Below are 54,657 nucleotides of genomic sequence, written 5' to 3' on the forward strand. Positions count from 1 at the left end.
GGCCAGCAGGTGACCGAGTTCAAGGCGATGGTCAAGGCGCTGCACGCCGCCGGCCTCGAGGTGATCCTCGACGTCGTCTACAACCACACCGCCGAAGGCGACCACACCGGGCCGACCCTGTCGTTCAAGGGCATCGACAACCGCGGCTACTACCGGCTCCGCGAGGGCGATCCCTCCCGGTACCAGGACTACACCGGCTGCGGCAACACCCTCGACGTCCGCCGTCCGCAGGTGCTGGCGCTGCTCATGGACTCGCTGCGCTACTGGGTCACCGAGATGCACGTCGACGGGTTCCGGTTCGACCTGGCCGCGGCGCTGGCCCGTTCCATGCACGACGTCGACCGGCTGTCGGCGTTCTTCGACGTGGTCCACCAGGACCCGGTGGTCAGCCAGGTGAAGCTGATCGCCGAGCCGTGGGACATCGGCGAGGGCGGCTACCAGGTCGGCAACTTCCCGCCGCTGTGGACCGAGTGGAACGGCAAGTACCGCGACACCGTCCGCGACGTGTGGTCCGGCGCGCACGTGGGCGTGCGCGACCTGGCCTACCGGCTCACCGGCTCCTCGGACCTGTACCGCTCCGACGGGCGGCGGCCGCTGGCCAGCATCAACTTCGTCACCGCGCACGACGGCTTCCCCCTCGCCGACCTGGTCACCTACGAGCACAAGCGCAACGAGGCCAACGGCGAGGACAACCGGGACGGCGAGCGCCACAACCGCAACTGGAACTGCGGAGTGGAGGGCGAGACCTCCGACCCGCAGGTGCAGGCGCTGCGCGCCCGGCAGGTGCGCAACCACCTGGCCACCGTGCTGCTGTCGACCGGCGTCCCGATGCTCACCGCCGGGGACGAGCTGGGCCGCACCCAGCAGGGCAACAACAACGCCTACTGCCAGGACAACGAGCTCTCCTGGCTGGACTGGAAGTCCGTCGACGAGGACCTCCTCGCCTTCGTCACCCGCCTGGTGCGCCTGCGGCGGGACTCCCCCGTGCTCCGGCAGGAGGCGTTCTTCGAGGGGCACGAGATCCCCGGCACCGGCGGCACCCGGGACCTCGCCTGGTTCCATCCCGCCGGGCACCAGCTGTCCACCGGCGACTGGTTCGACACCGGCCTGCAGACGATCGGGATGTACCTCGACGGCCGGGGCATCCGACACCGCGACGAGCGCGGCCGGGCGGTGCAGGACGACTCGTACCTCGGGTGGCTGCACGCCGGTCCCGAGCCGGTGACCGTGCACCTGCCCGGCCCGCCGTGGGGCGACGACTACGAGCTGGTCGTCTCCACCGAGTACGCGACCGGTGCCCCGCCGCAGAACACGATCGTGGCCCCTGGCCCGGTCGAGCTCCCCGGCCGCAGCGTCTGGGTGATGCGCGTTCTCCGGAGGCCGTGAGCACGGCAGTCACGCCGAGTAGGCCCCGGAGGGGTCCGCGCAGGCGCGACGAAGCGGCTCAGCTCAGGTCGGGGACGGCACCTGGCCGCGGTGCGACCCGGAGGATCGCAGTGTCGTAGCTCAGTCCTGGGGCTCCTCGAAGGTGATGACCGTCCAGCCGAGCAGCAGCCGGTCGCCGTCGGAGAGCGGGTGGGCGACGCCCGGCTCGAGCTGGGTCCACTCGGTGGCCTCGGGGCCGGCGACGTGGGTGCCGTTGAGCGAGCCCAGGTCGACCAGCGCGATCTCGCGGCCGTCGCGCTGGATCGCCGCGTGGGCCGAGGAGAGCACGTTCTGCGTGTCGGCGATGGGGACCGCCCGGGCCGAACCGCTGGTGACCAGCTCGTGGCCGTCGGGCCGGCGGCCGAGCACGAGGTCCTCGTCGACGGTGATGACCAGCCCGTCATCGAAGCGCAGGATCGGCGCCGCGGGCGGCTCGGGCTTCCAGAAGGCGGTCGACTCGCCGCTGTCAGGCCCCTGGGCCGGGGCGGCGGTGGCGGCGAAGCCGTCGGAGGCGGCCCCGCCGAACCCGGCGTCGGAGCCGGCGGTGAACGACGACGCCGCGGCGCTCGCCTGCGGGGCGGCGACCGAGGAGGGGTGCGCGGCGGCAGCCAGCTGCAGCATCGCGCCGGAGCCGGGGACGGTGCCCTCGACCAGGTCGTAGGCGACGCCCGGGGGCATCGACGGCACCGGCTGGCCGGGACCGACGTAGAGGGTCTGCCCCAGCTGGAAGCCGCTGGCCAGCGTGCAGTGGTCGGCCGGGGACCCGGACACCGGGACGCCGTCGACCGCCGGCTGGCCCTTGCCGGACCACAGCGCCACCCCGGTGCCCGTGCCGCCCGCGGTGTCGACGAGGACCAGGGCGAAGGACGCCGAGCCGCCCCCGAGTGCGGTCACCTGGTGCGCGACCGCGGCCAGGACCCGCTCGGCGCCGGGCCCGGAGACACCCAGGCAGGCGTGGAGGGCGGCGACGAGCGCCGGCGCGCCCGGCGCGTCCACCCACAGCAGACCGCTCCCCCGTCGGGCGACGACGGAGTCTCCGGGCAGGACTTCACAGCGGTCGGGCATGGCTGCCAGCCTAATGACCTCAGCCGGGGTCGGCGGAGCCGCGACACCCGCCACGCCGAGGGTGACGGCACCGCCCGGTACCGGTGCGACCGGCGAGGCGGGTGTGGCCAGGCACGGGCCCCGCGGGCGCGGGGATCAGGGGTGCGCGACCACGCCCAGCTCGGCCGGGTCGGCCAGGTGCGCGGAGTGCGGCAGGACCCGCACGGTGTAGCCGAACGCCCCGGTGCGCTCCAGCGGCAGCGTGGCGGTGAACCAGTGCCGGGTGCCGTCGGTCTGCTCGTGCTGCATCGGCACCGTGGTCACCTCGTGCAGGGCGTCGGTGTCGTCCACCCGGCCGTAGGCGGCCTGCACCTCGACGTCGGAGGGGGTGAGCCCGGGCAGCTCCACCTCGGCGCGCAGCGCGAGGGTCGAGCCGATCTCCGGGGTGTCGCCGGCGCCGGTCGCCTCCACGTGGGCCACCCGCACGTCGCCCCAGTGCTCGAGCAGGTGCGCCCGCCAGCCGGCCTCGGTGCGGGCCGCGCCGTACCCGCTCTGCGCCATCTCCCGGGCGGAGCCGGCCGCGGGGACGTACAGCTGCCGCACGTAGTCGCGCAGCATCCGGGTGGCCAGCACCTTCGGGCCGGTCTCCCGCAGCGTGTGGCGCACCATCTCGACCCAGCGGGTGGGGATGCCGTCGCGGTCGGTCTCGTAGAACCGCGGCACCACCTGGGTGCTGAGCAGGTCGTAGATCGCCCGGGCCTCCACCTCGTCACGCCGGTCGGGGTCGGCGATGCCGTCGGCGGTGGGGATCGCCCAGCCGTTCTGGCCGTCGTACCACTCGTCCCACCAGCCGTCGCGGATGGAGAGGTTCAACCCGCCGTTGAGCGCCGACTTCATGCCCGAGGTGCCGGAGGCCTCCAGCGGCCGCAGCGGATTGTTCAGCCAGACGTCGCACCCGGACATCAGGTAGCTGGCCATGCCGATGTCGTAGCCGGGCAGGAAGGTGATCCGGTGCCGGATCTCCGGGTCGTCGGCGAAGCGCACCATCTCCTGGATGAGCTGCTTGCCGGTGTCGTCGGCGGGGTGGCTCTTGCCGGCGATGATGATCTGGATGGGCCGCTGGGGGTCCAGCAGGAGCGCCTTGAGCCGCTCCGGGTCGCGCAGCATCAGGGTCAGCCGCTTGTAGGAGGGCACCCGGCGGGCGAACCCGATGGTCAGCACGTCGGGGTCGAACGCGGTGTCGGTCCAGCCGACCTCGGCCTCGCCGGCCCCGCGGGCCAGCAGGGTCTCCCGCAGCCGTCGGCGGACCTCCTCGATCAGCCGGGCGCGCAGCCTGCGGCGGGTGCTCCACAGGTCGGCGGCGGGAATCTTGTCCACGCCGTCGAAGTGCTCCGGGCCGTCGATGACCAGCGGGTCCCCCTCGCTGGAGGTCTGCGCGCCCAGCTCGATCATCTCGCGGGCGGTCCAGGTGGGCGCGTGCACGCCGTTGGTGATGTACCCGATCGGCACGTCGTCCGGGTCGAACCCGGGCCACAGGTCCTGGAACATGTACCGGCTGACGATGCCGTGCAGCCGGCTGACGCCGTTGGCGCGCTGGGCCAGCCGCAGGCCCATGTGCGCCATGTTGAACTTCGACGGGTCCTGCTCGGCGCCCAGCGCGATGAGCTGGTCCAGGGGGACGCCGAAACCGGCGAAGTAGCGCTCGATGAGCGCCCGCGGGAACCGGTCGATGCCGGCCGGCACCGGGGTGTGGGTGGTGAACACCGTGCCGGCGCGCACCGCCTGCAGCGCCTCGGCGAAGGACAGCCCGTGGGACTCGGTGAGCTCGCGGATCCGCTCGACGCCCTGGAAGCCGGCGTGCCCCTCGTTCGCGTGGAAGACCTCCGGCTGCGGGGTGCCGGTCGAGGAGCAGTAGGCGCGCAGCGCCCGGACGCCGCCGATGCCCAGCAGCATCTCCTGGCGCAGCCGGTGGTCCTCGTCGCCGCCGTAGAGCCGGTCGGTGACGCTGCGCTCGGCCGGCGCGTTCTCCTCGATGTCGCTGTCGAGCAGCAGGAGGCACACCCGGCCGACCTGCGCGCGCCACACGTGCGCGTGCAGGGTGCGGCCCTCGGGCAGCGGCACGGTGATGACCACGGCCGACCCGTCGGGCTGGCGCAGCAGCTTCACCGGCAGCCCGTGCGGGTCCAGCGACGGGTAGTGCTCGAGCTGCCAGCCGTCCGGGGAGAGGCTCTGCTCGAAATAACCGGCCCGGTAGAGCAGGCCGACACCGATCAGCGGGACGCCGAGGTCGGACGCTGCCTTCAGGTGGTCGCCGGCCAGGATGCCGAGACCGCCGGAGTACTGGGGCAGCACCTCGGTGATGCCGAACTCGGCGGAGAAGTAGGCGATCGTCGCCGGCGCCTCGGCGCCCAGCGACTGGTACCAGTGCGGCGCGGTCAGGTACTCCTGCAGGTCGTCGACGACGTCCTGCATCCGGCGCAGGAAGCGCCGGTCCTTGGCCAGGGCGGCCAGCCGCTCGGCCGACACCTCCCCGAGCACCTTGACCGGGTCACCACCGCACTTCCGCCACAGCTCGGGGTCGAGGGCCTCGAAGAGGTCCCGCGTCTCCGGGTGCCAGGACCAGCGGAGGTTCATCACCAGCTGGGACAGCGGCCTCAGCTCCTCGGGGAGCGACGCCCGGACGGTGAACCGGCGGAGTGCACGCACCGCTCGAGACTAACCAGCCGCGGTGCTCCCCACAGGGCGTCGCCGGCGCGCTGCTCGCCGCGCCCCCGCCCCGTCACGGGAACTCCCTCGCCGACGTGCCCGGATGCCGTGACCTCGATAGCGTGGCCGGGATGACTGGCCGCGCTGACCTCCGTCTCGGCATCACCGATGTCGCCCCCGTCGTGTCGTGCGGGTCGTTCTCGGCCCGCGCCGTGGTCGGCGAGCACGTGCCGATCACCGCCACCGTCTTCCGCGAGGGCCATGACGCCGTCGCCGCGAACGTGGTCTGGACCCCGCCCGGCGGCGGGGGTGCGGCCGCGCTGAACCGGATGACCCGCTTCGGTGACCAGCCCGACCGCTGGCTGACCACGGTCGTCCCGGACCGGGAGGGCATGTGGACCTTCCGGATCGAGGCGTGGAGCGACCCGCTGGCCACCTGGCGGCACGCCGTCGAGGTGAAGATCGAGGCCGGCCAGGGCCCCGAGGACCTCGCCAACGACCTCGAGGAGGGCGCCCGGCTGCTCGACCGGGTCGCCGCCGAGGCCGACGACGAGTGGCGCGGGCGGGTCGCCGACGCGGCCGCCGCGCTGCGCGACGAGTCCCAGGAGCTGACCGTCCGGGTCGCCCCGGCGCTGGCCACCGGGCTGCAGCGGTACCTGCACGAGCACCCGGTGCGCGAGCTGATCACCGCCACCCCCGACCACGAGGTGTGGGTCGACCGCCCGCGGGCGCTGTTCGGCTCCTGGTACGAGTTCTTCCCTCGCTCGGAGGGGCCCGTCGTCGCCGGGCAGCCGGTGCACGGCACCTTCGTCACCGCCGCCGACCGGCTGCCGGCGATCGCGGACATGGGCTTCGACGTGGTCTACCTGCCGCCGATCCACCCGATCGGCAAGGTCAACCGCAAGGGCCCGAACACCGTGCAGTTCCCGGGCGGCAACCCCAACGAGCTGGGGGCCGACGACGTCGGCTCGCCCTGGGCGATCGGCAGCGACGAGGGCGGGCACGACGCCGTCCACCCGCAGCTGGGCACCCTCCAGGACTTCCAGGACTTCGTCTGGCGCGCGGGCGAGCTCGGCCTCGAGGTCGCCCTCGACCTGGCGCTGCAGGCCGCGCCGGACCACCCGTGGGTCAAGGAGCACCCCGAGTGGTTCACCGCCAAGCCCGACGGCACGATCGCCTACGCGGAGAACCCGCCGAAGAAGTACCAGGACATCTACCCGGTCAACTTCGACAACGACCCCGAGGGCATCTACGCCGAGGTGCTGCGGGTGGTGCGGCACTGGATGAACGCCGGGGTGCGGATCTTCCGCGTCGACAACCCGCACACCAAGCCGCTGAACTTCTGGCACTGGCTGATCTGGGAGGTCAAGAAGACCGACCCCGACGTGCTCTTCCTGGCCGAGGCGTTCACCCGGCCGGCGATGATGCACCAGCTGGCCAAGCTGGGCTTCACGCAGTCCTACACGTACTTCACCTGGCGCACCGAGCGCACCGAGCTCGAGGTCTACGGCCGCGAGCTGGCCGCCAACAGCCACTACATGCGGCCCAACTTCTTCGTGAACACCCCGGACATCCTGCACGAGTCGCTGCAGTACGGCGGCCCGCCGATGTTCAAGATCCGCGCCGTGCTGGCGTCGATGATGAGCCCTACGTGGGGCGTGTACTCCGGTTACGAGCTGTTCGAGCACGTCGCCGTGCGGCCGGGCAGCGAGGAGTACCTCGACAGCGAGAAGTACCAGCTGCGCCCGCGCGACTGGGCGGGCGCCGAGGCCTCCGGGCGCAGCCTGGCGCCCTACCTGCGCCGGCTCAACGAGATCCGCCGCGCCCACCCGGCCCTGCAGCAGCTGCGCACGCTGCGGTTCCACCACGTCGACAACCCGAACCTGATCTGCTTCACGAAGACCGACCCGGGGTCGGCCGACGCCGTCCTCGTGGTGGTCAGCCTGGACAGCCGGCACGCCCAGATCGGGACGACCGCGCTGGACCTGCCCACGCTCGGCCTGGACTGGCACGAACGGTTTACCGTCGTCGATGAGCTGACCGGAGCCAGGTACGACTGGGGCCAGTTCAACTACGTCGAGCTCGATCCCTACCGGGAGCCGGCGCACATCTTCTCGATCACCTTCCACCGGCCGGTGCAGCCGCCACCGCCGGTCGACTGAGAAAGGACCCGCGTGCCCCCCACCGTTCGCACGCTCGCGACGGGCCCCTGCACGCGGGCCACCAACCCCACCCCGCTCCCCTGCAGAACCGAGGGCGATCCCCCGCGATGACCGTTCCCCTCCCCGGCCTTCCCGCCGGAGACTCCGAGCCGACCCCGAGGTCCGCGCTGCCCGCTCCGGGCACCGACCCGGAGTGGTACAAGCGCGCCGTCTTCTACGAGGTCCTCGTGCGCGGCTTCGCCGACAGCAACGCCGACGGCGTCGGCGATCTCCGCGGCATGATCGACAAGCTCGACTACCTGCAGTGGCTGGGCGTCGACTGCCTGTGGCTGCCGCCGTTCTTCGCCTCCCCGCTGCGCGACGGCGGCTACGACGTCAGCGACTACACCGCCGTGCTGCCGGAGTTCGGCGACATCGAGGACTTCAAGGACTTCCTGAACGCCGCCCACGCGCGTGGCATGCGCGTCATCATCGACTTCGTCATGAACCACACCTCGGACCAGCACCCCTGGTTCCAGGCCAGCCGCAGCGACCCCGAGGGCCCCTACGGCGACTTCTACGTGTGGGCCGACGACGACACCGGCTACCCCGACGCCCGGATCATCTTCGTCGACACCGAGAGCTCGAACTGGACCTTCGACCCGGTCCGCAAGCAGTACTTCTGGCACCGCTTCTTCTCGCACCAGCCCGATCTCAACTTCGAGAACCCGCGGGTGCAGGAGGCGATCATCGAGGCCCTGCGGTTCTGGCTCGACCTCGGCATCGACGGCTTCCGGCTCGACGCCGTCCCCTACCTGTTCGAGGAGGAAGGGACCAACTGCGAGAACCTGCCGCGGACCCACGAGTTCCTCAAGCAGGTCCGCAAGGTCGTCGAGGCCGACTATCCCGACCGGGTGCTGCTGTGCGAGGCCAACCAGTGGCCGGCCGACGTCGTCGAATACTTCGGCGAGAACGGCGACGAGTGCCAGATGGCCTTCCACTTCCCGGTGATGCCACGCCTGTTCATGGGCGTGCGCCGGGAGCAGCGCTTCCCGATCTCGGAGATCATGGCCCAGACGCCGGACATCCCGGACAACTGCCAGTGGGGCATCTTCCTGCGCAACCACGACGAGCTGACCCTCGAGATGGTCACCGACGAGGAGCGCGACTACATGTGGGCGGAGTACGCCAAGGACCCGCGGATGAAGGCCAACATCGGCATCCGCCGCCGGCTGGCACCGCTGCTGGACAACGACATGGACACCCTGGAGCTGTTCAACGCGCTGCTGCTGTCGCTGCCGGGCTCGCCGGTCCTCTACTACGGCGACGAGATCGCCATGGGTGACAACATCTGGCTCGGTGACCGCGACGGCGTCCGCACCCCCATGCAGTGGACGCCGGACCGCAACGGCGGCTTCTCCACGGCCGACCCCCAGCGGATGTACCTGCCGCTGAACCAGGACCCGGTCTACGGCTACCAGACCACCAACGTCGAGGCGCAGCTGCGCAACACCAACTCGATGCTGCACTGGATCCGGCAGCTGATCCACGTGCGCAAGGAGCACCCCACCTTCGGACTGGGCAGCTACGAGGAGATCGGCTCGCGCAACCCGACGGTGCTCTCCTTCGTCCGCCGGTTCGGCGACGACATCGTGCTGTGCGTGAACAACCTGTCCCGCTTCCCGCAGCCGGTGGAGCTCGACCTGCGCCAGTTCGAGGGCTACACCCCCATCGAGCTCACCGGCCGGGTCGAGTTCCCGCAGATCGGCGTCCTGCCCTACATGCTCACCCTCGCCGGTCACGGCTTCTACTGGTTCGAGCTGTCCAAGCCGTCCGAGCCGGTGGCCGAGGAGCCCGAGGAGGAGTGGGAGGCCGCCACCCCCAGCGCGGTCGCGGAGTCGCTGCTGGCCGCGGGCGTGGTCAGCTCGGCGGAGGAGATCCCCGGCGACAGCGACACCCGGACCGGCGACGACGTCCCACCCAGCAACGGAGGACCCCGATGAGCGCTGCCCTCACCGACCTGCTCCGCGAGTGGATGCCGCACCAGCGCTGGTTCGGCGGCAAGGGGCGGGAGTGGGCCGACGTCACCGAGGAGGGCTTCCTGCTCGACCAGGCCCACCCGGTGCTCTCGGTGCACCGGGTCCGCGTCACCTACTCCGACGGCGCGAGCGAGACCTACCTGGTGCCACTGTCGTGGCGCGACCACCCCGCCGAGGAGCTCAGCTCGGCGTTCATCGGGCCGGTGCAGTCGGCGGACCGGGAGACCTACGCCTACGACGCCATGCGGGACCGCGACGCCACCTGTCCGTGGCTGATCCACCTGGTCAACGCCTCCACGATCGGGCCGATGCACTTCCACCCGGCCGGGGTGACCTACATCCCCGAGGGGCTGCCCGGCGACATCCTCTCCACCGAACAGAGCAACACCTCGCTGGTCTACGGCCAGGAGGCGATCTTCAAGCTGTTCCGCCGGCTGGAGCCGGGGCTCAACCCGGACGTGGAGATCCACGACGCGCTGCGCAAGACGGAGAACCCGCACATCGCGCCGCTGCTCGGCCACATCGAGATCGACGACCCCGACCCGTCGGTGGAGCCGGCCACCGTCGCGATGCTGCAGACCTTCGTGCCCAACGCCAGCGACGGGTGGCGGCTGGCCACGGCCAGCGTCCGGGACCTCTACGCGGAGGGCGACCTGCACGCCGACGAGGTGGGCGGGGACTTCGCCGCCGACAGCGAGCGGCTGGGCGCCGCGACCGCCTCGGTGCACGCCGACATGGCCAAGGTGCTGCCCACCGAGCCGGCCGACCCGGCCTGGTTCGCCGCCCTCGCCGCGCAGATGGCCGCCCGGCTGGAGGCGGCGATCGGCGTCGTCGGCCAGCTCGCCGAGTACGCCGAGGGGCTGCGCGCGATCTACGCGGCGGTGGCGGACAGCGCCGAGGACGTCATCCGCCAGCGGGTGCACGGCGACCTCCATCTCGGGCAGGTGCTGCGCACCGCCACCGGGTGGATCGTCCTGGACTTCGAGGGCGAGCCGGCCCGCCCGCTGGCCGCCCGCCGCGAGCTCGACAGCCCGATGCGGGACGTCGCCGGCATGCTGCGCAGCTTCGACTACGCCGCACGTCACATGCTCGTCGAGCAGCCCGAGGACCCCCAGCGTGCATACCGCGCCCAGGAGTGGGCAGAGCGCAACCGCACCGCCTTCTGCGCCGGGTACTCGGCAGCGAGCGGCACGGAGGCGTGCGGGGACTCACCCCTGCTGCGGGCATTCGAGGCCGACAAGGCGGTCTACGAGTGCGTGTACGAGGCACGCAACCGCCCGCACTGGCTGATCATCCCGCTGCAGTCGCTCGCCCGGCTCACCGCCGTGGGATGACGCGCGGGCCCCTGACCACGGAACGACCGGCACCGGAGAGGACGGCGACGGGGATGACATCCACCGACGGAGTGACCGGCGAGCCCGAGCGCAGCACGGACTCACCCCTGACCGGCGGGCGCCCGCCGGCCACCGGGGACGAACTGCAGGCCGCCGTCGAGGAGCAGACCGCGCAGGCGGAGGCGGCGGAGAACGACCCGATCGTGAACGCCGCCCCGGCCCGCAAGCGGGCCGCCGCCAAGAAGGCGCCGGCCAAGAAGACGACCGCCAGGAAGAGGACGGCGGAGCAGACGACGGCTGTGAAGGCGACGGCCGGGCAGGCGACGGCCGAGAAGACGACGGCCGAGAAGACGACGGCGGCGAAGAAGGCGCCCGCGGCCCGGAAGACGGCGGCGAAGAAGACCGCCGCGGAGACCGGGAGCCCCGCGGCGACGACCGTCCCGGCCAGGCGGGCGCCGCGCAAGAAGGCGGCCCAGGCCGATGTCGCCCAGGCCGATGTCATGGCCGAGCAGGGCGGCACGGCGCAGCCGGAGCGGCCGGGCCCCGACCCGGTCGAGCCGGGCACCCCGCAGGTGCCGACGGACCTCGACGGGCAGCCGCCGGCGGAGGAGGGCGCCGCCCAGCACATGACGCCGGCCGAGGTCTCCGAGGAGCAGCTGCGCGCCGTCGTCGAGGGGTGGTCCTACGCCCCGCACAGCGTGCTCGGCGCGCACCCCGCCACCCAGGGCTGGGTGGTGCGCGCGCTGCGGCCGGACGCGGTCGCGGTCACCGTCGTCGGCGAGGACGGCTCCCGCTACGAAGCCCGGCAGGTGCACGCCGGCGGCATCTTCGAGGCCCGGCTGCCCGAGCAGCCCGGTGACTACCGGCTCGAGGTCGCCTACGCCGACGCCCAGGGTGGCACCACGACCTTCGTCGTCGACGACCCCTACCGCTGGCTGCCCACCGTCGGCGAGCTCGACCAGCACCTGATCCGCGAGGGGCGGCACGAGCGGCTGTGGGAGGTGCTCGGCGCGCACGTCCGGCGCTACGAGACACCCCGCGGCACGGTGCAGGGCGTCTCCTTCGCCGTCTGGGCCCCCAACGCCCAGGGCGTCAAGGTGACCGGCGACTTCGACTACTGGGAGGCCCGCGCCTACCCGATGCGCTCGCTGGGCTCCTCCGGGGTGTGGGAGATCTTCATCCCGGGCGTGCAGACCGGCACCCGCTACCGCTACCACGTCCTCGGGCGCGACGGCGTGTGGCGGGAGAAGTCCGACCCGCTGGCCTTCGCCACCGAGGTGCCCCCGCTGTCCGCCTCGGTCGTCACCGAGTCCCGCTACGAATGGGCGGACGACGAGTGGTTGACCGCCCGGGCCGACGACCGCTGGCACGAGCGGCCGATGAGCATCTACGAGGTGCACGCCGGTTCCTGGCGGCAGGGCCTGTCCTACCGGGAGATGGCCGACGAGCTGGTCGACTACGTGGTCTCCGCCGGCTTCACGCACATCGAGTTCATGCCCCTCGCCGAGCACCCCTTCGGCGGGTCGTGGGGCTACCAGGTCACCTCCTACTACGCCCCGACCGCGCGGTTCGGCAGCCCCGACGACCTCCGCTACCTGATCGACCGCGCCCATCAGGCCGGCATCGGCATCATCGTCGACTGGGTCCCGGCCCACTTCCCCAAGGACGACTGGGCGCTGGCCCGGTTCGACGGCACGCCGTTGTACGAGCACCCCGACCCGCGGCGCGGCGAGCAGCAGGACTGGGGCACCTACGTGTTCGACTTCGGTCGCGCCGAGGTCCGCAACTTCCTGGTCGCCAACGCCCTGTACTGGGCCAAGGAGTTCCACATCGACGGCCTCCGCGTCGACGCGGTCGCCTCGATGCTCTACCTGGACTACTCGCGCACCGAGTGGGTGCCCAACGTGCACGGCGGGCGGGAGAACCTGGAGGCCGTGTCGTTCCTGCAGGAGATGAACGCGACGGTCTACCGCGAGGTGCCCGGCGTCGTGACCATCGCCGAGGAGTCCACCGCCTGGCCCGGTGTCACCCGGCCCACCCACCTCGGGGGCCTGGGCTTCGGGTTCAAGTGGAACATGGGCTGGATGCACGACTCGCTGGCCTACGTGTCCAAGCAGCCGGTGCACCGCAGCTACCACCACGGCCAGCTGACCTTCTCGATGATGTACGCCTACTCCGAGAACTACGTGCTGCCGATCAGCCACGACGAGGTCGTCTACGGCAAGGGCTCACTGCTGCGGAAGATGCCCGGGGACCGCTGGCAGCAGCTGGCCAACCTGCGCGCCTACCTGGCCTACATGTGGGCCCACCCCGGCAAGCAGCTGCTGTTCATGGGCTCGGAGTTCGCCCAGGACGCCGAGTGGGCCGAGAGCCGCTCGCTGGACTGGTGGCACCTGGAGGACCCCGCCCACCGCGGGGTGCTGCAACTGGTCACCGACCTCAACGCCCGCTACAAGGAGCTGCCCGCCCTCTGGTCGCTGGACGTCGACCCGGCCGGATTCGAGTGGATCGACGCCAATGACGCCTCCGGCAACGTGCTGTCGTTCCTGCGCTACGGGGTGCCCGCCCCGGCCGCGACGGAGGACGGCGCGGCCGAGGCGCCCACCGGTCCGGCGCTGGCCTGCGTGGTGAACTTCTCCAGCGTCCCGCGGCACGACTACCGGATCGGCCTGCCCCGGCCGGGCGTCTGGCGCGAGGTGCTCAACACCGACGCCGAGGGCTACGGCGGCTCCGGGGTGGGCAACCTGGGCGGCATCGAGGCCGTCGAGGAACCGTGGCACGGGCAGCCGTACTCGGCGTCCCTGTCCTGCCCCCCGCTCGGCACCGTCTGGTTCCTGCACGAGGGCTGACCCCCGCGCGGCCGGGCGCACCGTCGCCCGGCCGCGGCCCCGCTGCCCCGCGGCCGCGCACGCAGCGCGACCGGGCCTCGATCCGGTACCGATGCGCCACCGGGATCCCTCAGCACGGCTGCGACCAGGCATCATGTCCCGGCGCCGCCGTCGGTCCGCGGCATCCGCCCAGACGAGGGAACGGGGCTCCATGAGGCAGGTCCAGCGCCGCGCGCTCGCCGCGGCTGCCGCGGGCAGCATGCTGCTCGCCGGCTGCGCCACCACCGTCACCGGCACCGCGGCCGCGGCGCACCCCCTGACCGACGTGCCGGCCGAGGCGCTGCCGATCACCGGCGCCGGTGACGGCGCGATCGACGTGCTGGCCCGCAACGCGATGGCCGACCTGCTCACCTACTGGGAGCGGACCTACCCGGAGCTCTACGGCGAGCCGTTCGTCCCGCTCGAGGGCGGGATCTTCGCGGTGGACGCCGACGACCTGGACCCCGCCGTCTACCCCGACACCGGCATCGGCTGCGACCGGCTGCCCGTCGACCCCTCCGAGGTCGAGGGCAACGCCTTCTACCTCCTCCCCTGCGACCTGGTCGCCTACGACAGCGCACTGATCGAGGAGCTCGCCGCCGCGCACGGCCGGTTCCTGGGGCCGGCGGTGATGGCCCACGAGATGGGCCACGCGATCCAGGGCCGCAACGGCACGTGGGACACCGTCGACACCATCGTCAGCGAGACCCAGGCCGACTGCTTCGCCGGCGCCTGGACCCGCTGGGTGGCCGACGGCAACGCCGCTCACTCCAGCCTCCGGGTCCCCGAGCTCGACGAGGTCGTCGTCGGCTTCCTGGAGCTGCGCGACCCGGTCGGCACCGGGACCGACGAGGACGGCGCCCACGGCTCCGGCTTCGACCGGGTATCCGGCTTCTTCGCCGGATGGGACGGCGGCGCGACCGCCTGCCGCGACGAGTTCGACGAGGACCGGCTGTTCACCGCCGCGGAGTTCACCGACCACGGGGACCTGGAGAACGAGGGCAACGCCTCCTACGACGAGACACTGCTCATCGTCGACGCATCCCTCCCGCTGTTCTACGAGTCGATCTTCCCGTCGGAGTTCGGCACCCGGTTCCAGGTCCCCGCCCTGGAGGCGTTCGACGGGACAGCCCCCGACTGCGGCGAACTGGGGGCCCACGGGCGGGACCTCGGCTACTGCGGCGCCGACGGCACCGTCTACTTCGACGAGACCGACCTGATCGAGCCGGCCTACGCCGAGCTCGGCGACTTCGCGGTGGCCACCGGGATCGCCCTCCCGTACGCGCTGGCCGCCCGCGATCAGCTCGGCCTGTCCACCGACGACGGCGCCGCCACCCGGTCCGCGGTCTGCCTGACCGGCTGGTACACCGCCGACTTCTTCGCCGGGGACTTCCGGGAGGTCACGTCGCTCTCCCCCGGTGACGTCGACGAGGCCGTCTCGTTCCTGCTGACCTACGGCCAGACCGAGTCGGTGCTGCCCGACACGGGGCTGTCCGGGTTCGAGCTGGTCGGCGCGTTCCGCGACGGATTCCTCCACGGGGGCGGCGGCTGCGACGTCGGCCTCTGACCTCCCGCCGCCCCGGCCCCGACGCCTGCCCGGGGGCGGGCGTGTCGCCGCGGTGGGACCATCGTGGGGCCATGAACCGCCTGCAGCTGCGCCGAGCGGTCGTGGGCCTGGTGGCCGCGGTCGCGCTCCTCGTGCTGAGCGGGTGCTCCGTCGTCGTCGACCGGCCCTCCCAGCTGCCCGGGGCCCCCGACGACGCCGGCCCGGACCAGGTGAGCATCGTCGGCGCCGACGACGGTCCGGTCGACGTCTCGGCCCGCAACGCGCTGGCCGACCTGGAGACCTTCTGGGCCGAGCAGCTCCCCGCGGTGTTCGGCGTCGTCCTCGAGCCGCTGGCCGGCGGCTACTTCAGCGTCGACCCCGGGGCCGTGGACCCCGGCGAGTACCCGCAGGGGCTCAGCTGCGGCGTCGACCCGCTGGAGGTCCAGGGCAACGCGTTCTACTGCCGCCCTGCCCAGTCCCCGAACGCGGACTCGATCAGCTACGACCGTGCCTTTCTCGGCGAGCTCGCCCACGGGTACGGCCGGTTCATCCCGGCACTGGTCATGGCGCACGAGTTCGGTCACGCCGTCCAGGCGCGGGTGGGCGCCCCACGCACGTCGATCGCCGTCGAGACGCAGGCCGACTGCCTGGCCGGGGCGTGGACCGCCTGGGTCGCCACCGGTGAGGCCGGGCACACCCGCATCCTGGAACCGGAGCTCGACCAGCTGCTGCGGGGCTACCTGCTGCTGCGCGACCCGGTGGGGACCGGGACCGACACCCGCGAGGCGCACGGCTCCTACTTCGACCGGGTGTCGGCGTTCCAGGAGGGCTTCGACGGCGGGGCGGCCCCCTGCCGCGACCGGTTCGGTCCCGACCGCGCCTACACCCAGAGCGAGTTCGCCAGCGACGGGGACTTCCGGGCGGGGGGCAACGCACCGTTCGGGACGATCGAGCAGATCGTCGACCAGTCCCTGCCGGTGTTCTGGGAGCGCGCCTTCACCGAGGAGCTCGGCGCCCGGTTCCGGGCTCCGGAGATCGAGTCCTTCACCGGCCGGGCGCCGGCGTGCGCCGCCGCCGACGCCGACCTCGTGTACTGCCCTCCTGGGGACGTCGACGGCGCGCCGAACGGCCTGGTGGCCTACGACGAGCGCGAGCTCATCCGCCCCGCGTACGAGCAGCTGGGCGACTTCGCGGTCGTCACCGCCGTGGCGATCCCCTACGCCCGGGCCGCGCGGGAGCAGCTGGGGCTGGCCACCGACGACGAGGCGGCGCTGCGCTCGGCGGTGTGCCTCACCGGCTGGTACGGCTCCCAGGTCGCCGACGGCACGATCCCGGGGGTGGTCATCTCCCCCGGCGACCTGGACGAGAGCGTGCAGTTCCTCCTCGAGTACGGCAACGACCCGCAGGTCCTCCCCGACGTGGAGCTGTCGGGGTTCCAGCTCGTCGACCTCTTCCGCAGCGGGTACCTGGAGGGGCCCCGCGCCTGCGGCATCGGCGTCCGGTGAGGCTCAGAACAGCGCCTGGGTGAGCTGCCGGCGGGCGGTGCCGACCCTCGGGTCCTGGTCGCCGACGATGCCGAAGAGCTCGACCAGGTGCCGGCGGGCCTTGTCCCGGTCCTCCCCCGACGTGCGGCGGACGACGTCGAGCAGCCGGTTGAAGGCGCCCTCGACGTCGCCGTTGCCGAGGAGGAAGTCGGCGGCGCGGTTCTGGGCGTCCACGTCGTCCGGCGCGGCGTCGGCGCGGACGAGCGCGTCGGGCCCGGCCTCGTCGGCCCGGCGGAACAGCTGCACCTGGCGCAGCGCCAGCCCGGCGACGGGGTGATCGGGTTCCTCGTCCAGGAGCCCCTGGTAGGCCGCCTCCGCGGCCGCGAGGTCACCCCGCTCGAGGGCGGCCTCGGCGGCGTCCAGACGCGGATCCTCGGTCTCGGCCGGCTGCCCCTCGCCGCCGCCGGGGACGGCTCCCCCGGTGGTCGCCCGCACCAGTTCGGTGACGAACTCCCGGGCCTGCTCCTCGGGGATGGCGCCGGTGAACTCGGCGACCAGCTGCCCCTGCCAGACCGCCTTCACCGCCGGTATGCCCTGCACCCGCAGGCCCTGGGCCAGCGTGGGGTTGGCGTCCACGTCGACCTTCGCCAGGACCCACGACCCGCCACCCTCGGCGGCCAGCCGCTCGAGCACCGGCGAGAGCTGCTTGCACGGCCCGCACCACTCGGCCCACAGGTCGAGGACGACCGGGACCTGGAAGGACCGGTCGAGCACCTCGGTCTGGAAGGTCGCCTCGGTGACGTCGACGACGGTGGCGCCGGGCGCACCGGCCGGGGCGCCGGGGCTCGGCGGGGGTGCGGCTTGAGCACGGGCGGCCGCTTCGGAGCGCGCCTTGACGGCGGCGAGGTCGACCGCGCCGGCGAGGGAGGCGGCCAGCTGGGCCTGCTGGGCCTGCGCGCGCGGGTCGGGACGTCCGGGGCGAGAAGGCTGCATGGTCTCGATCATCCCACCACCGCACCCGGGGCGCGGGGCGGTGTCGCGGTGTGGTTCAGCGGACGGGCGGCCCCACGCCCGCGACGTCCCCGGCGCCGAGCCGGACCCGCCTGAGCACGTCGAAGAGCGTGTCGAGCTCGGCGTCGGGAACGTCGCCCAGCCCGAACTCCAGACCGGTCAGCGCGGCGGTGGCCAGCTCCACGACCTCCCGGCCGCGGTCGGTGATGGCGGCGAGGACACCGCGCCCGTCGGCCGGGTTGGGCCGGCGCTCGACGTACCCGGCGGCGACCAGCCGGTCGATGGCGTTGGTGACGCTCGTCGGGTGGACCATGAGCCGGCTGCCGATCACCTTGAGCGGCAGCTCGCCGGTGCGGCTGAAGGTGAGCAGGACGAGGACCTCGTACCGGGCGAAGGTGAGGCAGTGCGGCCGCAGCGCCTCGTCGAAGCGGGCGAGCAGGATCTGCTGCACCCGGAACACCGACGTCGCGGCGCGCATCGCGGCGGCGGGACCGAACCGCCGCTCCCACGTCTCCCCGGCGCGCTCGATGGGATCGAACGGCAGCCCCAGCGGTCGGACCATGCTCCCGACGCTACCGGTAGGACCCGGCACTGCACCGAGATCGGCGGTAGGCCGGCCACCGCCGATCTCGGTTCCCGGCCCGTACGCAGCCCGCCGAGCACCGGTCGGATCAGGCCGGCACGGGGGCGGGGCGCAGCGCGGGCACGTGCCGGACGCCGAAGACCTCGCGCAGGGCGACCCGCGCGGCGAGGTCCCCGCACATGCCGTGCACCGCCGGTCCGGGCGGGGTGGCCGCCGAGGCGAGGTACACCCCGCGGACCGGGGTCTTGTAGGTGTTCCACCGCGGCACCGGGCGGGCCAGCATCTGCCACAGCGAGGCCTCCCCGTTGGAGATGTCGCCGCCGACGTGGTTGGGGTTCCACTGCTGCATCTGCACGGCGTTCTTCGTGGCGCGGTCGACGATCGTGTCGCGGAAGCCGGGGGCGAACCGTTCGATCTGCGCCTCGATCGCCTCGGTCATGTCGACGTCGGAGCCGTGCGGGACGTGCACGTAGGCCCAGAGGACGTGCCCGCCCGCCGGGGCCCGGGTGGGGTCGGGCACGGTCGGCTGGACGGCGAGCACGTAGGGCTTCTCGGCCGGACGTCCGGCCGCTGGCGCCGCCTCCCCGGCGATGGTCTCCTCCAGCGTGCCGGCCACGTGGACGGTGCCGGCCCGGCGGACGTCGGGATTCGCCCACGGCACCGGCTCGGAGAGGATCCAGTCGACCTTGAAGACGCCGGGCCCGTGCTTGTACCGCGACACCCAGCGGCGGTAGCCCTCGGGCACCCGGTCCCCCGCCATGGCCACGAACGCGCGCGGGGTGGTGTCCAGCAGCACCGCCGGCACGCCGTCGAACTCGCGCAGGTCGGTGACCTCGTGCCCGGTGACCAGCTCGCCGCCCTGCTGCTCCAGCGCGGTCACCATGGCGTCGGCCAGGTTCTGCGACCCGCCCTCGATCAGCGGCCAGCCGACGTGGTGGGCGAGCATGCCCAGCACCATCCCCAGGCCCGCCGTGAGCGGCCGGGAGAGGTCCAGCATGCCGTGCGCGGCCGCACCGGCGATGAGCGCCTGCCCCTCCTCGGTGCCGAAGTACCGCCGGGCCAGCCAGCGGACGTTCGGCAGCGCGTTGAGCCCGAACTTCGTGATGGGGCCGACGCTGCGCGTGGGCAGCCGCCGCAGCCGGCTGGACAGGAAGAAGTCGATGACGTCGTCGCCGTGCTCGACCAGCGGGGCGAACAACCGCTCGTAGGACGGCCCGTCCGGGCCGAGGCCCGCGGCGGTCTCCTCCAGCGAGCGGCGCGCGACCGCCGCGCGCCCCCCGTCGAGCGGGTGGGCGTAGCAGATCTCCGGGTGGACCAGGCGCACGCCCCGGCTGGGCAGGTCGAACTCGCGGAAGAACGGCGCCGCCGCGGCCATCGGGTGCACCGTCGAGCAGACGTCGTGCCGGTAGCCCGACCGGATGAGCTCCTCGGTGCGCAGACCACCGCCGGCCCGGTCGGCCCGCTCCACGACCTGGACCCGCAGCCCGGCGGCCGCCAGCCGCAGGGCCGCGGCCAGGCCGTTCGGGCCCGCTCCGACGACGACGGCGTCCGGCTTCCCGCTCACCCGGTCATCCTGCCCTCAGCAGGTCAGAGTTGCGCGACCAGCTGGTCGGCGGCGCCGAACGGGTCGGTCCCCCCCGCGACCACCGCGTCGGCCAGCGCGCCGAGGGCCGCGGAGCCGCGGACGTCCCCCATCCGCTCGCGCAGCCCGGCCAGGGCGATCGCCTCGATCTCCCGGGCCGCCCGCTGCACCCGCCGCCGGTGCCCCTCGCCGGAGGACTCCAGCCAGCGGCGGTGCTCCTCCACCGCCTCGAGCACGGTGTCGATGCCGTTGTCGGTGTCCCGCGCGGCCACCGTGCGGCAGATCGGCGGGCGCCAGGCGCCGGCGGTCTCGTGCCGGCCACCGAGGGAGAGCATGTAGCGCAGGTCGCGCACGGTCTGGTCGGCGCCGTCCCGGTCGGCCTTGTTGACGACGAAGGCGTCGGCGACCTCCAGGATCCCGGCCTTGGCCGCCTGGATGCCGTCGCCCATGCCCGGCGCCAGCAGCACGAGCGTGGTGTCGGCCAGCGAGGCGATCTCCAGCTCCGACTGCCCGACGCCGACGGTCTCGATCAGCACGACGTCGCACCCGGCGGCGTCGAGCACGCGCAGCGCCTGCGGCGTGGCCCACGCCAGCCCGCCCAGGTGCCCACGGGAGGCCATCGAACGGATGTAGACGCCGGAGTCGCCGGCGTGGTCCTGCATGCGCACCCGGTCGCCGAGCAGGGCCCCGCCGGAGAAGGGGGACGAGGGGTCGACGGCCAGGACGCCGACCCGCCGGCCGGCCCCCCGGTAGGCGCGCACCAGCGCGGTCGTCGTCGTCGACTTGCCGACACCGGGCGACCCGGTCAGGCCGATGACCTGGGCGTGCCCGGTGTACGGGGCGAGCGCGGCGGCGACCTCGCGCAGCGCCGGGCTGGCATCCTCCACCAGGGAGATCAGCCGGGCCACGGCACGGGCCTCGCCCTCGCGGGCCCGGGCGACCAGGTCGGCGACGTCGACCGGGCGCCGGCCCCGCCGGCCCCGGAGGGCGGCGGGCGCCGGCGTCTGGACCGCCGTCTCGGCGACCTCGGTCAACGAGCGGGCACGTGCACGATCAGCGCGTCGCCCTGGCCACCGCCGCCGCACAGCGCCGCGGCGCCCACACCGCCGCCGCGGCGGCCGAGCTCGAGGGCGAGGTGCAGCACGATGCGGGCGCCGCTCATGCCGATCGGGTGGCCGAGGGCGATCGCGCCGCCGTTGACGTTGACCTTCTCCGGGTCGATGCCGAGCTCGCGGGTGGACACGATGCCGACCGCGGCGAACGCCTCGTTCAGCTCGACCAGGTCGAGGTCCTTGGGGTCGATGCCCTCGCGCTCGCAGGCCTTGGCGATGGCCCGCGACGGCTGGCTCTGCAGCGTGGCGTCGGGCCCGGCGACCACGCCGTGCGCGCCGATCTCGGCGAGCGGGGTCAGGCCCAGCTCGGCGGCCTTCTCCGCGGACATGACCACGACCGCGCAGGCGCCGTCGGAGATCTGCGAGGCGGTGCCGGCGGTGATCGTGCCGTCCTTGGCGAAGGCCGGCTTGAGCTTCGACAGCGACTCGGCCGTCGTGTCGGCCCGGATGCCCTCGTCCTCGCGGAACTCGATCGGGTCGCCCTTGCGCTGCGGGATGAGCACCGGGGTGATCTCGTCGTCGAACAGGCCGTTCTTGGCCGCCGCGGCGGCCTTCTGGTGGCTGGCGGCGGCGAAGGCGTCCTGCTCCTCGCGGGTCAGGTCGTAGCGGGCGTTGGCCTGCTCGGTCAGCTCGCCCATCGCCACCTGGTCGAAGGTGTCCGACAGCCCGTCGTGGGCCATCGAGTCGACGAGCTTGGTGTCGCCGTACTTCGTGCCGGTGCGGGAGTTGGCGAGGATGTGCGGGGCCTGGGTCATCGACTCCATGCCGCCGGCGACGACGACCTCGAACTCACCGGCGCGGATGAGCTGGTCGGCCAGGGCGATCGCGTCGATACCGGACAGGCACACCTTGTTGAGCGTGAACGAGGGCACCGACATCGGGATGCCGCCGGCGACGGCCGCGGGACGGGCCGGGTTCTGGCCGGCCCCGGCCTGGATGACCTGTCCCATGATCACGTAGTCGACCTGGTCGCCGGAGATGCCGGCCCGCTCCAGGGCCGCCTTGATGGCGACCCCGCCGAGGTCGGCTGCGGAGAAGTCCTTCAGCGAACCGAGCAACCGACCCATCGGGGTCCGGGCGCCGCTCACGATGACCGATCGGGGCATGGGGGCCTCCAGTGCCGGGCCACCGTCGTTGGCGGCCGAGTCTTTTCGGGCCGGCCGCGCAGGCGAGGCGGCCGTCGGGCTGCTGCTCAGGATAGGACCGCACCCCCGGCAGCGACCTGCAGATCGCGGCCGGGAGTGATCCATCCCACCCGACACGCCTCCGAGAAGTGTCCTCGGGAGCCACCGGGTAGTGCTCGACGGACCCGACCGCGACGCCCGAGGAGACCGCGATGCCCCGCATTCCCGTCGGCACCGAGAAGGGCACCCCCGTCGAGCTGCACTACGAGGACCACGGCTCCGGCCGGCCGGTGGTGCTGATCCACGGCTGGCCGCTGTCCGGCCGATCGTGGGAGGCCCAGGTGCCGGCCCTCGTGGACGCCGGCCACCGGGTCGTCAGCTACGACCGCCGCGGCTTCGGGCAGAGCTCCCAGCCGTGGACGGGCTACGACTACGACACCTTCGCCGCCGACCTCGACGCGGTGCTCAGGCACCTGGACCTCACCGACGTCGCGCTCGTCGGCTTCTCCATGGGCGGTGGCGAGGTGGTCCGCTACATCAGCCGGTACGGCACCGCGCGGGTCACCCGGGCGGTGCTCGCCGCGGCCGTGCCGCCCTACCTCTACAAGTCCGACGACAACCCCGACGGCGGCCTGGACGACGCCACGATCGCGCAGTTCGAGGAGGGCGTGCGCCGCGACCGGCCGGCCTTCCTCGACGGGTTCACCGCCGACTTCTTCAACGCCGGCGGCAAGGGGGTGTTCGACCGCAAGTCGGGCGCGGTCAGCGAGCCGATGCGGCAGTACGCGCTGCACATCGCCGAGTTCGCCTCGCCCAAGGGCACGCTGGACTGCATCGCCGCCTTCGGCCGCACCGACTTCCGCGGCGACCTGGGCACGATCACGCTGCCGACCCTGGTCATCCACGGCGACAGCGACGCGATCGTCCCGTTCGAGGTGAGCGGCAAGCGCTCGCACGAGCTCCTGCCCAACAGCGAGCTGGTCGTCATCGAGGGCGGCCCGCACGGGATCAACGTCTCGCACGCCGAGCAGTTCAACCGCGCACTGCTGGACTTCCTGGGGCGCTGAGCGACGGCCGGGCGAGGCCCGGGCTCCCGGGCCCCCGCGTGACTCCCGCCACATCGAGCTGTCGTCCCGGACGGGCGCACGGGAGGATTCCGGCGTGACCACCGACACGAATGCCGGCCTGCCCACCGAGCTCTTCACCACGATCGACCACGTCGGGATCGCCGTCCCCGACCTCGACGAGGCGCTGGCCTTCTACGCTCAGGCCTTCGGCGTGCACTCGGTGCACGAGGAGGTCAACGAGGAGCAGGGCGTGCGCGAGGCGATGCTCGCGGTCGGGGACGGCGACACCCGCATCCAGCTGCTCGCGCCGCTGACGCCGGAGTCGACGATCGCGAAGTTCATCGGCCGCTCGGGCCCGGGTCTGCAGCAGCTGGCCTTCCGGGTGGACGACGTCGAGGCGGTCAGCGCGACGCTGCGCGAGCGCGGCCTGCGGCTGCTCTACGACACCCCCAAGCGCGGGACGTCGGACAGCCGCGTCAACTTCGTGCACCCCAAGGACGCCGGCGGGGTGCTCGTGGAGCTCGTCGAGCCGGCTCGCGCTCCGCACTCCTGACCCGACTCGCCGCTCGAGTTACCGGTCGGTAACCTCCCCGCCGACCTGCACCGCACGATCGCCCCTCACGAGCCGACGAAGACCCGGGAGACCGCGTGAACGAGATCAGGGACGCCATCCTCGCCGACCAGCTGGACGCCCTCGCCGGACTGGAGGTGCCGCAGTCCTACCGGGCCGTGCTGGTCCGCAAGGACGAGCAGGACATGTTCGAGGGCCTGCCCACCAAGGAGAAGGACCCGCGCAAGTCCCTCCACGTGGAGGAGGTCGCCACCCCGGAGCTCGGCCCGGGTGAGGCCATCGTGGCCGTGATGGCGTCGTCGGTGAACTACAACACCGTCTGGACGTCGATCTTCGAGCCGGTCTCGACCTTCGGGTTCCTGGAGCGCTACGGCCGCGTCTCGGAGCTCACGAAGAAGCACGACCTGCCGTACCACGTCGTCGGCTCCGACCTCGCCGGCGTCGTCCTCCGGGTGGGCCCGGGTGTGAACAAGTGGAAGCCCGGGGACGAGGTCGTCGCGCACTGCCTCTCGGTGGAGCTGGAGGACCCGGCCGGCCACGACGACACGATGATGGACCCCCAGCAGCGGATCTGGGGCTTCGAGACCAACTTCGGCGGCCTGGCCGAGCTGGCGCTGGTCAAGAGCAACCAGCTCATGCCCAAGCCGGCCCACCTCACCTGGGAGGAGGCCGCCGCCCCGGGGCTGGTGAACTCCACCGCCTACCGGCAGCTGGTCAGCCGCAACGGCGCGAACATGAAGCAGGGCGACACCGTGCTCATCTGGGGCGCCTCCGGCGGCCTGGGTTCCTACGCCACCCAGATGGCGCTCAACGGCGGCGCCATCCCGGTCTGCGTCGTCTCCTCCCCGGAGAAGGCCGACATCGTCCGCTCCATGGGCGCCGAACTGGTGATCGACCGCTCCGCCGAGGGCTACAAGTTCTGGAAGGACGAGGCCACCCAGGATCCCAAGGAGTGGCAGCGGTTCGGCAAGAAGATCCGCGAGCTCACCGGCGGCGAGGACGTCGACATCGTCTTCGAGCACCCCGGCCGGGAGACCTTCGGCGCCAGCGTCTACGTCGCCAAGAAGGGCGGCACGATCATCACCTGCGCCTCCACCACCGGCTACCTGCACGAGTACGACAACCGGTACCTGTGGATGAACCTGAAGAAGATCCTCAGTTCGCACTTCGCCAACTACAAGGAGGCGTGGGAGGCCAACCGGCTGATCGACAAGGGCCTCATCCACCCGACGCTGTCGAAGGTCTACCCGATGGAGGAGGTCGGCCAGGCCACCCTCGACGTCCACCGCAACGCCCACCAGGGCAAGGTCGGCGTCCTCACCCTCGCCCCCACCGAAGGCCTCGGCGTCAAGGACGCCGAGAAGCGCGAGAAGCACCTCTCCGCGATCAACCGGTTCCGGGGCGTGTGACCACGCCGGTACGCGGACTGGAGCCGCCGCGCCCCGCCCGGCCCAGGGCGGGGCGCGGCGGTACGCCGTGCAGGGGTCCTGGCAGTCTGCTGGGAAGCTCTCCCGACACGCCGACCCCGTCTCCCGACTCTGCGAGGATGACCGCATGACCGATCCCCGTCGCGACATGCTGCCGATGCGTGAGGCCCAGCACTCGTTCGACGTGGTGCTGCGGGGCTACGACCGGCACCAGGTGGCCGAGACGATCGAGCGCCTCGAGGCCGACATCCGCGTGGCCCTGGCCGACCGGGATGCCGCGATGGGCCGGGTCAACGACCTGGTCAGGGAGTTGCAGGCCCGCCAGGCCGAGACCGACGCCCTCCGGCGCCAGGCCGCGGACGCCGGCCCGACGACGATGGCCAACATGAGCGGGCGCATCGCCCACATGATGCAGCTCGCCCAGGAGGAGGCCGACGAGATCCGCCGGACCGCTCAGGAGGAGGCGGCCGCGCTGCGCGAGCAGACCGCCGCCGAGGAGCGGGCCATGCTCGAGCGGCACGCCGCCGGGCAGGCCGAGGTCGAGCGCATGATGGCCGAGGCGCGGCAGAACGCCGAGCAGATCGCCACCAAGGCCCAGATCCGCGCCGACGAGCTGGTCAGCAAGGCCCAGGAGAAGGTCGCGCATCTCGATGCGGAATCCCAGGCCCGCCGGACGAAGGTCGAGGAGGACTTCGAGATCGCCCAGCGAGCCCGCCGCCAGGAGGCCGCCCGCCTGGAGGAGGAGCGGGATCGAGCCTCGGCGGAGGCCGCCCGCCAGCGCATCGCCGCGGCCGAGAAGCACGCCGCCCAGCTGGTCAGCGAGGCCGAGACGGCCGCCGCGGCCATCCGCGCGGTGCGCGACGAGCTGACCGGCCGGCTCGCCGAGGCGCGGCGGGTGCTGGACAGCATGCCCGACCTGGGTGACCGGCGGCCGGGGCAGAAGGCAGGGGCCAGGCCGCCCGTCCCGGGGCAGCCGCCGGCGCCGGGCCAGCAGCCGCCCGTCCCGCCCAAGCAGCAGCAGCAGCCGGCCCAGCGTCCCGCGGAGGCGCCGTCGACCGGTACCGGGGAGGCAGCTGCCGCCCGCCAGCCCACCCGCACGCCGACCGCCACGCAGCCGGCCGTCCAGCAGCAGCCAGCAGCCCCGCAGCCGGCCCCGGCGCAGCAGCAGGCGGCGCCGCAGCAGACCCAGCAGATGCGCCCGGTGCCCGGCCCGCCCACGCAGGTGCAGCCGGCGGTGAAGCCGGCGCCGGCCGACACCGGCAACCAGCCGGCCACCCCCGCGTCCCGCTGAGCCGGCCGACAGCCGGCCGGGCGCCGCGCACCGGAGGACGCGGCGCCGCGGGCACCGGCGCCCGGGGAACGCGCGGGAGGACAGCGGTGGCCCGGTGTGCCCGCGTGCTGGGCGCCGTCCTGCTCACCGCCGGGATCGCGCTGACCGGCCTGCCCCCCGCGGCCGCGGCCGGGGACGGGTACCTCCGGCTGGCCCACCTCTCCCCCGACACCCCCGCCGTGGACGTCGCCGTCGCCCCCGCCGGCGAGCCGACCGCGGCGATCACGGGCGCGCAGCTCGGCTACGGCGAGGTGTCGGAGTACCGCCCGCTGCCCCCCGGCAGGTACGCCGTCAGCGTGCGCACCGCCGGCGGCGACCCCGCGACGCCTCCGGTGCTGTCCACGACCGTCGAGCTGCCCGCCGCCGGCGACGCGCGGACAGTGGCGGCCACCGGCTCCTTCGCCGGCCTGCAGCTGGCCGTGCTCGACGACGACCGCACGCCGCCTCCCGCGGGCATGGCGCGGGTGCGCGTCGTCGCCGCCGCGGCGACCGTGCCCGCGCTGGACGCCACGGTGCCGGGCAGGCCACCCCTGGCCAGCGGCCTGGCGTTCCCCGGAGCCGGGGACTACGAGCCCGTGCCCGCCGGCGCCACGGTGCTGCGGGTGACCGGCGACGGGACGGCGACGGAGGTGCCGCTCGACCTCGCCGCCGGCTCGGTCTACAGCCTGCTGGTGCTGGACCGCCCCGGCGGGGGGCTGGCGGTGCGGCCGCTGGTCGACGCCGTGGGCGCCGCCGTCGTGCCGGGGGGTGGGGTGGAGGCTGGGGCCGGCGGCACCGCCGGGGACGGCCGCCTCCCGACGGCGGTGGCCGGCGCGGGCCTGCTCGTCGCCGCCGCGGTGCTGGTCCTGACCCTGCGCCGGTCCCGGCGGTGAGCGGCGGGCTGCCGCTGGCCCGGCGCCTGCTGGCCGGCACCGCCCTGGTCGCCGGCGCCGTCGCCCTGCTCTCCCCCGCGCCGCCGGGTGCCGCGCAGGCGCCCGCCGGCGCGCCGGTCGTGGCCGAGGCCCTGCCGCCCGAGCAGACGGCCGGACCGGCCCGGCTGCGGATCCCGGCGATCGGCGTGGACACCTCCCTGGCACGGCTCGGCGTCGATGCCGCCGGTGCCCTGGTCCCGCCGGCGGACTTCGCGCAGGCCGGCTGGTTCACCGGGAGCGCCACCCCGGGCGCGGTGGGCCCGGCGGTGGTCGCCGGCCACGTGGACTCCACGGCGGGCCCCGCGGTCTTCTTCCGGCTGGGCGGGCTCGCCCCCGGCGACGACGTGCTGGTCGACCGCGCGGACGGGACCACGGTGCGGTTCACGGTCACCGGCACGAGCCGGTACCCGAAGGACGCGTTCCCGACCGCCGCGGTGTACGGGCCCACGCCGCGCGCGGAGCTGCGGCTGATCACCTGCGGCGGCGACTTCGACCGTGACCGGCGCAGCTACGCCGACAACGTCGTCGTGACGGCGGTCGCGGTCTAGCGCCGTCGCCCGCGGGCCCGCCAGCAGGCGGTGTGCCAGTGGCGGCGCCAGTCGGCGGCCGAGTCGGTGTCCCAGGGATCCAGGTCGGAGTCGCGGGCGTACACCGGCCAGGTCACCACGTGCGGCGTCCCGGGCCGGATCTCCTGATCGCACCCGGGGCAGCGGTAGGTCTTCCCCGTCGAGGACCCGGTGACCGAGCGGACCGCCCAGTCGCCGTCCGCCGCCTCCTCGACCTGCTCGGCGCGGCGGACCGGGTCACGTCCGGAGGGACGTGACCCGGTCCGAGCACGCCGGCGGGGCACCGCGGGTCAGCGGCTCGCGTAGTCCCGGAACCCGCGGCCGGTCTTGCGCCCCAGGTAGCCGGCGGTGACCAGGTGCTCGAGCAGCGGGGCCGGGGCGAAGCCGGGCTCCCGGAACTCGGTGTAGAGCTCCCGCTCGATGGCCAGCGACACGTCCAGGCCCACGACGTCGAGCAGCTCGAACGGGCCCATCGGGTAGCCGCAGCCGACCTTCATCGCCGCGTCGATGTCGTCGGCGGTCGCGTAGTGCGCCTCGAGCATCTTCACCGCGTCGTTGAGGTACGGGAACAGCAGCGCGTTGACGATGAAGCCCGCCCGGTCGGTGCAGGAGACCGCGTGCTTGCCGAGCTTCGCGCTGACCGCATGCGCCGTGGCCGCCACGTCGGGGGCCGTGGAGATCGTGGAGACGACCTCCACGAGCTTCATCACCTGCGCGGGGTTGAAGAAGTGCATGCCCACGACGTCGGCCGGGCGGCCGCTGGCCTTGGCGCACTCGATGACCGGCAGGCTGGAGGTCGTGGTGGCGAGCACCGCGCCGGGCTTCGCGATCTCGCCCAGGTTGGCGAACAGGGCCTCCTTGACCGGCAGCGACTCGACGACCGCCTCGACGATCAGGTCGCGGTCGGCCAGGTCGTCCAGCGACGTCGTCCCGCTGACCCGGCCGAGGATCCCGTCGCGGGTGGACTCGTCGAGCCGGCCCCGCTGGACCTGCTTCTCCAGCGACCTGGCCAGGGCCTTCTGCACGGCCTCGACCTTCTCGGGCGCACGGGCGACGAAGCGGACGTCGTAGCCGCCCTTGGCGACCACCTCGATGATCCCGGTGGCCATGGTTCCGGAGCCGACGACGCCGACGGTCGACACCGGCCGCGCGCCCTCCGCGGCGCCCCCGCTGGCCGGGGTCTGCGCGTCGGTGACCACCTCGGCCGAGTCGCGCTCGGCGTAGGTGTAGAAGCCGCGGCCGGACTTCCGGCCGAGCAGCCCCGCGGTCATCATCTGCTTGATGATCGGGCTGGGCGCGTGCAGCCGGTTGCGCGACTGCTTGTACATCGTGTCGAGGATCTCGTAGGCGGTGTCGATGCCGATGAGGTCCATGAGCGCCAGCGGGCCCATCGGCAGGCCGCAGCCCAGCCGCATCGCCGCGTCGATGTCCTCGCGGCTGGCGTAGCGGTTCTCGTACATGGAGACCGCGTGGTTGAGGTAGCCGAACAGCAGCGCGTTGGCGATGAAGCCGGCCTTGTCGCCGATGGTCACGTCGACCTTGCCCAGCCGCGAGGCCAGCGCCTCGACGTCCTCGACGACGGACGGCTCGGTGACGACGGTCCGCACCACCTCGACGAGCTTCATGACCGGCGCCGGGTTGAAGAAGTGCATCCCGATGACCTTGCTCGGCCGGCCGGTGGCGACCGACAGCTCGGTGACCGACAGGCTCGAGGTGTTGGTCGCCAGGATGGTGTCCGGCAGGCAGATCTTGTCCAGCGCGGCGAAGATCTCGGTCTTGAGCTCCATCCGCTCGGGCACGGCCTCGATGACCAGCTCCGCGGCGGCGAGATCCTCCAGCGAAGTGGAGAACCGGATCCGCCCGAAGATCGCGTCCCGCTCGGCCTCGTCCAGCTTGCCGCGGCTGATGGCGCGGTCGGTCGAGTGCTGGAGGTGGGCACGACCGCGGGCGAGGGCCTGGTCGCTGACCTCCACGGCGGTGACCGACAGGCCCGCCCGGGCGAGCACCTCGGTGATGCCGGCACCCATGGTGCCCAGCCCCACGACGCCGACCTCGGTCAGTTCTCTGGCCACGCTGCCATCCCCTCTGCGTCGGCCCCGGCGACCCGGGCACCGTCGTCCGTGATCGAAGGCAGTGTCGCACCCGCCGGCCGCCCCGCCCACTCGGGGCTACCCATCGGTAACCAGCGTCAGAAGAGCCGCTGGGAGGGGTCGTCGGTGCCCTTGAGGACGGCGTAGTCGACGGTGAGGCAGTCGATGCCGCGGTCCCCGGCCAGCACCCGCGCCTGCGGCTTGATCTCCTGGGCGGCGAAGACGCCGCGGACAGGGGCCAGGAGCGGGTCGCGGTTGAGCAGCTCCAGGTATCTCGTCAACTGCTCGACGCCGTCGATCTCGCCGCGGCGCTTGATCTCGACGGCGACGGTCCGGCCGTCGGCGTCCCGGCACAGCAGGTCCACCGGGCCGATCGCGGTCGGGTACTCCCGGCGGACCAGGGTCCAGCCGGTCCCGAAGGTCTCCACGTGCAGCGCGAGCAGCCGCTGCAGCTCCGCCTCGACGCCGTCCTTCTGCAGGCCGGGATCGACGCCCAGCTCGTGCGAGGAGTCGTGCTCGACCGACTCGATGGTGATGATCAGCTGCTCGCCGGCCTTGTTGGTCACCGTCCAGGTGCCCGCACCGTCGAGCAGCTCGTCCCGGAACGAGCAGGGCGGCGTCATCCAGTTCAGCGGCTTGTAGGCCCGGTCGTCGGCGTGCACCGAGACCGAGCCGTCGGCCTTCACCAGCAGCAGCCGGGAGGCCATGGGCAGGTGGGCGGTCAGCCGCCCGATGTAGTCGACCGAGCAGCGGGCGATGACCAAGCGCACGGGGCCCGACGGTACCGGGCGGGACGGCGCGGCCGTGACGGAGACCGGAACCGGCAGCGCGGGCCGATCGTCGTAGGGCCGTGACCCCGCGCGCCGTCCGGTCGACCGCCGTCCTGGCCCTCGTGCTCGTGCTCTGCGCGTGCGCCCAGCGCGGCGGGCCGGCCGCGCCCCGCCCGTCGGCACCGGAGGGACCCGGCCGGCTGGTGCTGCAGATCGAGCACGTCGGCGGGTTCGTCACCCCCGAGATGCTGGCCGGCCGCCTCCCGCTGGTGAGCGTCTACTCCGACGGCCGGGTGATCGCCCAGGGGCCCCAGATCGCCATCCACCCCGCGCCCGCGCTGCCCAACCTGCAGGTCTGGCGGCTCGACGCCGACGGCGTGCAGACCGTGGTCGACCGGGCGCTGACCGCCGGCGTGGCCGAGACCGGCGACCTGGGCAGCCCCCCGGTCGCCGACGTCCCGTCGACCCGGTTCACCCTCGTCACCGACACCGGGACGTCGGTCCGGGAGGTCGCCGCCCTTCTCGAGCTGCCCGACGAGGTGTCCGGTGACCTCAGCCCCGAGCAGCGGGCCGCCCGCGGTGAGCTGCGCGGGCTGCTCGACGTGCTGACCTCGCCGGAGGAGTCGCTGGGTGCTGCGGGTCCGGAGGCCTACCGCCCCGACGCCGTGGCCGCCGTCGTCCGGCCGTGGGCGGCCGACCCGGATCCCGAGCTCGTCCAGCCCGAGGTGAGCTGGCCGGGACCGGGCCTGCCGGGCGAGCCACTGGACCAGCGGCTCGGCCTGTCCTGCGTCACCGCGCGCGGCGCCGAGGCGACGGCGGTGCTCGAGGCGGCGGGCGTGGCCAACGCGCTGACCCCCTGGGTGGCCGGTGACGGCACCCGCTGGGCGCTCACCCTCCGCCCGCTGCTGCCGCACGAGACCGGCTGCACCGCCCTGTCCGGCTCCTGAGACGCCGCAGGCCCCCTCCTCAGGCGGCCACGGGGCGGCGCCGGTCGGCGTCCGCTCCCCCGCACTCCTCCGCCGGCGCCAGCGGGTCGACCGTCGAGGTCGACCGGTAGCGCTCGACGTCCAGGATGCCCTCGCGCTTGGCGACGATGGTCGGCACCAGCGCCTGGCCGGCGACGTTCACCGCGGTGCGACCCATGTCGAGGATCGGGTCGATGGCCAGCAGCAGCCCGACGCCGGCCAGCGGCAGGCCCAGGGTGGACAGCGTCAGGGTCAGCATGACCACCGCGCCGGTGACGCCCGCGGTAGCGGCGGAACCGGCCACGGAGACCAGAGCGATCAGCAGGTAGTCGGTGACCGACAGGTCCACGCCGAAGAACTGGGCCACGAAGATCGCGGCCAGCGCCGGGTAGATCGCCGCGCAGCCGTCCATCTTCGTCGTCGCGCCCAGCGGGACGGCGAAGGAGGCGTAGGACCGCGGGACGCCGAGGTTCTGCTCGGTCACCCGCTCGGTCACCGGCAGCGTGCCGATCGACGAGCGGGACACGAACGCCAACTGGATCGCCGGCCAGGCACCCGCGAAGTACCGCAGCGGGGAGAGGCCGTGCAGCCGGAGCAGCACCGGGTAGACGACGAACAGCACCAGTGCCAGGCCCGCGTAGACCGCACCGGTGAACGCGCCGAGGGAGCCCAGGGACTCCCAGCCGTAGCTGGCCACGGCGTTGCCGATCAGGCCGACCGTGCCGATCGGGGCCAGCAGGATCACCCACCACAGCACCCTCTGCACGATGGCCAGCGCCGAGCGGGTCAGTGCCAGGAACGGCTCGGCCGGCTCGCCGACCTTGAGCGCCGCGATTCCGATGGCCACGGCGATCACGATCAGCTGGAGCACGTTGAACGACAGCACGCCCTCCGCCGAGGACTGCAGGCCGAAGATGTTGCCGGGCACCAGGCCGGTGAGAAAGTCCCACCAGGAGCCGGTCTTCTCCGGGACGGCCGCGCTCGCGGCGTCGACGGAGCTGTTGCTGCCGGGCTCGGTGAGCAGGCCCAGTCCGATGCCGATCGCAACGGCGATCAGCGCGGTGATCGCGAACCACAGCAGGGTCTGCCCGGCCAGCCGGGCGGCGTTCGACACCTGCCTGAGGTTGGCGATGCTGACGATGACCGCGGTCACGATCAGCGGCGGGACCAGGACCTTGAGCAGGGTCACGAAGGTGCTGCCGACGGTGTCGAGGGTGCTGGTCAGCCAGTTCGGGGTGCCGTCGGCGACGGGCCCCAGGTCCCGGGCGACCAGCCCGAGGGCGACGCCCACGATGAGAGCGAGGAGGACCTGCGCCGCGAAGGGGACGCGACGGAGACGTGCGAGCACTGCAGTGCCTTCCGGGGACGGTGCGGGAGAGGACGACCGAGGCGCGGGGGCGCTCAGGAGTCGGTCGTCATCCGTCCGAAGTCGAGCGCACGCCGCCGCGTGAGGTTCCACAGGTCGTGCACACGGGGTGCAAGCCCGTCGCGGCGCCGCCCCATCCCGCTGTGCGGGATCTCACGGCACGCGATCAGTCGGGCCAGACCGGTCGGCGCTTCTCCAGGAACGCAGACATGCCCTCGACCGCGCCGGGCAGCTGGCTGGCCGCGGCCATCACCTCGATCGCGGTCGTGTAGGCGTCCCGCTCCGGGCGGTCCAGCTGCGCGTACATCGTCTGTTTGCCCCACGCCTTGCTCGCCCGCGAGCCGCGGGTGGCCCGGCCCATCAGGTCGGCCACCGCGGCGTCGAGCTGGTCGTCGGGCACGACCCGGTTCACCAGGCCCCAGTCCAGCGCGGTGGCGGCGTCGATCACGTCGCCGGTCAGCGCCAGCTCCATCGCCCGCTTGCGCCCCACGTTGCGGGCGATCGCGACCATCGGCGTGTGGCAGAACCAGCCGCCCTTCCCGCCCGGGGCGGCGAAGCCGGCGGACTCGGCGGCCACGGCGAGGTCGCAGGAGGCCACCAGCTGGCAGCCCGCGGCGGTGGCCAGCGCGTGGACGCGGGCCAGCACGACCTGCGGGACGTCCTGGAGGGTCTGCATCAGCTCGGTGCACAGCCGCAGCAGGCTGCGGACCTCCGGCAGGGAGGCCCCGGCCACGTCGGCGAAGTCGTGCCCGGCGCTGAAGACCGGCCCCTCGGCGGCCAGGACGATGCCCAGCGCGTCGCTCTGCCCGACCTCGGTGACCGCGGCCAGCAGCTGTCCCAGGTGCTCGCGGGACAGGGCATTGCGCCTGGCCGGGCGCGTCATCGTGATCGTGGCGACGCCGTCCTTGCGCTCGATCCGGGGCGCACCGTGTCCGTCCATGCCGGGACTCCACCACGATCGTCCGCGGCGGGCAACGCAGCGCGCGCCGGTCGCCGACGACCACCCCGAGCTGCAGGCGTACGCCTCGCTCGCGGAGCTGGCCGGCGCCGAGACGGTGACGGTTGCGCCACCGAGCGTCTTCGCGTCAGGCGTGGGCCTCGCGGATCACGTCGACGACCTGACCCATGATCTCGGTGAGCCCGAAGTCCTTCGGCGTGAAGACGCGGGCCACGCCCTGCTCGCGCAGCCGGCGCGCGTCGCTGTCCGGGATGATCCCGCCGACGACGACCGGGACGTCGTCGAGGCCGGCCTCCTTCAGGCCGCGCAGCACCGCCGGCACCACCTGCAGATGCGAGCCGGAGAGCACCGACAGGCCGACGACGTGCACGTCCTCCTCGACCGCGGCCGAGACGATCTGCGCGGGCGTGAGCCGGATGCCCTGGTAGATGACCTCGAACCCGGCGTCGCGGGCGCGGACGGCGATCTGCTCGGCGCCGTTGGAGTGCCCGTCCAGCCCCGGCTTGCCGACCAGGAAGCGCAGCCGCCCGCCCAGCTCCTCGCCGGTGGCCCGCACCCGCGCGCGGACGTCGGCCAGCGTCTCGTCGGCCTCCCCGCCCCCGGTCGCGGCGGCGACGCCGGTGGGCGCCCGGTACTCGCCGAAGACCTCGCGGAGCACCCCGGCCCACTCCCCCGTCGTCACGCCGGCGCGGGCGCAGTCGAGGGTGGCAGCCATCAGGTTGGCGTCGCCGGCCGCCGCCTCGCGCAGGGCGTCGAGGGCCTTGTCGCACGCGTCCTGGTCCCGGTCGGCCCGCCACTTCTTCACCGCCTCCTGGGCGGCGGCCTCCACGGCGGGGTCGACGACCATGATCGCGGTGTCGAGGTCGGCGGTCAGCGGGTTGGGCTCGGTGGTCTCGAACCTGTTCACACCGACGACGACGTCCTCGCCGCTCTCCATCCGCCGGCGCCGCTCGGCCAGCGAGGCGACCAGCTGGCCCTTCATGTAGCCGGACTCGACGGCGGCCACCGCGCCGCCCATCTCCTGCACCCGGGCGATCTCCGCGCGGGCGCCCTCGACGAGCTCGGCGACCTTCTGCTCGACGACGACCGAGCCGGTGAAGAGGTCCTCGTACTCGAGCAGGTCGGTCTCGTAGGCCAGCACCTGCTGCAGCCGCAGCGACCACTGCTGGTCCCACGGCCGCGGCAGGCCGAGGGCCTCGTTCCACGCGGGCAGCTGCACCGCGCGGGCGCGGGCGTCGCGGGACAGCGTGACGGCGAGCATCTCCAGCACGATCCGCTGGACGTTGTTCTCCGGCTGCGCCTCGGTCAGCCCGAGGGAGTTGACCTGAACGCCGTAGCGGAAGCGGCGGTGCTTGGGGTCCTCGACGCCGTAGCGCTCCCTGGTCAGCTCGTCCCAGAGCTGGGTGAAGGCGCGCATCTTGCACATCTCCTCGACGAAGCGGACGCCCGCGTTGACGAAGAAGGAGATGCGCGCGACGACCTCGCCGAACTTCTCCTGCGGCACCTGCCCGGAGTCGCGCACCGAGTCCAGGACGGCGATCGCGGTGGAGAGCGCGTAGGCGATCTCCTGCACCGGCGTCGCCCCGGCCTCCTGCAGGTGGTAGCTGCAGATGTTGGTCGGGTTCCACTTCGGCAGGGCCGTCACGGTGTAGGCCACCATGTCGGTGATCAGCCGCATGCTCGGCCCGGGCGGGAACACGTAGGTCCCCCGCGACAGGTACTCCTTGATGATGTCGTTCTGCGTCGTCCCGGCGAGCTTGCTGACGTCGTGCCCGTGCTCCTCGGCCACCGCCTGGTAGAGCGCGAGCAGCCACATCGCGGTGGCGTTGATCGTCATCGACGTGTTCATCTCGTCGAGCGGGATGCCGTCGAACAGGGCGCGCATGTCGCCGATGTGCGTGACCGGCACGCCCACCTTGCCGACCTCACCGACCGCCAGCTCGTCGTCGGGGTCGTAGCCGGTCTGCGTCGGCAGGTCGAAGGCGACCGACAGGCCGGTCTGGCCCTTGGCCAGGTTGCGCCGGTACAGGGCGTTGGACTCGGCCGGCGAGGAGTGGCCGGCGTAGGTGCGCATGACCCAGGGGCGGTCGCGCTCCAACGGCTTCGAAGGGAACGGCATGCCCGCGAAGTGTAGGGCGGTTACCCACCAGTAGCATCTCCGCCCCCCGAGCCCGGTGGGACACTCGCAGAGCAGCCGCGAGGAGGTCGCCGATGCCGGTCGGGACGGGCAGCGCCCTGCACCATCTGGTCGGCCCGGCGATCGCGTTCGCCGTCGTGGGCTCCTGGCCCTGTTCCTGCGCTGGGCGTTCGCCCCCGACGAGCGCCGCCGTCCGCCGACCGACGACGGCCTGCTGACGCCGGTCGCCACGCTCGCCCGCCGGGAGTCCGCGCTGGCCCTGCGGGCGGTCCTCTCCGATGCCGGCATCCGCTCGACGGTCCGCGGGTCCGGGCCGCACCGGGTCGAGGTGCTCGTCTTCCCCGAGGACGCCGACCGGGCAGCGCGGCTGGCGGCCTCCTTCCCCGCCGGGTGAGGGCGGGTCAGTCCGGCCGGTGGATCCGCTCGATCTGCGCGCCGAGGCCGCGCAGCTGCTCGACGAAGTCGGGATAGCCCCGGTCGACGTGGTGCACGTCCTGCACCTCGGTCACGCCGTCGGAGACCAGGCCGGCCAGCACCAGCCCGGCGCCGGCGCGGATGTCGGTGGCCAGCACCGGGGCGCTGGAGAGCCGCTCCCGACCCCGGACGACGGCGTGATGCCCGTCGATGCGCACCGATGCCCCGAGCCGGACCAGCTCGTTGACGAACATGAACCGGCCCTCGAAGACGTTCTCGGTGATCAACGCGGTGCCGGTGGAGACCGCGGCCAGCGCGACCGCCATCGGCTGCAGGTCGGTGGGGAAGCCGGGATAGGGCAGCGTCACGACGTCCACGCAGCGGGGCCGCCCGTCCATGGCCACGCGCAGGCCGTCCTCCACCGGCTCGATGTGCGCGCCGGCGTCGGCCAGCTTGGCCAGCGCCACGGTCAGGTGGTCGGGGACCGCCCGCTCGATGACGACGTCGCCGCGGGTCATCACCGCCCCGATCGCCCAGGTGCCGGCCACGATGCGGTCGGGCACGGTCGTGCAGGTGACCGGCTTGAGCTCGGGCACGCCGTCCACGGTGATCGTCGAGGTGCCGGCGCCCTCGATCCGCGCCCCCATCGCGGCGAGCATCTCGCACAGGTCGGCGATCTCGGGCTCGCGGGCGGCGTTGTCGATCACGGTGGTGCCCTCGGCGAGCACCGCGGCCATCACCAGGTTCTCGGTCGCCCCGACCGAGGGGAAGTCCAGCCAGATCGACGTGCCGCGCAGCCGCGGCGCGGTGGCCACCAGGAAGCCGTGCTCGCTCTCGATGGTGGCGCCCAGCCGCTCCAGGCCGGAGATGTGCATGTCCAGGCCGCGGGAGCCGATCGCGTCCCCGCCGGGCAGGGCGACGCGCGCCGACCCGCAGCGGGCGACCAGCGGCCCCAGCACGCTGATCGAGGCCCGCATCTTGCGGACCAGGTCGTAGTCGGTCTCGGTTCCCGGCTCGGCGGGGACGTCGACGACCACCCGCCCGCCGCCACCGCCGAGCGAGTAGCGCTCGTAGGTGACGTCGCAGCCCAGCCGGCGCAGCACCTCGCTCATGATGGCGACGTCGAGGATGTCCGGGACCTCCTCGATGGTGGTACGCCCGGACGCCAGCAGGGCCGCGGCCATGAGCTTGAGGGCGCTGTTCTTGGCGCCGGTGACCCGCACCCGGCCGGTCAGGGCCGTCCCGCCGGTGACCTCGAAGCACTCCACCGGCCCACCCTACGGTGGCCCTGCTGCAGGGTCCCGCCACGAGCCTGCGAGGGGTGGGGGGCAGCAGGGTCCTTCTTCTAGGCTCCCGGCATGACCGTCCGGCTCACGCGCATCTACACGAAGACCGGTGACGCCGGCCAGACCCACCTGGGCGACATGAGCCGGGTGGCCAAGACCGACCCCCGGCTGGTGGCCTACGCCGAGGTCGACGAGGCCAACAGCGTGCTCGGGGTGGCCCTGGCCCTGGGGTCCCCGACGGCGGAGCTGGCGGACCTGCTGCGCAGCGTGCAGAACGACCTGTTCGACGTCGGCGCGGACCTGTGCACGCCGGTCGTGTCCGACCCGGGGTTCCCGCCGCTGCGGGTCACCGCCGCCTACACCGAGCGGCTCGAGGCCGCCTGCGACACGTACAACGCGACGCTGCCCAAGCTCGCCAGCTTCATCCTGCCGGGCGGGACGCCGCTGGCCGCCCTGCTGCACCAGGCCCGGGTCGTCGTCCGCCGCGCCGAGCGCAGCGTGTGGGCGCTGCTGGCCGACGACGGGGACCGGACCAACGCCGAGACCGCCCGCTACCTCAACCGGCTCTCGGACCTGCTGTTCATCCTCGCCCGGGTGGCCAACCCCGGCGGCGACGTGCTGTGGGAGCCCGGCGCGCACAGCGGGGCGCACGCCCAGCGGGCCGCGTCCACCACGGTGCCGGAGAGCTCGGCGCCGGAGGGCGCCCAGGAGCCGGCCGAGGACTGACCCGGCTCACCGGATCGGCGGCGCGGACTCCACCCAGGAGAGGAAGCCGGTCACCGTCGAGGGGTCCATGGCCAGCTCCTGCCGCCGGTTGCCGGTCTCGATGGCGAGGACGGCGACGTCGTCGGGCAGCGGGACGTCGTCCGGACCGGCGTTCCGCCGGCCCTCGATGCGCACCTGCGACCGGTCCAGGCGCTGGTTGGGGCGCACGGACAGCGACAGCGCCCGGTACCAGAGCAGCACGTCGCCGCCGTACCAGGCGACTCCCACCGACCAGCGGCCCGAGCCGGCCGGGCGCAGCCACATCGTGACCGCACCGAGGCCGGAGAGCAGGAAGCGCCGCCGGAGCAGGAAGGCGACCACCAGCCCGACGACCAGGACGCCGGCCAGGACGAGCAGTGCGGTGGTCATCCCCGGGCCCGGCGCCGCGCCTCAGGAAGCGCTCAGGCGTCCTGGCCGGCGGCCCGCAGCCGGGACTGGGCGCGGCGCGCCGCGGCCACGGCCTCCGGGTCGTCGCCGCCGTCCTCGGCGCGACGCAGCGCCTCTCGGGCCCGCTCGACGTCGATCTCGCTGGAGATCTCCGCGGTCTCGGCGAGGATGGACACACCGCGCTGGGTCACCGACAGGAACCCGCCGTGCGCGGCGACGATCATGTCCTCGCCCTCGGTGGTCCGGACCCGGACCACGCCGCCGGGGGCGAGCTCACCGAGCAGCGGCGCGTGCCCGGGCAGCACGCCGATCTCGCCCTCCGTCGTGCGCGCGATGACCATGCTGGCCTCGCCGGACCAGATCAGCCGCTCGACGGCCACCAACTCGACCTGCAGGGTCGCCACGACACTCCTCGAGGTCCACCGACGGGCGGTGCGGGGTCGCCGGGCCCGGGGCGGGCACCGACGACGGATCGGCACCACTCTAACGGCGCGCTCGGCGCGACCTGCGGCGAGCCGGGTTCTGCGGCCTGCGCGGGGTGCGGGCTCAGGCGGCCCGGCGGTAGAGGAGGGTCCAGCGGCCCACCCGTACCCACGGGTGGCGGACGGTGGAGGCCGGCGCCCAGTGCTCGGTGACGAACTGCTGGCCGCCGGCATAGGGGACGCCGCCCGAGGGGGGCCAGCTCCAGCCGGCGTCGCCGTGCGACCTCGTCCCGGTCGTTCCGTCCACCATCGTCTCCCGTGCGGTACCCGGGTGCTCCGGGCTCTCGGCATGCTTGATCGGCACCGTCTTGATCGGCATCGAGTGTCTGCCCTTGAGTGCCCAGCACCAGCGTTCACTCACACGGGAGCGGAAGATTTCCGGTCCGGTCAGCCGATCCGCTGCCAGGTCCCGCAGCGCTCGGAGGCGAACGCGACGTCGGAGGCCCGGATCGTCACGGTGGCATCCCCGGCGCCGATCCCGTTGGTGATGATCTCGTCGAAGTCACCGGAGAGCCCGGACCGCCGCTCCCAGTAGCAGTCCTCGGGGCTGCTGGCGCGGTAGGTGCCCGGGGCCACCTCCGCGCCGACGAGGCGGACCCCGCTGCCCGGGAAGCCGCCGTCCTCCGCCTGCTTCTCCAGTACCGCCACGGCGTCCTCGCGGGCGGCCAGCTCGCCCTCCCGGCTGTCCAGCTCGGCCGCCCGCGCGTCGAGCGCGGCCTGCCGGGCGCCGTTCTCCGCCTCCACCGCGGCCTGCGCGTCCGCGCGCGCGGTCGCGACGTCCTCCTCGGCCCGGGCGCGCACGTCGGCCACCTCGCGCTCGAGGTCGGTCACCTCGCCCTGCAGCCCCTCCACCTCGGCGTCGAGCGCGTCCACCCGGGCCTGGTCGTCGGCGGCGAGCACCCCGATCGCGACGCCGCCGCCCAACCCGACGGTCAGGACGCCGGCGACCAGCGCCGCCACGGGCCACCACCGGCGGCGCGGAGCGGGAGCCGCTCCGGCCTGGGCCGGCGGCGGGGCCCCGAGCGGCCGGGCGGGGGCCCCGGGCACCTCCCAGACGACCGTCGGGGTCCAGGCCGGCGGCCCCTGCTCGGCCACTCCCGGTCCGGTCCAGGCCGGCGGCACGGTCCCGCCGGCCGTGCCCGACCACGCCGGGGCGCCGTCCGCCGGCGGGACCGGGGGTGCCCATCCGGCCCCCGCCGTCCCCGTCCCGGCGTCGTCCCGTCCTGCGTCCACTGCCGCCCCCATCCGGTCCCCGGCTCCGACAGCCGGGCGAAGGCATCCTCATCGGTACCGGGACCCGCCGATCCCCGACACGCAGAACGGCCGGACCCCCGCGAGGGGATCCGGCCGTCCGGTGTGCGAGTGAGCGAGCTCAGCCCCGCTTCAGCTTCTCCGCGTTGCGCTCGAGGTCCTCGAGGCCACCGCACATGAAGAACGCCTGCTCGGGGACGTGGTCGTACTCGCCCTCGGCCAGCGCCTTGAACGCCTGCAGCGTCTCGGCCAGCGGCACGAAGGAACCCGGCTGACCGGTGAACGCCTCGGCGACGAACATGTTCTGCGAGAGGAACCGTTCGATGCGCCGGGCCCGGTTGACGGTGACCTTGTCCTCCTCGCCGAGCTCGTCGATGCCGAGGATGGCGATGATGTCCTGCAGCTCCTGGTAGCGCTGCAGGATCTGCTTCACCGTCTGGGCGATCGAGTAGTGCTCCTGGCCCACGTACTGCGGGTCGAGGATCCGGCTGGTGGAGTCCAGCGGGTCCACGGCCGGGTAGATGCCCTTCTCCGAGATCGGCCGGGAGAGCACGGTCGTCGCGTCGAGGTGGGCGAAGGTCGTGTGCGGCGCCGGGTCGGTGATGTCGTCGGCGGGGACGTAGATGGCCTGCATCGAGGTGATCGAGTGGCCGCGGGTCGAGGTGATCCGCTCCTGCAGCTCACCCATCTCGTCGGCCAGGGTCGGCTGGTAACCCACGGCGGAGGGCATGCGGCCCAGCAGCGTGGAGACCTCCGAGCCGGCCTGGGTGAACCGGAAGATGTTGTCGATGAAGAGCAGCACGTCCTGGTTCTGCTCGTCGCGGAAGTACTCCGCCATCGTCAGCGCCGAGAGCGCCACCCGCAGCCGGGTGCCCGGCGGCTCGTCCATCTGACCGAAGACCAGCGCCGTGGAGTTGATGACGCCGGACTCGGACATCTCGGTGATGAGGTCATTGCCCTCACGGGTGCGCTCGCCGACGCCGGCGAACACCGACACGCCACCGAACTCCTGGGCGACGCGGCGGATCATCTCCTGGATGAGCACCGTCTTGCCCACACCGGCACCGCCGAACAGGCCGATCTTCCCACCGGCCACGTAGGGCGTCAGCAGGTCGATGACCTTGATGCCGGTCTCCATCATCTCGGTGCGGCCCTCGAGCTGGTCGAACCGCGGCGCGTGCCGGTGGATCCCCCAGCGCAGGGCGTCCGCGCCGTAGCCCGGCTCGTCGAGGCACTCGCCGAGGGCGTTCCACACGTGGCCGGTCGTCACGTCACCGACGGGCACCGAGATCGGGCCGCCGGTGTCGCGCACCTCCGCGCCGCGGACCAGACCGTCGGTCGGCTGCATCGAGATGGTGCGGACCACGTTGTCGCCCAGGTGCTGGGCGACCTCGAGGGTCAGCGTCTTGCCCAGGTCGGCGAGGGTGACCTCCACCTTCAGGGCGTTGAACAGGTCGGGCATCGCGTCGCGCGGGAACTCGACGTCGACGACCGGCCCGGTGACCCGCACGACGCGGCCGGCGGCCTGCGTCTGCGAGATGGTCGGACGGTCCTCGGTGACGGTCATCTGTAGTGCTCTCCTGCCCTCGGGCTCGGTTGTTCCGCGTCTTCAGTGTCCCCGGCGCGCCGCGGCCGGGTCGTGATCAGTCGTCGGCGCCGGCCGACACGAGCGCGTCGGCACCGCCGACGATCTCGCTGATCTCCTGGGTGATCTCGGCCTGGCGGGCCTGGTTGGCCTGCCGGGAGAGGTTCTTGGCCAGCTCCTCGGCGTTGTCCGAGGCCGACTTCATCGCCCGCCGCCGGGACGCCGACTCCGAGGCCGCGGCCTCGAGCATCGCCGCGTAGATGCGGGTGGTGACGTACTTGGGCAGCAGCGCGTCGAGCAGCGCCTCGGCCGAGGGCTCGAACTCGTAGGAGGTCGGCACGCCGCTGTCGCCGGTGACGCCCTGCTCGCGCTCCTCCCGCTCGTAGTCGAACTCCTCGACCTCCTCGACCTCCAGCGGAGCCATCCGCTTGGCGACCGGGACCTGCGAGAGCAGCGAGCGGAACTCGGTGTAGACGATGTGCAGCTCGTCCACGCCGGCGATGCCGTCCTCACCGGGGCCGCCGTCCTCGTCGTCCTCACCGGCGGTGAAGGCGGCGATGAGCTCCTCCCCCACCCGCTGGGCGTCGGGGTAGGACGGCTGCTCGGAGAAGCCGGTGAAGGTGTCGGCCATCTCGCGGTGACGGAAGGAGTAGTAGGTCTCCCCCTTCCGGCCGACCACGTAGAGGACCGGCTCCTTGCCCTCCTGCCGCAGCAACGAGAGCAGTTCCTCCGTGCGACGCAGCACGTTCACGTTGTACGAGCCGGCGAACCCGCGGTCGGAGGTGATCACGAGGACTGCCGCGCGGCGCGGGTTCTGCCGCTCGGTCAGCAACGGGTGGTCCAGCGATGCCGAGGACGCCAGCGCCGACAGCACGCGGGTGATCTCCCGGGCGTAGGGCTTGGACGCCTCCACCCGGGCCTGGGCGCGCACGATGCGGGCACCGGCGATCAGCTCCTGCGCCGAGAAGATCTTCTTCGTCGACTGCGTGGAGCGGATGCGGCGCCGCAGCGCGCGGAGGTTGCCGGCCACGGTCAGGCGCTCCGCTTGACCTGGACGCGCTCCTGGCCGCGCTGGGACGCGTCCATGGCCTCGGCCTCGGGCTCGTTCAGCTGCAGGGTCTCGCCCTCGGCCGTCTGGAACTGGCCGTAGAACTCCTCGACGGCGGCCTCCAGGGTGCGCACGGCGTCGTCGCCGAGCGCCTTGGTCTGCCGGATCTCGTCGAAGACGCCGCTGTACTTCCGGGCGACGAAGTCCAGGAACTCGGCCTCGAAGCGGCGGACCTCCGACACCGGCACCCGGTCGAGCTTGCCGGTGGTGCCCAGCCAGATGGAGACGACCTCGCGCTCCACCGGGTAGGGCTGGTACTGGCCCTGCTTGAGCAGCTCGACGAGGCGCTGCCCACGCTCCAGGGTCGCCCGGCTGGTGGCGTCCAGGTCGGAGGAGAACGAGGCGAACGCCTCGAGCTCGCGGTACTGGGCGAGGTCGAGCCGAAGGCGGCCGGCGACCGCCTTCATCGCCTTGATCTGCGCCGAGCCACCCACGCGGGACACCGAGATGCCCACGTTGATGGCGGGGCGGACGCCGGAGTTGAACAGACCGGTCTCGAGGAAGATCTGCCCGTCGGTGATCGAGATGACGTTTGTCGGGATGTAGGCCGACACGTCGTTGCCCTTGGTCTCGATGATCGGCAGCCCCGTCATCGAACCGGCGCCCATCTCGTCGGAGAGCTTCGCGCAACGCTCGAGCAGCCGGGAGTGCAAGTAGAAGACGTCACCGGGGTACGCCTCGCGGCCCGGCGGGCGGCGCAGCAGCAGGGAGACGGCGCGGTAGGCCTCGGCCTGCTTGGACAGGTCGTCGAACACGATCAGGACGTGCTTGCCCTCGTACATCCAGTGCTGGCCGATGGCCGAGCCGGTGTAGGGCGCGATGTACTTGAAGCCCGCGGCCTCCGACGCCGGGGCCGCGACGATGGTCGTGTACTCCATCGCGCCGGCCTCCTCCAGGGAGGACCGGATGGCCGCGATCGTCGAGCCCTTCTGGCCGACCGCCACGTAGATGCAGCGCACCTGCTGCGCCGGGTCGCCGGTCGCCCAGGCTTCCTTCTGGTTGATGATCGCGTCGAGCGCGATGGCCGTCTTGCCGGTCTGGCGGTCGCCGATGATCAGCTGACGCTGGCCGCGGCCGATCGGCGTCATGGCGTCGATGGCCTTGATGCCGGTCTGCAGCGGCTCGTGCACCGACTGCCGCTGCACCACGGTGGGCGCCTGCAGCTCCAGTGCGCGGCGGGCAGTGGTGGCGACGGGGCCGGCCCCGTCGATCGGGTTGCCCAGCGGGTCGACGACCCGGCCGAGGTAGCCGTCGCCGACGGGCACCGAGAGCACCTCGCCGGTGCGGCGGACCTGCTGGCCCTCCTCGATCCCGGCGTAGTCACCGAGGACGACGACACCGACCTCTCGGACGTCCAGGTTCAGGGCCAGGCCGCGGACGCCGCTCTCGAACTCGAGCAGCTCGTTGGTCATGACCGAGGGCAGGCCCTCGACCCGGGCGATGCCGTCGCCGGCCTCGGTGACGATCCCGACCTCTTCCCGGGAGACGTCCGGGGAGTACTCGGTGACGAAGTTCTGGATGGCACTGCGGATCTCGTCTGCGGAGATCGTCAGCTCGGCCATGGGTCTGCGTCCTCTTCCCTGATGGGGTGGTGTCTGTCTGCTGGACTGGGGCTCGGTGCGCGGTCCGCCGGCCTCAGCCGGCGAGCCGGCGGCCGGCGGCCTCGAGACGGTGGGCGATGCTGCCGTCGATCAGCTCGTCACCGACGCGGATGAGCAGGCCGCCGAGGATCTCCGGGTCCACGGTGACCTGCAGCTCGATCGCCCGTCCGTAGAGGCGTCCGAGCACGTCGGTGAGCCGGCGCTGCTGCACGGCGGTGAGCGGAACGGCACTAGTGACGCGCGCGACCGACCGGCCCCGCCGGCTGGCCGCCACCTCCGAGAGCCGCTCGATGACCACCTCGGCGGTGCTGACCTGCCCGCTGGTGAGGTGGTTGCGCAGCAGGAGCGCGGTGATCGGGCTGACCCGCCCGGACAGCAGCCGGTCGAGCAGCGCGGCCTTGCCGGCCGCCGGGACCAACCGGTCGCCGAGGATCTGCGACAGCTGCAGGTCCCCGGCCACGATCCGGCCGAACCGGAACAGCTCGTCCTCGACCCCGTCCAGCTCCCCCTGCACCGCAGCCGCAGCCAGGGCGGCGTCGGTGGCGAGGGACATCACGGCCTCCACCAGGTCCCGCGGGCGCGACCAGCGCTGCCGTGCCACCGTCTCGACCAGGTCCAGGGCCGGCTCGGCGATCTTGCCGCCGAAGACCTGGCGGGCCAGGCCGGCCCGGTCGGCCGGCTTGACCGACGGGTCCGACAGCGCCCGGCGCAGCGTGACCTGCTCGTCGAGCACCCGCGCGACGGCGAACAGCTCGTCGGCGAGGGCGAGCAGCGCGGGGCCGGTCGCCCCCTGGGTCCGCTCGGCCAGGCGCTCGCGCGCCTGCGCGAGCGCCTCCCGGCTGGAGGCATCCATCAGCGGTTGCCCTCCGGGACGTACACCGAGCTGCCGGGGCGGCCGTCGGGCGAGCCGGCGGCCATGCCGTCGAGCTGGTCGAGGAACCGGTCGACCGTGCCGCTGCGCCGGGCCTCGTCCTCGAGGGACTCACCGACGATGCGGCCGGCGAGGTCGACGGCGAGCGCACCGATCTGCCCGCGCAGCTCGTTGATCACCTGCTGGCGCGAGGCCGCGAGCTGCTCCTCGCCGCGGGCGATGATCCGCGCGGACTCCTGCTGGGCCTGGACCCGCAGCTCCTCCAGGATCTGCTGACCCTCCGCGCGGGCCTGGTCCCGGATCTGTGCCGCCTCGGTGCGTGCCTCGGCGAGCTGGGCGCGGTACTGCTCCAGCGCTTCTCTGGCCTCGGCCTGCATCGCCTCGGCGCGCTCGATGCCGCCCTCGATGGCTTCCCGGCGAGCACGGAAGACCTGCTCGAAGCGCGGCGCGACGAACTTGAACATCACCAGCAGCACGATCGCGAAGGCGATCAGCCCGATGATGATCTCGCCGAGCGGCGGGATGAGCGGGTTGGCGCTCTCCGCAGCGAGAATGCTCATGCTCTCAGTGTCCCTGTCTGGAGTCGGTGCCTGTACTCAGGCGGACGAATCAGGTCCCGAAGACGAAGGGGACGACGAAGCCGATCAGCGCCAGCGCCTCGGAGAGGGCGAACCCGAGGAACGCGTAGGTGCGGGTCAGACCGGCGGACTCGGGCTGCCGGGCGGTCGCCTGGATGTAGGCGGCCCAGACGATGCCGACGCCGATGCCCGGGCCGATGGCGGCGAGACCGTAGCCGACCGAGCCGATGCTGCCGGTCAGTTCTGCCAGAACGTCCATTGCGGGGTGTTCCTCCTCTGTCGTCGCCCGGCGGTCGCCGGGCGGCTGGCGGGGTCGTGCAGGTGGAGCAGGTGGTGCAGATCAGGGGTGGTGCCGGGTGCCGACGGCCGTCAGTGCTCGGCCTCGATGGACCCGTTGAGGTAGGTCCCCATCAGGACGGTGAAGACATACGCCTGCAGGAAGATGACCAGCAGCTCGAAGAAGGTCATCACGATCGCCATCAGGGCCGAGATCGGGCCGAAGACCGCCGAGAAGTTGCCGACCGTGAACAGGTAGGTCGCGCCGAGCGCGAAGACCACCAGGAGCATGTGGCCGGCGAACATGTTCGCGAAGAGTCGGACGGCGAGGGTGAAGGGCCGGACGACGAAGTTCTGCAGGATCTCGATCGGCGTCACCAGGATGTACATCGGCTTCGGGACGCCGGGCAGGAAGAGGATGTCCTTGAAGTACTTGCCGGCACCCTGCTCTCGGATGCCGACCCAGATGTAGAGCACCCAGCAGATCGCCGCGAGGACGAGCGGGAAGGCGAACTTAGACATCGGCGAGATCTGGGCGAACGGGATGATCGCCATCAGGTTGTTCGCCAGGATGAAGAAGAACAGCGAGGCGAGGAACGGCGCGAACGGCAGCCCCTTGGGGCCGACCACGTCGCGGGCGACGCCGTCGCGGATCAGCGAGTAGCCGGTCTCCCCGAGGTACTGCAGCTTGCCCGGCACGATCTGCGGCTTGCGTACCGCGGCGACCAGGAAGGCGATCATCGCGAGGGTCGCGATCCACAGGATGATCGTGATCCGGGTGATCTCGAAGTCCACACCCAGGAGCGAGAAGGTGGCCACCGGCTCCGGGTAGAACTCGCTGAGCCCCGGGGCGACGAAGCCGCCGCCGGGGTCGCTCTCGACAGCGAGCACGCTGCCGCGCTCGAGGGCGCTGGAGGTCACCGTTGTCCCTTCTGCGTCCTGGGCCGGCTCCGTCGTCCGCCCGGGGTCGTGCGTGTTGGCCGCCGTCCCGCGGGGGGCGGGTCGGCGGCTCCGTACCGGGCCACCACCAGGTAGATGGCGACCGCCATGCCGAAGATGATGCCGACCGGGAAGAACACCCGCGTGTCCAGCCACTGGTCAAGCAGCCACCCGGCCCCGCCCCACACGGCCATCCCGGAAATCATCGTCCCGATGACCGCATAGCCCGTCTCGGCACCACTGCCCTGCCGTGCCGGACTCGCAGGTCGGGGCCGAGAGCCCCCGCGTGCGGGGTTGTCCTCGGCCATCGGTGCGGAGACTATCAGCCGCGTGTTCGGGGCCCGTCCGGGTCCATGCGTTCGGGGGAATCGGGGGCCTCCCGCGGGGGCGCGGGCGGCTGGACGTAGTAGAGCGGCCGGCTCCAGACCCAGCGCAGTTGCACCGCGCTCCACAGCAGCGCCCCGGCGACGACGGTCCAGGCCATCGTCAGCCGGTCGAGCCACCCGTCCTCGGGGAGCGCGTTCAGCACGGCGAAGAGCACCAGCGCCTTCACGAAGAACGCTCCCAGCGCCGCCGGCAGGGTGAAGGTGTCGTTGATCCGCCCGGCCCAGGCCACGACCACACCGGAGACGACGAAGAACGCGGTGACCACCACGGCGCCCACGAGCACGCCGACGGCGTCGGCCCAGCCGGCGACGAGCCCGGTGACCGGCGCGGCCACGGCAGTCACCGCCGCGGCGACCAGGGCACCGACCCGCAGGAAGGACAGGTCCCACGGGGCATCGGACGGTGCGGGCGAGGTGCTCACCGGACTCCTTGACTGGCGCCGGCGGCACGCGGCGCCGGCTCGGTGGTGAGGGGCCGGACGCGGCCGGCCGACGGCTCGGAGGTGTCCGGCGGGAGCGCCCGCGAGCCGCGCGCGCTGGGGTGATCGGCCCTGCTGCGCTCCCGCTGGGCGGCCTGCTCCGCCGCGCGCAGCTCCCGGGCATCTCGGCGGGCGTGGGGGCTGAGCACGACGACGACGCCGATGACGAGCAGCACTCCGATGGCGATCAGCAGCTCGGCCGTGCCCCCGGTGATGGACAGCGCCACCGCGCCGAAGGACAGCAGCGCCGCCCAGAAGTACATGACCAGCACCGCCCGGCGGTGCGAGTGCCCGATGGACAGCAGCCGGTGGTGCAGGTGCATCTTGTCCGGCGAGAACGGCGAGCGCCCGCGGCGGGTCCGCCGGATGACGGCCATCACCAGGTCGATGAACGGGATGAACAGGACCGCGACCGGGACGAGCAGCGGCAGGGCCAGCGGCAGCAGGCTGGCGGCCGAGTCGAAGGACTGGGGGTCCACCCGGCCCGTGGCGGTCACCGCGGCCGCGGAGAGCATGAGGCCGACCAGCATCGAGCCGGAGTCGCCCATGAAGATCCGCGCGGGGCTGAAGTTGTGCGGCAGGAAGCCCAGGCACGCCCCGGCCAGGACGGCGGTGATCAGCGCCGGGGCGCTGGCGATGTCGTCGTAGCCGACCAGGCCGAGGTTGTAGCTGTAGGCGAAGAAGGCGAGCGCGGCGACGGCCGAGACCCCGGCAGCGAGCCCGTCGAGCCCGTCGATGAAGTTGAGCGCGTTGACCGTGAGGACGGTCAACAGGATGGTCAGCGGCACTCCGATCGAGGGCCCGAGCGACAACGTGCCGATGTCGGCGACCGGCAGGAACACGAACGCCAGCTGGACGCCGAGCAGCACCATCACGCCCGCGGCGGCGATCTGCCCGGTCAGCTTGGTCAGCGCGTCCAGGCCGAACTTGTCGTCCAGGACGCCGAGGGCGCAGATGAGGCCGCCGGCGACGAGCACCGCCGCGGTCTGCGAGTCCTCGAAGGTGCGCTGCAGGGCCGGGAGCCGGGTCGCCACCAGCACCGCCGCGGCGACGCCCAGGTACATGGCCACGCCACCGCCCCGCGGGGTCGGGATGACGTGCACGTCGCGATCGCGCGGTGCCGCCATCATCCGCAGCCGGATCGCCGCCATCCGCACCACCGGGGTGGCCAGGAAGGTGACCAGCCCCGCGGTCAGCAGGACGACGATGTACTCACGCATGGCTCAGGCGGGGGCGGCCAGGAACGCGACCGAGGGGGCGCGCCCGGCATGGGGGCGCCCGGCGGGCGTGCTCATCGCGGCGGAACTCCTGGCGTGGGACGGCGAACGATCCTCCCACGGTATCGCCCCGGGCCCCGCCTGACCGGGAGCGCGCGACTACCGCGGCCGCGCCCTCGGCGTTCCCGAGCCTGCGAGGGGCCCCGGGAGGGGTCCCTGCTCAATCCGTGAGCTCGGGCACGACCTCGCGCAGCCGCTCGACCGGCAGCGCCCCGATCCGGAGCACGCGCGGGACGGGTCCGGTGCAGTCGACGATCGTGCTCGGCGCCGATGTCGCCCGCGGCCCGCCGTCGAGGACGACGGCCGCGTGCATGCCCAGCTGCGCGATCGCGGCGTCCGCGGTCGTGGCGGCCGGCCGGCCCGACCGGTTGGCGCTGGAGACGGCCAGCGGCCCGGTCCGGCGCAGCAGGTCGCGGGCGATGTCGTCATCCGGCAGCCGCACCGCGACCGTGCCCTCGGCGTCACCGAGGTCCCAGGCCAGCGAGGGCGCGTGCTCGAGCACGAGCGTGAGCCCGCCGGGCCAGAACGCCTCGGCCAGCCGGGTCGCCACCAGCGGCGTGGTCAGCACGAGACCGGCCAGCGTGGAGGCCTCCCCGACCAGCACGGGCACCGGCATCGTGCGGCCGCGGTTCTTGGCGGCCAGCAGCCCGGTGACGGCGGACGGCGTGAAGGCGTCCGCGGCGACGCCGTACACGGTGTCGGTGGGCAGCAGGACGAGGTCGCCGCGGGCGATGGCGGCGGCCGCGGCAGCCAGGCCGGCCGCGCGGGCCTCGGGGTCGGAGCAGTCGTAGACGTCGGCCACGGACGGCGAGTCTGTCATCCCGCGGCGCGCCGGGCCGTCGTGTACCTCGGCCGGCCGGCCAGGTCGGGGTGGTCGGCGACGTCGGTGAAGCCGCCGTGCGCGCGCACGAGCGCGGGCACGGCACTGCCCTGCTGGTCGGCGTGCTCGATGCCGAGCCACCCGCCGGGCCGGAGCAACCGGGCGGCGGTCACCAGCAGCCCGCGAACGACGTCGAGCCCGTCGGGGCCGCCCCACAGCGCCAGCGGCGGGTCGTGGTCGGCGACCTCCCGCGGCACGACGGCGCCGTCCGGGACGTACGGCGGGTTGGAGACGACGACGTCGACGGCGCCGTCCAGCTCGCGCAGCAGGTGCGGGTCGGTCATGTCGCCGGAGATCACCTCGACCGGGGTGTCCCCCGCCGCGGCGCGCACGGCGGCGTTGTGCCGGGTCCACTCGATCGCGCTGATGTCCCGCTCCACGGCTGTGACGCGGGCGGCGGGGTGCTCGTGTGCGACCGACAGCGCGATGGCCCCCGAACCGGCCCCCAGGTCGACGACGACGGGGGCGTCGGTGGCGGCCAGCCGGTCCAGCGCCCAGCCGGCCAGCTGCTCGGTCTCGGGGCGGGGCACGAACACGCCGGGCCCGACCGACAGCTCCAGATGGCGGAACGCCGCCCGGCCGGTGAGGTGCTGCAGCGGCACGCGGTCGGCGCGCTGCCCGACGAGGGCCGCGAAGCGGGTGGCCGCGTCGTCCGGCACCGCGGCGGCCGTGAGCAGCCCGGTGCGGGTCACGCCGAGGACGTGGGCGAGCAGCAGCTCGGCGTCCACCCGCGGGGACTCGACCCCGGCCTCGGCGAGCCGCCGCGCCGCCTCGGCGAGGAGCGTGCGGGGGCTCAGGAGCCGGCCGCCAGCAGCTCGGCGGTGTGCGCCCGGGTCAGCGCGTCGATCACCGGGTCCAGCTCGCCGTCGAGCACCTGATCGAGGTTGTGGGCCTTGAAGCCGACCCGGTGGTCACTGATCCGGTTCTCCGGGAAGTTGTAGGTGCGCACCCGCTCGCTGCGGTCCACCGTGCGGACCTGGCTGCGCCGCTGGTCGCTGGCCGCCGCGGCGGCCTCCTCGCGGGCGGCGGCCAGCAGCCGGGAACGCAGGATGCGCAGCGCGGACTCCCGGTTCTGCAGCTGGCTCTTCTCGTTCTGGCAGGACACCACGATGCCGGTGGGCAGGTGGGTGATCCGGACGGCGGAGTCGGTGGTGTTGACGCTCTGCCCGCCCGGCCCCGAGGAGCGGAAGACGTCGATGCGCAGATCGTTCGCGTCCACGGTGACGTCGACCTCCTCGGCCTCGGGCAGCACGAGGACGCCGGCCGCGGAGGTGTGGATGCGCCCCTGGCTCTCGGTGACCGGCACTCGCTGGACCCGGTGCACGCCGCCCTCGAACTTCAGCCGCGCCCAGATGCCCTCGTCGCCGCGGGCCTTCACCGCCACCGAGACGTCCTTGTAGCCGCCGAGGTCGGCCTCGACGGCGTCGATGACCTCCGCCGACCAGCCGCGCCGCTCGGCGTAGCGGAGGTACATGCGCAGCAGGTCGCCGGCGAACAACGCCGACTCCGCGCCCCCCTCCCCCGCCTTGATCTCGAGGATGACGTCCTTGTCGTCGTCCGGGTCCTTGGGCAGGAGCAGCTCGCGCAGCCGGTCCTCGAGCTCGGGGATGCGCTGCTCCAGCGCGGTGGCCTCGGCGGCGAAGGAGGCGTCCTCGGCGGCGAGCTCGCGGGCCGCGGCGAGGTCGTCGCGGGCGGACTCGAGCACCCGCACCGTCTCGACGACCGGGGCGAGCTGGGCGTAGCGCCGGCCCAGCCGCCGGGCGCGGGCGGCGTCGGCGTGGACCGCCGGGTCGGCGAGCTCGGCCTCCAGGGCGGCGTGCTCGGCCACCAGCCCGGTCAGCCGGTCCGGTGCGGCCGTCTCAGGGCTGCTCATCAGGGTCACTTCCAGGGAGCGCCGGTCCCGGGAGGAACCGGCGGAGGGTCGGGGACGGTTCTCGCGGGAGCCGTCCGGGGAGCGGGGGCGGACATGACGACGGCGCCCGCACCCACCGGGAGAGGTGGGTGCGGGCGCCGTCGGACGTGCTACTTGCCGGCGTTCGCGCCGCGCTTGCCGAAGCGCTTCTCGAAGCGGGCGACGCGGCCACCGGTGTCGAGGATCCGCTGCTTGCCGGTGTAGAAGGGGTGGCAGGCGGAGCAGGTCTCGACGGTCAGCTGGCCGCCGGGCGCCGTGCTGCGGGTGGTGAAGGTGTTCCCGCAGCCACAGGTCACCGTGGTGGTGTGGTACTCGGGGTGGATTCCGGGCTTCATATCGCCTCTTCTGAAGTCTGTGCCGTACTGGTCGGTCGAACGCCGGCGGCCGGCCGGTCATTCCGGCCGCACAGCGGGGCTCGGCCGACCAGTATCCCTCATCGGTGAGCCCCGCCGGCAGCGAGGGGCTGGAACGGCCCTCCTGCAGGGTCCCGACCCGAGCTGGGGGTACCGCCCGCTTGCGGGGGACAGCGAGGGTCGGGGGGGCAGGAGGGCCCTTGCTCAGTCGCTCCCGGGGCCCAGGGTCGTCTTCTGGATCTGCATGAGGAACTCGATGTTGTTCCGCGTCTTCTTGAGCTTGTCCAGCAGTAGCTCGAGAGCCTGCTGGGGCTCCAGCGCGGCGAGCACCCGGCGCAGCTTGATGACGATGGCCAACTCGTCGGGCGACAGGAGGATCTCCTCCTTGCGGGTGCCTGACGCGTTGACGTCGACGGCCGGGAAGACCCGCTTGTCCGCCAGCCGGCGGTCGAGCTTGATCTCCGCGTTCCCGGTGCCCTTGAACTCCTCGAAGATGACCGTGTCCATCGTGGACCCGGTCTCCACCAGCGCCGAGGCGATGATGGTCAGCGAGCCGCCGTTCTCGATGTTGCGGGCGGCGCCGAGGAAGCGCTTGGGCGGGTACAGCGCCGTCGAGTCGACACCACCGGAGAGGATGCGCCCGCTGGCGGGGGCGGCCAGGTTGTAGGCGCGGCCCAGCCGGGTGATCGAGTCCAGCAGGACGACGACGTCGTGGCCCATCTCGACCAGGCGCTTGGCCCGCTCGATGGACAGCTCGGCGACCGTGGTGTGGTCCGACGGCGGCCGGTCGAAGGTCGAGGCGATGACCTCGCCCTTCACCGAGCGCTGCATGTCGGTGACCTCCTCGGGCCGCTCGTCGACGAGGACGACCATGAGGTGGCACTCGGGGTTGTTCGTGGTGATCGCGTTCGCGATCGCCTGCAGCACCATCGTCTTGCCGGCCTTGGGCGGGCTGACGATCAGCGCGCGCTGCCCCTTGCCGATCGGCATGACCAGGTCGATGACCCGGGTGGTCAGCTGGTGCGGCTCGGTCTCCAGCCGCAGGCGCTCCTGCGGGTAGAGCGGGGTCAGCTTGGTGAACTCGGGGCGCTGCCGGGCCTGCTCGGGCTCTAGGCCGTTGACGGAGTCCAGCCGGACCAGCGCGTTGTACTTGTCCTTGCGCTCGCCCTCGCGCGGCTGCCGGACGGCGCCGGTGATCGCGTCACCGCGGCGCAGGCCGTAGCGGCGCACCTGCGACAGCGACACGTAGACGTCGTTGGGCCCGGTGAGGTAGCCCGACGTCCGGACGAACGCGTAGTTGTCGAGCACGTCGAGGATGCCGGCGACCGGCAGCAGGACGTCGTCCTCGCTGACGGTGGGCTCGGCCTGGTCGAAGCGGTCCCGGCCGTTGCCGCGGCGGTTGCGGTCGCGGTAGCGACGCCCGCGGCGGCCGCGGCCGCCCTCGAAGTCGTCGTCGTCCTCGTCGGTGCGGTTGTCGGTGCGGTTGTCGGTGCGGTTGTCCGGCCGGCCGCCCCGGTCGCCGCGCTCGTTGCGGTCGGGACCGCGGTTGCCGCGCTCGGCACGGTCGCCCCGCTCGGCACGGTCGCCCCGCTCAGCACGGTCGCCCCGCTCAGCACGGTCGCCCCGCTCAGCACGGTCGCCCCGCTCAGCACGGTCGCCCCGCTCAGCACG

The 54,657-nt window shown here is 73.2% G+C and carries 48 protein-coding genes (1 of these 48 cut by a window edge); 16 read left to right on the plus strand and 32 right to left on the minus strand.

Annotation, left to right across the window (positions count from 1 at the left end; all coding sequences use genetic code 11):
• Positions 1–1,386 carry the 3' portion of a glycogen debranching protein GlgX gene (glgX, locus tag BMZ50_RS17960; protein WP_091327530.1) on the plus strand. It extends 753 nt beyond the left edge of the window, so only the last 1,386 of its 2,139 coding nucleotides appear in the window; its start codon lies beyond the left edge, outside the window; its stop codon occupies positions 1,384–1,386.
• Positions 1,387–1,506: 120 nt separating this feature from the next.
• Here glgX and BMZ50_RS17965 read toward each other — a convergent pair whose 3' ends face one another.
• Entirely contained in the window at positions 1,507–2,490 is a 984-nt protein-coding gene (locus BMZ50_RS17965; RefSeq protein WP_091327533.1) for an FHA domain-containing protein, read from the minus strand.
• Between the two features lie 135 nt (positions 2,491–2,625).
• Positions 2,626–5,175 carry an alpha-glucan family phosphorylase gene (gene glgP / locus BMZ50_RS17970; RefSeq protein WP_091327537.1) on the minus strand — a complete coding sequence of 850 codons (2,550 nt, stop codon included), beginning with the start codon at positions 5,173–5,175 and terminating at the stop codon, positions 2,626–2,628.
• 131 nt (positions 5,176–5,306) lie between these two features.
• On the opposite strand from glgP, the gene BMZ50_RS17975 reads away from it, so the two are divergent.
• From BMZ50_RS17975 to BMZ50_RS18000, 6 genes are all read left to right on the plus strand, one after another.
• A complete protein-coding gene (locus BMZ50_RS17975; protein ID WP_091327539.1) occupies positions 5,307–7,337 on the plus strand; it encodes an alpha-1,4-glucan--maltose-1-phosphate maltosyltransferase in 2,031 nt (676 codons plus the stop codon).
• Between the two features lie 107 nt (positions 7,338–7,444).
• Positions 7,445–9,319, plus strand: a complete 1,875-nt coding sequence (gene treS, locus BMZ50_RS17980; protein WP_091327541.1) for a maltose alpha-D-glucosyltransferase — start codon at positions 7,445–7,447, stop codon at positions 9,317–9,319.
• On the plus strand, positions 9,316–10,689 hold the full coding sequence (locus BMZ50_RS17985; RefSeq protein ID WP_091327544.1) for a maltokinase N-terminal cap-like domain-containing protein: 1,374 nt from the start codon (positions 9,316–9,318) through the stop codon (positions 10,687–10,689). The genes treS and BMZ50_RS17985 overlap by 4 nt, the downstream gene beginning before the upstream one ends.
• 53 nt (positions 10,690–10,742) lie before the next feature.
• Complete coding sequence (gene glgB, locus BMZ50_RS17990) at positions 10,743–13,538, plus strand: 1,4-alpha-glucan branching protein GlgB (RefSeq protein ID WP_091327548.1); 2,796 nt, start codon at positions 10,743–10,745, stop codon at positions 13,536–13,538.
• A gap of 190 nt (positions 13,539–13,728) precedes the next feature.
• Complete coding sequence (locus tag BMZ50_RS17995; RefSeq protein WP_218146328.1) at positions 13,729–15,123, plus strand: neutral zinc metallopeptidase; 1,395 nt, start codon at positions 13,729–13,731, stop codon at positions 15,121–15,123.
• A gap of 71 nt (positions 15,124–15,194) precedes the next feature.
• Entirely contained in the window at positions 15,195–16,607 is a 1,413-nt protein-coding gene (locus BMZ50_RS18000; protein WP_143087218.1) for a neutral zinc metallopeptidase, read from the plus strand.
• 3 nt (positions 16,608–16,610) lie between these two features.
• Here BMZ50_RS18000 and BMZ50_RS18005 read toward each other — a convergent pair whose 3' ends face one another.
• The 5 genes from BMZ50_RS18005 to BMZ50_RS18025 all read right to left on the minus strand — a co-directional run bounded on the left by BMZ50_RS18005 (position 16,611) and on the right by BMZ50_RS18025 (position 21,980).
• Positions 16,611–17,579, minus strand: coding sequence for a tetratricopeptide repeat protein (locus tag BMZ50_RS18005; protein WP_091327725.1), 969 nt, complete (start codon positions 17,577–17,579; stop codon positions 16,611–16,613).
• 55 nt (positions 17,580–17,634) lie between these two features.
• On the minus strand, positions 17,635–18,159 hold the full coding sequence (locus BMZ50_RS18010; RefSeq protein ID WP_091327555.1) for a MarR family winged helix-turn-helix transcriptional regulator: 525 nt from the start codon (positions 18,157–18,159) through the stop codon (positions 17,635–17,637).
• Positions 18,160–18,268: 109 nt separating this feature from the next.
• Positions 18,269–19,744, minus strand: coding sequence for a phytoene desaturase family protein (locus BMZ50_RS18015; protein WP_091327558.1), 1,476 nt, complete (start codon positions 19,742–19,744; stop codon positions 18,269–18,271).
• A 23-nt stretch (positions 19,745–19,767) separates the two neighbouring features.
• Positions 19,768–20,796, minus strand: a complete 1,029-nt coding sequence (meaB, locus tag BMZ50_RS18020) for a methylmalonyl Co-A mutase-associated GTPase MeaB (RefSeq protein WP_091327561.1) — start codon at positions 20,794–20,796, stop codon at positions 19,768–19,770.
• Positions 20,793–21,980, minus strand: coding sequence for an acetyl-CoA C-acetyltransferase (locus BMZ50_RS18025; protein ID WP_091327563.1), 1,188 nt, complete (start codon positions 21,978–21,980; stop codon positions 20,793–20,795). Before BMZ50_RS18025 ends, meaB begins: the two co-directional genes overlap by 4 nt.
• Before the next feature lie 230 nt (positions 21,981–22,210).
• Here BMZ50_RS18025 and BMZ50_RS18030 point away from each other — a divergent pair, with 230 nt between their 5' ends.
• The 6 genes from BMZ50_RS18030 to BMZ50_RS18055 all read left to right on the plus strand — a co-directional run bounded on the left by BMZ50_RS18030 (position 22,211) and on the right by BMZ50_RS18055 (position 27,852).
• Positions 22,211–23,065, plus strand: a complete 855-nt coding sequence (locus BMZ50_RS18030; RefSeq protein ID WP_091327566.1) for an alpha/beta fold hydrolase — start codon at positions 22,211–22,213, stop codon at positions 23,063–23,065.
• A gap of 94 nt (positions 23,066–23,159) precedes the next feature.
• Positions 23,160–23,618 (plus strand): methylmalonyl-CoA epimerase, encoded by a 459-nt coding sequence (gene mce / locus BMZ50_RS18035; protein WP_091327569.1) that lies wholly within the window; start codon positions 23,160–23,162, stop codon positions 23,616–23,618.
• A 95-nt stretch (positions 23,619–23,713) separates the two neighbouring features.
• On the plus strand, positions 23,714–25,045 hold the full coding sequence (ccrA, locus tag BMZ50_RS18040) for a crotonyl-CoA carboxylase/reductase (protein ID WP_091327572.1): 1,332 nt from the start codon (positions 23,714–23,716) through the stop codon (positions 25,043–25,045).
• A gap of 145 nt (positions 25,046–25,190) precedes the next feature.
• Positions 25,191–26,354 carry a coiled-coil domain-containing protein gene (locus BMZ50_RS18045; protein ID WP_091327573.1) on the plus strand — a complete coding sequence of 388 codons (1,164 nt, stop codon included), beginning with the start codon at positions 25,191–25,193 and terminating at the stop codon, positions 26,352–26,354.
• 86 nt (positions 26,355–26,440) lie between these two features.
• Complete coding sequence (locus tag BMZ50_RS18050) at positions 26,441–27,265, plus strand: DUF4397 domain-containing protein (RefSeq protein WP_245753717.1); 825 nt, start codon at positions 26,441–26,443, stop codon at positions 27,263–27,265.
• Positions 27,262–27,852 (plus strand): class F sortase, encoded by a 591-nt coding sequence (locus BMZ50_RS18055; protein ID WP_245753718.1) that lies wholly within the window; start codon positions 27,262–27,264, stop codon positions 27,850–27,852. The genes BMZ50_RS18050 and BMZ50_RS18055 overlap by 4 nt, the downstream gene beginning before the upstream one ends.
• On the opposite strand, the gene BMZ50_RS18060 is transcribed toward BMZ50_RS18055, so the two are convergent.
• The 3 genes from BMZ50_RS18060 to nucS all read right to left on the minus strand — a co-directional run bounded on the left by BMZ50_RS18060 (position 27,849) and on the right by nucS (position 30,730).
• Positions 27,849–28,154 (minus strand): hypothetical protein, encoded by a 306-nt coding sequence (locus BMZ50_RS18060; protein WP_091327580.1) that lies wholly within the window; start codon positions 28,152–28,154, stop codon positions 27,849–27,851. The two genes, BMZ50_RS18055 and BMZ50_RS18060, sit on opposite strands and share 4 nt — an antisense overlap.
• A 6-nt stretch (positions 28,155–28,160) precedes the next feature.
• Positions 28,161–29,942 (minus strand): 3-hydroxyacyl-CoA dehydrogenase family protein, encoded by a 1,782-nt coding sequence (locus BMZ50_RS18065; protein ID WP_091327583.1) that lies wholly within the window; start codon positions 29,940–29,942, stop codon positions 28,161–28,163.
• 116 nt (positions 29,943–30,058) lie between these two features.
• Positions 30,059–30,730 (minus strand): endonuclease NucS, encoded by a 672-nt coding sequence (nucS, locus tag BMZ50_RS18070; protein ID WP_091327587.1) that lies wholly within the window; start codon positions 30,728–30,730, stop codon positions 30,059–30,061.
• An 80-nt stretch (positions 30,731–30,810) separates the two neighbouring features.
• Between nucS and BMZ50_RS18075 the strand changes: the two genes are divergently transcribed.
• On the plus strand, positions 30,811–31,677 hold the full coding sequence (locus BMZ50_RS18075; RefSeq protein WP_091327590.1) for a hypothetical protein: 867 nt from the start codon (positions 30,811–30,813) through the stop codon (positions 31,675–31,677).
• Between the two features lie 19 nt (positions 31,678–31,696).
• Here BMZ50_RS18075 and BMZ50_RS18080 read toward each other — a convergent pair whose 3' ends face one another.
• From BMZ50_RS18080 to BMZ50_RS18090, 3 genes are all read right to left on the minus strand, one after another.
• On the minus strand, positions 31,697–33,043 hold the full coding sequence (locus BMZ50_RS18080; RefSeq protein ID WP_091327593.1) for a dicarboxylate/amino acid:cation symporter: 1,347 nt from the start codon (positions 33,041–33,043) through the stop codon (positions 31,697–31,699).
• Between the two features lie 184 nt (positions 33,044–33,227).
• Complete coding sequence (locus BMZ50_RS18085) at positions 33,228–34,001, minus strand: enoyl-CoA hydratase-related protein (protein WP_091327596.1); 774 nt, start codon at positions 33,999–34,001, stop codon at positions 33,228–33,230.
• Between the two features lie 145 nt (positions 34,002–34,146).
• The gene (locus tag BMZ50_RS18090) at positions 34,147–36,138 is read right to left on the minus strand and encodes a protein meaA (protein ID WP_091327600.1); all 1,992 of its coding nucleotides are present in this window, start codon (positions 36,136–36,138) and stop codon (positions 34,147–34,149) included.
• Between the two features lie 55 nt (positions 36,139–36,193).
• Between BMZ50_RS18090 and BMZ50_RS18095 the strand changes: the two genes are divergently transcribed.
• Complete coding sequence (locus BMZ50_RS18095; protein WP_245753719.1) at positions 36,194–36,550, plus strand: hypothetical protein; 357 nt, start codon at positions 36,194–36,196, stop codon at positions 36,548–36,550.
• Positions 36,551–36,557: 7 nt separating this feature from the next.
• Here BMZ50_RS18095 and murA read toward each other — a convergent pair whose 3' ends face one another.
• Complete coding sequence (gene murA / locus BMZ50_RS18100) at positions 36,558–37,838, minus strand: UDP-N-acetylglucosamine 1-carboxyvinyltransferase (protein ID WP_091327603.1); 1,281 nt, start codon at positions 37,836–37,838, stop codon at positions 36,558–36,560.
• A gap of 90 nt (positions 37,839–37,928) precedes the next feature.
• On the opposite strand from murA, the gene BMZ50_RS18105 reads away from it, so the two are divergent.
• Complete coding sequence (locus BMZ50_RS18105; RefSeq protein WP_091327606.1) at positions 37,929–38,582, plus strand: cob(I)yrinic acid a,c-diamide adenosyltransferase; 654 nt, start codon at positions 37,929–37,931, stop codon at positions 38,580–38,582.
• 6 nt (positions 38,583–38,588) lie between these two features.
• On the opposite strand, the gene BMZ50_RS18110 is transcribed toward BMZ50_RS18105, so the two are convergent.
• The 18 genes from BMZ50_RS18110 to rho form a co-directional block, all read right to left on the minus strand.
• Positions 38,589–38,990, minus strand: a complete 402-nt coding sequence (locus BMZ50_RS18110) for a DUF2550 domain-containing protein (RefSeq protein ID WP_091327610.1) — start codon at positions 38,988–38,990, stop codon at positions 38,589–38,591.
• A 32-nt stretch (positions 38,991–39,022) separates the two neighbouring features.
• Entirely contained in the window at positions 39,023–39,412 is a 390-nt protein-coding gene (locus BMZ50_RS18115; RefSeq protein ID WP_091327615.1) for a F0F1 ATP synthase subunit epsilon, read from the minus strand.
• A 142-nt stretch (positions 39,413–39,554) separates the two neighbouring features.
• Positions 39,555–39,809, minus strand: a complete 255-nt coding sequence (locus tag BMZ50_RS18120) for a hypothetical protein (protein WP_091327619.1) — start codon at positions 39,807–39,809, stop codon at positions 39,555–39,557.
• A gap of 68 nt (positions 39,810–39,877) precedes the next feature.
• On the minus strand, positions 39,878–40,585 hold the full coding sequence (locus BMZ50_RS18125) for an Rv1352/Rv1906c domain-containing protein (protein WP_177212868.1): 708 nt from the start codon (positions 40,583–40,585) through the stop codon (positions 39,878–39,880).
• Positions 40,586–40,862: 277 nt separating this feature from the next.
• Positions 40,863–42,308, minus strand: a complete 1,446-nt coding sequence (atpD, locus tag BMZ50_RS18130) for a F0F1 ATP synthase subunit beta (RefSeq protein WP_177212869.1) — start codon at positions 42,306–42,308, stop codon at positions 40,863–40,865.
• Positions 42,309–42,384: 76 nt separating this feature from the next.
• Positions 42,385–43,356, minus strand: coding sequence for a F0F1 ATP synthase subunit gamma (locus BMZ50_RS18135; protein WP_091327627.1), 972 nt, complete (start codon positions 43,354–43,356; stop codon positions 42,385–42,387).
• A gap of 2 nt (positions 43,357–43,358) precedes the next feature.
• Positions 43,359–44,996 (minus strand): F0F1 ATP synthase subunit alpha, encoded by a 1,638-nt coding sequence (atpA, locus tag BMZ50_RS18140; RefSeq protein WP_091327630.1) that lies wholly within the window; start codon positions 44,994–44,996, stop codon positions 43,359–43,361.
• Between the two features lie 73 nt (positions 44,997–45,069).
• A complete protein-coding gene (locus BMZ50_RS18145) occupies positions 45,070–45,888 on the minus strand; it encodes a F0F1 ATP synthase subunit delta (protein ID WP_091327633.1) in 819 nt (272 codons plus the stop codon).
• Entirely contained in the window at positions 45,888–46,466 is a 579-nt protein-coding gene (locus BMZ50_RS18150; protein ID WP_091327637.1) for a F0F1 ATP synthase subunit B, read from the minus strand. The genes BMZ50_RS18145 and BMZ50_RS18150 overlap by 1 nt, the downstream gene beginning before the upstream one ends.
• Before the next feature lie 49 nt (positions 46,467–46,515).
• On the minus strand, positions 46,516–46,743 hold the full coding sequence (gene atpE / locus BMZ50_RS18155; protein ID WP_014742489.1) for an ATP synthase F0 subunit C: 228 nt from the start codon (positions 46,741–46,743) through the stop codon (positions 46,516–46,518).
• 110 nt (positions 46,744–46,853) lie between these two features.
• Positions 46,854–47,681: a F0F1 ATP synthase subunit A gene (atpB, locus tag BMZ50_RS18160; RefSeq protein ID WP_091327640.1), complete on the minus strand. Its 828-nt coding sequence runs from the start codon at positions 47,679–47,681 to the stop codon at positions 46,854–46,856.
• A 340-nt stretch (positions 47,682–48,021) separates the two neighbouring features.
• Entirely contained in the window at positions 48,022–48,507 is a 486-nt protein-coding gene (locus BMZ50_RS18170) for a Cg1360 family ATP-synthase-associated protein (RefSeq protein ID WP_091327647.1), read from the minus strand.
• Complete coding sequence (locus tag BMZ50_RS18175; protein ID WP_091327650.1) at positions 48,504–49,784, minus strand: glycosyltransferase family 4 protein; 1,281 nt, start codon at positions 49,782–49,784, stop codon at positions 48,504–48,506. The genes BMZ50_RS18170 and BMZ50_RS18175 overlap by 4 nt, the downstream gene beginning before the upstream one ends.
• A gap of 217 nt (positions 49,785–50,001) precedes the next feature.
• Positions 50,002–50,643, minus strand: coding sequence for an L-threonylcarbamoyladenylate synthase (locus tag BMZ50_RS18180; protein ID WP_218146329.1), 642 nt, complete (start codon positions 50,641–50,643; stop codon positions 50,002–50,004).
• Between the two features lie 14 nt (positions 50,644–50,657).
• Positions 50,658–51,518 (minus strand): peptide chain release factor N(5)-glutamine methyltransferase, encoded by an 861-nt coding sequence (prmC, locus tag BMZ50_RS18185; RefSeq protein ID WP_091327656.1) that lies wholly within the window; start codon positions 51,516–51,518, stop codon positions 50,658–50,660.
• Positions 51,515–52,594 (minus strand): peptide chain release factor 1, encoded by a 1,080-nt coding sequence (prfA, locus tag BMZ50_RS18190; protein ID WP_091327659.1) that lies wholly within the window; start codon positions 52,592–52,594, stop codon positions 51,515–51,517. The genes prmC and prfA overlap by 4 nt, the downstream gene beginning before the upstream one ends.
• A gap of 149 nt (positions 52,595–52,743) precedes the next feature.
• On the minus strand, positions 52,744–52,968 hold the full coding sequence (rpmE, locus tag BMZ50_RS18195; RefSeq protein WP_091327662.1) for a 50S ribosomal protein L31: 225 nt from the start codon (positions 52,966–52,968) through the stop codon (positions 52,744–52,746).
• 222 nt (positions 52,969–53,190) lie between these two features.
• Positions 53,191–54,657: transcription termination factor Rho (rho, locus tag BMZ50_RS18200; protein WP_091327665.1), on the minus strand; the 1,467-nt coding region annotated here is incomplete at its 5' end.

This window comes from Geodermatophilus ruber, from assembly GCF_900114385.1.
GTDB lineage: Bacteria > Actinomycetota > Actinomycetes > Mycobacteriales > Geodermatophilaceae > Geodermatophilus > Geodermatophilus ruber.

Excerpts from the sequence above, each read along its gene's own strand:
- BMZ50_RS17965 (WP_091327533.1), bottom strand. The coding sequence starts at position 2,490 with ATGCCCGACCGCTGTGAAGTCCTGCCCGGAGACTCCGTCGTCGCCCGA.
- BMZ50_RS17975 (WP_091327539.1), top strand. The coding sequence starts at position 5,307 with ATGACTGGCCGCGCTGACCTCCGTCTCGGCATCACCGATGTCGCCCCC.
- treS (WP_091327541.1), top strand. The coding sequence starts at position 7,445 with ATGACCGTTCCCCTCCCCGGCCTTCCCGCCGGAGACTCCGAGCCGACC.
- BMZ50_RS17985 (WP_091327544.1), top strand. The coding sequence starts at position 9,316 with ATGAGCGCTGCCCTCACCGACCTGCTCCGCGAGTGGATGCCGCACCAG.
- glgB (WP_091327548.1), top strand. The coding sequence starts at position 10,743 with ATGACATCCACCGACGGAGTGACCGGCGAGCCCGAGCGCAGCACGGAC.
- BMZ50_RS17995 (WP_218146328.1), top strand. The coding sequence starts at position 13,729 with ATGAGGCAGGTCCAGCGCCGCGCGCTCGCCGCGGCTGCCGCGGGCAGC.
- BMZ50_RS18000 (WP_143087218.1), top strand. The coding sequence starts at position 15,195 with ATGAACCGCCTGCAGCTGCGCCGAGCGGTCGTGGGCCTGGTGGCCGCG.
- BMZ50_RS18005 (WP_091327725.1), bottom strand. The coding sequence starts at position 17,579 with ATGCAGCCTTCTCGCCCCGGACGTCCCGACCCGCGCGCGCAGGCCCAG.
- BMZ50_RS18010 (WP_091327555.1), bottom strand. The coding sequence starts at position 18,159 with ATGGTCCGACCGCTGGGGCTGCCGTTCGATCCCATCGAGCGCGCCGGG.
- BMZ50_RS18025 (WP_091327563.1), bottom strand. The coding sequence starts at position 21,980 with ATGCCCCGATCGGTCATCGTGAGCGGCGCCCGGACCCCGATGGGTCGG.
- BMZ50_RS18030 (WP_091327566.1), top strand. The coding sequence starts at position 22,211 with ATGCCCCGCATTCCCGTCGGCACCGAGAAGGGCACCCCCGTCGAGCTG.
- BMZ50_RS18045 (WP_091327573.1), top strand. The coding sequence starts at position 25,191 with ATGACCGATCCCCGTCGCGACATGCTGCCGATGCGTGAGGCCCAGCAC.
- BMZ50_RS18085 (WP_091327596.1), bottom strand. The coding sequence starts at position 34,001 with ATGGACGGACACGGTGCGCCCCGGATCGAGCGCAAGGACGGCGTCGCC.
- BMZ50_RS18090 (WP_091327600.1), bottom strand. The coding sequence starts at position 36,138 with ATGCCGTTCCCTTCGAAGCCGTTGGAGCGCGACCGCCCCTGGGTCATG.
- BMZ50_RS18105 (WP_091327606.1), top strand. The coding sequence starts at position 37,929 with ATGACCGTCCGGCTCACGCGCATCTACACGAAGACCGGTGACGCCGGC.
- BMZ50_RS18110 (WP_091327610.1), bottom strand. The coding sequence starts at position 38,990 with ATGACCACCGCACTGCTCGTCCTGGCCGGCGTCCTGGTCGTCGGGCTG.
- BMZ50_RS18120 (WP_091327619.1), bottom strand. The coding sequence starts at position 39,809 with ATGCCGATCAAGACGGTGCCGATCAAGCATGCCGAGAGCCCGGAGCAC.
- atpD (WP_177212869.1), bottom strand. The coding sequence starts at position 42,308 with ATGACCGTCACCGAGGACCGTCCGACCATCTCGCAGACGCAGGCCGCC.
- atpA (WP_091327630.1), bottom strand. The coding sequence starts at position 44,996 with ATGGCCGAGCTGACGATCTCCGCAGACGAGATCCGCAGTGCCATCCAG.
- BMZ50_RS18145 (WP_091327633.1), bottom strand. The coding sequence starts at position 45,888 with ATGGATGCCTCCAGCCGGGAGGCGCTCGCGCAGGCGCGCGAGCGCCTG.
- BMZ50_RS18150 (WP_091327637.1), bottom strand. The coding sequence starts at position 46,466 with ATGAGCATTCTCGCTGCGGAGAGCGCCAACCCGCTCATCCCGCCGCTC.
- atpE (WP_014742489.1), bottom strand. The coding sequence starts at position 46,743 with ATGGACGTTCTGGCAGAACTGACCGGCAGCATCGGCTCGGTCGGCTAC.
- BMZ50_RS18175 (WP_091327650.1), bottom strand. The coding sequence starts at position 49,784 with ATGCGTGAGTACATCGTCGTCCTGCTGACCGCGGGGCTGGTCACCTTC.
- prfA (WP_091327659.1), bottom strand. The coding sequence starts at position 52,594 with ATGAGCAGCCCTGAGACGGCCGCACCGGACCGGCTGACCGGGCTGGTG.
- rpmE (WP_091327662.1), bottom strand. The coding sequence starts at position 52,968 with ATGAAGCCCGGAATCCACCCCGAGTACCACACCACCACGGTGACCTGT.